The 56140-nt window shown below is 64.7% G+C and carries 57 protein-coding genes (2 of these 57 running past the window's edge); 14 read left to right on the top strand and 43 right to left on the bottom strand.

Annotation, left to right across the window (positions count from 1 at the left end):
* Window positions 1-1143, top strand: the 3' portion of a protein-coding gene (locus FNA67_RS10630; RefSeq protein ID WP_147656016.1) for an aldehyde dehydrogenase. Its footprint begins 309 nt before the window's first position; 1143 of the gene's 1452 nt are visible here — the last part of the coding sequence; its start codon lies off the left edge, out of view; it ends in the stop codon at window positions 1141-1143.
* On the opposite strand, the gene FNA67_RS10635 is transcribed toward FNA67_RS10630, so the two are convergent.
* The gene (locus FNA67_RS10635) at window positions 1106-2080 is read right to left on the bottom strand and encodes a helix-turn-helix domain-containing protein (protein WP_244616604.1); all 975 of its coding nucleotides are present in this window, start codon (window positions 2078-2080) and stop codon (window positions 1106-1108) included. The two genes, FNA67_RS10630 and FNA67_RS10635, sit on opposite strands and share 38 nt — an antisense overlap.
* Window positions 2081-2130: 50 nt before the next feature.
* Here FNA67_RS10635 and pobA point away from each other — a divergent pair, with 50 nt between their 5' ends.
* Window positions 2131-3300 carry a 4-hydroxybenzoate 3-monooxygenase gene (gene pobA, locus FNA67_RS10640; RefSeq protein ID WP_147656017.1) on the top strand — a complete coding sequence of 390 codons (1170 nt, stop codon included), beginning with the start codon at window positions 2131-2133 and terminating at the stop codon, window positions 3298-3300.
* A 37-nt stretch (window positions 3301-3337) separates the two neighbouring features.
* On the opposite strand, the gene FNA67_RS10645 is transcribed toward pobA, so the two are convergent.
* From FNA67_RS10645 to pcaD, 8 genes are all read right to left on the bottom strand, one after another.
* Window positions 3338-4372: a 3-carboxy-cis,cis-muconate cycloisomerase gene (locus FNA67_RS10645; protein WP_147656018.1), complete on the bottom strand. Its 1035-nt coding sequence runs from the start codon at window positions 4370-4372 to the stop codon at window positions 3338-3340.
* Between the two features lie 255 nt (window positions 4373-4627).
* Window positions 4628-5836, bottom strand: coding sequence for a 3-oxoadipyl-CoA thiolase (gene pcaF, locus FNA67_RS10650; protein ID WP_147656019.1), 1209 nt, complete (start codon window positions 5834-5836; stop codon window positions 4628-4630).
* Window positions 5829-6617: a CoA-transferase subunit beta gene (locus FNA67_RS10655; protein ID WP_147656020.1), complete on the bottom strand. Its 789-nt coding sequence runs from the start codon at window positions 6615-6617 to the stop codon at window positions 5829-5831. Before FNA67_RS10655 ends, pcaF begins: the two co-directional genes overlap by 8 nt.
* A 160-nt stretch (window positions 6618-6777) precedes the next feature.
* Window positions 6778-7629, bottom strand: coding sequence for a CoA transferase subunit A (locus FNA67_RS10660; RefSeq protein ID WP_147656021.1), 852 nt, complete (start codon window positions 7627-7629; stop codon window positions 6778-6780).
* A gap of 9 nt (window positions 7630-7638) precedes the next feature.
* A complete protein-coding gene (pcaG, locus tag FNA67_RS10665) occupies window positions 7639-8262 on the bottom strand; it encodes a protocatechuate 3,4-dioxygenase subunit alpha (RefSeq protein ID WP_147656022.1) in 624 nt (207 codons plus the stop codon).
* Window positions 8262-9011: a protocatechuate 3,4-dioxygenase subunit beta gene (gene pcaH, locus FNA67_RS10670; protein ID WP_049705097.1), complete on the bottom strand. Its 750-nt coding sequence runs from the start codon at window positions 9009-9011 to the stop codon at window positions 8262-8264. The genes pcaG and pcaH overlap by 1 nt, the downstream gene beginning before the upstream one ends.
* Window positions 9008-9415, bottom strand: a complete 408-nt coding sequence (gene pcaC, locus FNA67_RS10675) for a 4-carboxymuconolactone decarboxylase (RefSeq protein WP_147656023.1) — start codon at window positions 9413-9415, stop codon at window positions 9008-9010. Before pcaC ends, pcaH begins: the two co-directional genes overlap by 4 nt.
* Window positions 9408-10205, bottom strand: a complete 798-nt coding sequence (pcaD, locus tag FNA67_RS10680; protein WP_147656024.1) for a 3-oxoadipate enol-lactonase — start codon at window positions 10203-10205, stop codon at window positions 9408-9410. Before pcaD ends, pcaC begins: the two co-directional genes overlap by 8 nt.
* Before the next feature lie 215 nt (window positions 10206-10420).
* Between pcaD and pcaQ the strand changes: the two genes are divergently transcribed.
* On the top strand, window positions 10421-11350 hold the full coding sequence (gene pcaQ, locus FNA67_RS10685; protein ID WP_147656025.1) for a pca operon transcription factor PcaQ: 930 nt from the start codon (window positions 10421-10423) through the stop codon (window positions 11348-11350).
* Window positions 11351-11356: 6 nt separating this feature from the next.
* Here pcaQ and FNA67_RS10690 read toward each other — a convergent pair whose 3' ends face one another.
* From FNA67_RS10690 to FNA67_RS10720, 7 genes are all read right to left on the bottom strand, one after another.
* On the bottom strand, window positions 11357-12067 hold the full coding sequence (locus FNA67_RS10690) for an ABC transporter ATP-binding protein (protein ID WP_147656026.1): 711 nt from the start codon (window positions 12065-12067) through the stop codon (window positions 11357-11359).
* On the bottom strand, window positions 12048-12812 hold the full coding sequence (locus tag FNA67_RS10695) for an ABC transporter ATP-binding protein (RefSeq protein WP_147656027.1): 765 nt from the start codon (window positions 12810-12812) through the stop codon (window positions 12048-12050). Before FNA67_RS10695 ends, FNA67_RS10690 begins: the two co-directional genes overlap by 20 nt.
* On the bottom strand, window positions 12809-13825 hold the full coding sequence (locus FNA67_RS10700) for a branched-chain amino acid ABC transporter permease (protein WP_049705103.1): 1017 nt from the start codon (window positions 13823-13825) through the stop codon (window positions 12809-12811). The genes FNA67_RS10695 and FNA67_RS10700 overlap by 4 nt, the downstream gene beginning before the upstream one ends.
* The gene (locus FNA67_RS10705; protein ID WP_147656028.1) at window positions 13822-14685 is read right to left on the bottom strand and encodes a branched-chain amino acid ABC transporter permease; all 864 of its coding nucleotides are present in this window, start codon (window positions 14683-14685) and stop codon (window positions 13822-13824) included. Before FNA67_RS10705 ends, FNA67_RS10700 begins: the two co-directional genes overlap by 4 nt.
* 58 nt (window positions 14686-14743) lie before the next feature.
* Window positions 14744-15916: an ABC transporter substrate-binding protein gene (locus FNA67_RS10710; protein WP_049705105.1), complete on the bottom strand. Its 1173-nt coding sequence runs from the start codon at window positions 15914-15916 to the stop codon at window positions 14744-14746.
* A gap of 168 nt (window positions 15917-16084) precedes the next feature.
* Complete coding sequence (locus tag FNA67_RS10715) at window positions 16085-16264, bottom strand: hypothetical protein (protein WP_049705106.1); 180 nt, start codon at window positions 16262-16264, stop codon at window positions 16085-16087.
* Window positions 16265-16271: 7 nt separating this feature from the next.
* Window positions 16272-17105 (bottom strand): universal stress protein, encoded by an 834-nt coding sequence (locus FNA67_RS10720; protein WP_170267287.1) that lies wholly within the window; start codon window positions 17103-17105, stop codon window positions 16272-16274.
* Between the two features lie 116 nt (window positions 17106-17221).
* Between FNA67_RS10720 and FNA67_RS10725 the strand changes: the two genes are divergently transcribed.
* Window positions 17222-19051: a heavy metal translocating P-type ATPase gene (locus FNA67_RS10725; protein WP_147656029.1), complete on the top strand. Its 1830-nt coding sequence runs from the start codon at window positions 17222-17224 to the stop codon at window positions 19049-19051.
* Here the strand turns inward: FNA67_RS10725 and FNA67_RS10730 are convergent, their stop codons facing one another.
* From FNA67_RS10730 to FNA67_RS22390, 8 genes are all read right to left on the bottom strand, one after another.
* The gene (locus FNA67_RS10730) at window positions 19052-19825 is read right to left on the bottom strand and encodes a glucose 1-dehydrogenase (protein ID WP_147656030.1); all 774 of its coding nucleotides are present in this window, start codon (window positions 19823-19825) and stop codon (window positions 19052-19054) included.
* Window positions 19826-19941: 116 nt separating this feature from the next.
* The gene (locus tag FNA67_RS10735) at window positions 19942-20775 is read right to left on the bottom strand and encodes an MBL fold metallo-hydrolase (RefSeq protein ID WP_147656031.1); all 834 of its coding nucleotides are present in this window, start codon (window positions 20773-20775) and stop codon (window positions 19942-19944) included.
* Window position 20776: 1 nt separating this feature from the next.
* Window positions 20777-21553 (bottom strand): TatD family hydrolase, encoded by a 777-nt coding sequence (locus tag FNA67_RS10740; RefSeq protein ID WP_049705110.1) that lies wholly within the window; start codon window positions 21551-21553, stop codon window positions 20777-20779.
* A 2-nt stretch (window positions 21554-21555) separates the two neighbouring features.
* Complete coding sequence (gene metG / locus FNA67_RS10745; protein ID WP_147656032.1) at window positions 21556-23106, bottom strand: methionine--tRNA ligase; 1551 nt, start codon at window positions 23104-23106, stop codon at window positions 21556-21558.
* Complete coding sequence (locus FNA67_RS10750) at window positions 23103-24149, bottom strand: AAA family ATPase (protein WP_147656033.1); 1047 nt, start codon at window positions 24147-24149, stop codon at window positions 23103-23105. The genes metG and FNA67_RS10750 overlap by 4 nt, the downstream gene beginning before the upstream one ends.
* The gene (tmk, locus tag FNA67_RS10755) at window positions 24146-24832 is read right to left on the bottom strand and encodes a dTMP kinase (RefSeq protein WP_049705113.1); all 687 of its coding nucleotides are present in this window, start codon (window positions 24830-24832) and stop codon (window positions 24146-24148) included. Before tmk ends, FNA67_RS10750 begins: the two co-directional genes overlap by 4 nt.
* A gap of 11 nt (window positions 24833-24843) precedes the next feature.
* Complete coding sequence (locus FNA67_RS10760; protein ID WP_147656034.1) at window positions 24844-25995, bottom strand: D-alanyl-D-alanine carboxypeptidase family protein; 1152 nt, start codon at window positions 25993-25995, stop codon at window positions 24844-24846.
* 66 nt (window positions 25996-26061) lie between these two features.
* Window positions 26062-27267: a septal ring lytic transglycosylase RlpA family protein gene (locus FNA67_RS22390; RefSeq protein WP_210246381.1), complete on the bottom strand. Its 1206-nt coding sequence runs from the start codon at window positions 27265-27267 to the stop codon at window positions 26062-26064.
* 343 nt (window positions 27268-27610) lie between these two features.
* On the opposite strand from FNA67_RS22390, the gene FNA67_RS10770 reads away from it, so the two are divergent.
* Window positions 27611-29227, top strand: a complete 1617-nt coding sequence (locus tag FNA67_RS10770) for an MFS transporter (RefSeq protein ID WP_049705114.1) — start codon at window positions 27611-27613, stop codon at window positions 29225-29227.
* A 69-nt stretch (window positions 29228-29296) separates the two neighbouring features.
* Window positions 29297-30106, top strand: a complete 810-nt coding sequence (gene mazG / locus FNA67_RS10775; protein WP_147656035.1) for a nucleoside triphosphate pyrophosphohydrolase — start codon at window positions 29297-29299, stop codon at window positions 30104-30106.
* Here mazG and hflX read toward each other — a convergent pair whose 3' ends face one another.
* From hflX to dusB, 7 genes are all read right to left on the bottom strand, one after another.
* A complete protein-coding gene (hflX, locus tag FNA67_RS10780) occupies window positions 30107-31393 on the bottom strand; it encodes a GTPase HflX (RefSeq protein WP_244616330.1) in 1287 nt (428 codons plus the stop codon).
* 91 nt (window positions 31394-31484) lie between these two features.
* Window positions 31485-31739, bottom strand: a complete 255-nt coding sequence (gene hfq / locus FNA67_RS10785; protein WP_035038803.1) for an RNA chaperone Hfq — start codon at window positions 31737-31739, stop codon at window positions 31485-31487.
* Window positions 31740-31950: 211 nt separating this feature from the next.
* The gene (gene ntrX, locus FNA67_RS10790) at window positions 31951-33333 is read right to left on the bottom strand and encodes a nitrogen assimilation response regulator NtrX (protein WP_049705116.1); all 1383 of its coding nucleotides are present in this window, start codon (window positions 33331-33333) and stop codon (window positions 31951-31953) included.
* Window positions 33333-35672: a sensor histidine kinase NtrY-like gene (locus FNA67_RS10795; RefSeq protein WP_147656037.1), complete on the bottom strand. Its 2340-nt coding sequence runs from the start codon at window positions 35670-35672 to the stop codon at window positions 33333-33335. Before FNA67_RS10795 ends, ntrX begins: the two co-directional genes overlap by 1 nt.
* 161 nt (window positions 35673-35833) lie before the next feature.
* Complete coding sequence (ntrC, locus tag FNA67_RS10800; RefSeq protein WP_049705118.1) at window positions 35834-37282, bottom strand: nitrogen regulation protein NR(I); 1449 nt, start codon at window positions 37280-37282, stop codon at window positions 35834-35836.
* Window positions 37279-38397, bottom strand: a complete 1119-nt coding sequence (locus FNA67_RS10805) for a two-component system sensor histidine kinase NtrB (RefSeq protein WP_049705119.1) — start codon at window positions 38395-38397, stop codon at window positions 37279-37281. The genes ntrC and FNA67_RS10805 overlap by 4 nt, the downstream gene beginning before the upstream one ends.
* Window positions 38394-39398 (bottom strand): tRNA dihydrouridine synthase DusB, encoded by a 1005-nt coding sequence (gene dusB / locus FNA67_RS10810; protein WP_244616331.1) that lies wholly within the window; start codon window positions 39396-39398, stop codon window positions 38394-38396. The genes FNA67_RS10805 and dusB overlap by 4 nt, the downstream gene beginning before the upstream one ends.
* Before the next feature lie 174 nt (window positions 39399-39572).
* Between dusB and FNA67_RS10815 the strand changes: the two genes are divergently transcribed.
* Both FNA67_RS10815 and FNA67_RS10820 read left to right on the top strand, forming a co-directional pair.
* Complete coding sequence (locus FNA67_RS10815; protein WP_147656038.1) at window positions 39573-40766, top strand: bifunctional 2-C-methyl-D-erythritol 4-phosphate cytidylyltransferase/2-C-methyl-D-erythritol 2,4-cyclodiphosphate synthase; 1194 nt, start codon at window positions 39573-39575, stop codon at window positions 40764-40766.
* A gap of 1 nt (window position 40767) precedes the next feature.
* The gene (locus tag FNA67_RS10820) at window positions 40768-41271 is read left to right on the top strand and encodes a CinA family protein (RefSeq protein WP_049705121.1); all 504 of its coding nucleotides are present in this window, start codon (window positions 40768-40770) and stop codon (window positions 41269-41271) included.
* A 9-nt stretch (window positions 41272-41280) separates the two neighbouring features.
* Here the strand turns inward: FNA67_RS10820 and FNA67_RS10825 are convergent, their stop codons facing one another.
* The 9 genes from FNA67_RS10825 to FNA67_RS10865 form a co-directional block, all read right to left on the bottom strand.
* Window positions 41281-41724, bottom strand: coding sequence for a type II toxin-antitoxin system RatA family toxin (locus FNA67_RS10825; protein ID WP_170267288.1), 444 nt, complete (start codon window positions 41722-41724; stop codon window positions 41281-41283).
* Window positions 41717-42670, bottom strand: coding sequence for a lipoyl synthase (gene lipA / locus FNA67_RS10830; RefSeq protein ID WP_049705123.1), 954 nt, complete (start codon window positions 42668-42670; stop codon window positions 41717-41719). The genes FNA67_RS10825 and lipA overlap by 8 nt, the downstream gene beginning before the upstream one ends.
* A gap of 43 nt (window positions 42671-42713) precedes the next feature.
* Window positions 42714-42977: a GlsB/YeaQ/YmgE family stress response membrane protein gene (locus FNA67_RS10835; protein WP_049705124.1), complete on the bottom strand. Its 264-nt coding sequence runs from the start codon at window positions 42975-42977 to the stop codon at window positions 42714-42716.
* A gap of 104 nt (window positions 42978-43081) precedes the next feature.
* Window positions 43082-44521 carry a dihydrolipoyl dehydrogenase gene (lpdA, locus tag FNA67_RS10840; protein ID WP_049705125.1) on the bottom strand — a complete coding sequence of 480 codons (1440 nt, stop codon included), beginning with the start codon at window positions 44519-44521 and terminating at the stop codon, window positions 43082-43084.
* 24 nt (window positions 44522-44545) lie between these two features.
* Window positions 44546-45196 carry an SGNH/GDSL hydrolase family protein gene (locus FNA67_RS10845; protein ID WP_147656040.1) on the bottom strand — a complete coding sequence of 217 codons (651 nt, stop codon included), beginning with the start codon at window positions 45194-45196 and terminating at the stop codon, window positions 44546-44548.
* Window positions 45197-45206: 10 nt separating this feature from the next.
* Window positions 45207-46568 carry a pyruvate dehydrogenase complex dihydrolipoamide acetyltransferase gene (locus FNA67_RS10850; protein WP_147656041.1) on the bottom strand — a complete coding sequence of 454 codons (1362 nt, stop codon included), beginning with the start codon at window positions 46566-46568 and terminating at the stop codon, window positions 45207-45209.
* An 11-nt stretch (window positions 46569-46579) separates the two neighbouring features.
* A complete protein-coding gene (locus FNA67_RS10855) occupies window positions 46580-47956 on the bottom strand; it encodes a pyruvate dehydrogenase complex E1 component subunit beta (protein WP_147656042.1) in 1377 nt (458 codons plus the stop codon).
* Between the two features lie 67 nt (window positions 47957-48023).
* Entirely contained in the window at window positions 48024-49040 is a 1017-nt protein-coding gene (pdhA, locus tag FNA67_RS10860; protein WP_049705129.1) for a pyruvate dehydrogenase (acetyl-transferring) E1 component subunit alpha, read from the bottom strand.
* 122 nt (window positions 49041-49162) lie between these two features.
* Window positions 49163-49510, bottom strand: a complete 348-nt coding sequence (locus FNA67_RS10865) for an FtsB family cell division protein (protein WP_049705130.1) — start codon at window positions 49508-49510, stop codon at window positions 49163-49165.
* 177 nt (window positions 49511-49687) lie between these two features.
* Here FNA67_RS10865 and FNA67_RS10870 point away from each other — a divergent pair, with 177 nt between their 5' ends.
* Both FNA67_RS10870 and FNA67_RS10875 read left to right on the top strand, forming a co-directional pair.
* Window positions 49688-50107 (top strand): low affinity iron permease family protein, encoded by a 420-nt coding sequence (locus FNA67_RS10870; protein ID WP_147656043.1) that lies wholly within the window; start codon window positions 49688-49690, stop codon window positions 50105-50107.
* Window positions 50108-50182: 75 nt separating this feature from the next.
* Window positions 50183-50797, top strand: coding sequence for a nuclear transport factor 2 family protein (locus tag FNA67_RS10875; RefSeq protein ID WP_147656044.1), 615 nt, complete (start codon window positions 50183-50185; stop codon window positions 50795-50797).
* Window positions 50798-50852: 55 nt separating this feature from the next.
* Here FNA67_RS10875 and eno read toward each other — a convergent pair whose 3' ends face one another.
* From eno to FNA67_RS10890, 3 genes are all read right to left on the bottom strand, one after another.
* On the bottom strand, window positions 50853-52130 hold the full coding sequence (gene eno / locus FNA67_RS10880) for a phosphopyruvate hydratase (protein ID WP_147656045.1): 1278 nt from the start codon (window positions 52128-52130) through the stop codon (window positions 50853-50855).
* A gap of 127 nt (window positions 52131-52257) precedes the next feature.
* Window positions 52258-52755, bottom strand: a complete 498-nt coding sequence (locus FNA67_RS10885) for an SRPBCC family protein (RefSeq protein WP_147656046.1) — start codon at window positions 52753-52755, stop codon at window positions 52258-52260.
* The gene (locus FNA67_RS10890) at window positions 52752-53114 is read right to left on the bottom strand and encodes an ArsR/SmtB family transcription factor (protein ID WP_049705135.1); all 363 of its coding nucleotides are present in this window, start codon (window positions 53112-53114) and stop codon (window positions 52752-52754) included. Before FNA67_RS10890 ends, FNA67_RS10885 begins: the two co-directional genes overlap by 4 nt.
* Before the next feature lie 122 nt (window positions 53115-53236).
* Here FNA67_RS10890 and FNA67_RS10895 point away from each other — a divergent pair, with 122 nt between their 5' ends.
* The 4 genes in view from FNA67_RS10895 to FNA67_RS10910 are tightly spaced (at most 11 nt apart) and all read left to right on the top strand, a layout consistent with a single transcriptional unit that may run on beyond the window.
* Window positions 53237-54235, top strand: a complete 999-nt coding sequence (locus FNA67_RS10895; RefSeq protein WP_147656047.1) for an ABC transporter ATP-binding protein — start codon at window positions 53237-53239, stop codon at window positions 54233-54235.
* Window positions 54236-54243: 8 nt separating this feature from the next.
* On the top strand, window positions 54244-55032 hold the full coding sequence (locus FNA67_RS10900) for an ABC transporter permease (protein ID WP_049705137.1): 789 nt from the start codon (window positions 54244-54246) through the stop codon (window positions 55030-55032).
* A 3-nt stretch (window positions 55033-55035) separates the two neighbouring features.
* Window positions 55036-55842 carry an ABC transporter permease gene (locus tag FNA67_RS10905; protein WP_147656048.1) on the top strand — a complete coding sequence of 269 codons (807 nt, stop codon included), beginning with the start codon at window positions 55036-55038 and terminating at the stop codon, window positions 55840-55842.
* A gap of 11 nt (window positions 55843-55853) precedes the next feature.
* Window positions 55854-56140, top strand: the 5' portion of a protein-coding gene (locus FNA67_RS10910; protein WP_147656049.1) for an HAD family hydrolase. 409 nt of this gene lie beyond the right edge of the window; only the first 287 of its 696 coding nucleotides appear in the window; its start codon is at window positions 55854-55856; the stop codon falls past the right edge of the window.

Genomic DNA, 56140 nt, shown 5'->3' on the forward strand with positions numbered 1-56140 from the left:
CTGGCGGCCGACATGCTGCGCGAGGCAGCGGCACTGACGACCCAGATCACGGGCGAGATCATCCCTTCCAACCGGCCGGGCTCGACGGCAATGGCCGTCCGTCAGGCCGCCGGCGTGATCCTTTCGATCGCCCCCTGGAACGCCCCGGTGATCCTGGGCGTGCGTTCGCTCGCCACCCCTCTGGCCTGCGGCAACACCGTGGTCTTCAAGTCGAGCGAAATCTGCCCGCGGACCCACCGGCTCATCGCCGATGCGCTGAACGAGGCCGGCCTGCCGCCGGGCGTGCTCAACGTCGTGTCCAACGCGCCCGAGGACGCGCCCGAACTGGTTGCCGCGCTCATCGCGCACCCGGCTGTCCGGCGCGTCAATTTCACGGGCTCGACGCGCGTGGGCAAGGTCATCGCCGAGACTGCCGCACGCAACCTCAAGCCGGCGCTTCTCGAACTGGGCGGCAAGGCGCCGATGGTGGTGCTCGACGATGCCGATATCGATGCGGCGGTCGATGCGGCAGCCTTCGGCGCCTACATGAACCAGGGCCAGATCTGCATGTCCACCGAGCGGATCGTTATCGACGACAAGATCGCCGACAAGTTCGTGGCGGCCCTTTCGGCCAAGGCTTCCACGCTCAAGGCAGGCGACCCGCGCAAGGGCAACACCCCGCTCGGCTGCCTCGTCGACCCGACGGCGGCCCAGCGTATCGACGGGCTGGTCAAGGACGCGGTTGCCAAGGGCGCCAAGCTGAGCGCGGGCGGCCATATCGAGGGCACGATCATGGAGGCGACCGTTATCGACAACGTGACTCCCGGCATGCGCCTCTACCGGGAGGAATCCTTCGGCCCGCTCGTGGTGGTGATCCGCGTCGGCTCCATCGACGAAGCGGTGCGCGTCGCCAACGATACCGAATACGGCCTGGCTTCGGCCGTGTTCGGGCGCGATGTGATGCGGGCGATGGCGGTGGCGAGCCGCATCGAGGCCGGCATCTGCCACATCAATGGACCAACGGTCCATGACGAAGCCCAGATGCCTTTCGGGGGCGTCAAGGCATCTGGCTATGGCCGGTTCGGAGGCAAGGCAGGCATAGCCGAGTTCACCGAACTGCGTTGGATCACCGTCCAGGACGGTCCGATCCACTACCCGTTCTAGACGGGCGGCCAACGGGGAGGAGCGGCGCCGCACCCTCCTCCCCCTCCCCTCTTGCCGCCTTGCGGAAGAGGCCCGGCGCCATGCCGACCTGCCGGGCGAAGAAGCGGTTGAAATACGACGGGTCCTGATAGCCGAGCAGCAATGCGATCTCCTTGACACTGAGCGAGGAGAACTTGAGGTAACGCTTGGCCTCCAGCGCAATACGGCGCTCGATGACGCTCAGGGCCGAGGTGCCGAGCACCTGCTTGCAGACCCGGTTGAGATGGCTCGGCGTAATGCCCAGCGTACCGGCATAAAACCCCATCGGCCGCGCCCGCGCGAACTCGGCGTCCACAAGAGCCTGGAAGGCCTGGACGTGGTGCACGGCGCGGTTGGCATCAGCCTGCATCGAGTGGGCGGAGGCAACCTCGGCCCGATGGATCGCCACCAGCAGCAACCCGATACGCGCCGACATGGCCGTGGCCCGACCATGCTCGCGCCGTCCCGCCTCTGCGATGAGCTGTTCGACGGCGAGGCCGACCTCCCGACCGCCGCGAACGATGCGCGGCCCACGAAAGGCCTCGGCGATTTCAGGGCTTTGCTGAAGGATGGCGCGCACGTCGCGCTCGAAGAACGTAAGGACGACACCGACGATGTCGGGTGAGAACTCGTAGCCATGCACGGTCAGCGCCGGGATGCAGATGGCGGTATCGGCACCCAGCGAAAAGACCTCGCCGTCGATCGTCGCTTCGACGGTTCCCGCAGTTACGTGAATGACCTGAAAAAACTGCTCGTGCCGGTGCGGCGCGATGCGGAAATCGTACAAGCTTGAGCGCGACAGCACGGTTTCCCAATGCAGCCAGTCCTGCGCCTGATCCTCGGTCTCTTCGCCATAGAGCGCGTAGATGGGAATTGAGCTCATGCTCGAATTGTCCATCTCTTTGCCGCCTCTGTCCATTGGCTCGCCCCCTCCAATCGATAAAATTTGAAAACTTTCGGGAGGATTGATTGCGAACTCAGGTTGCCATTATCGGCGCAGGACCGGCTGGTTTGATGCTCGGACGCATTCTCGAGCGCGCCGGCGTGGACGCCGTCATTCTCGAGCGGCGCAGCGCCGAATACGTGCTGGGCAGAATTCGTGCCGGGGTTCTCGAACAAGGCTCGATCGAACTGCTCGATGCGGTCGGCGTGGGCGAACGCATGCACCGGGAAGGCCTCGTCCACGACGGCGTGGAACTGAGTTTTGACGGCGACACGCACCGCCTCGACTTCACCAGCCTCATCAACCGTCATGTGATGGTCTACGGGCAGACCGAGGTGACCCACGACCTGATGAACGCCCGCGCCGCTTCGGGCGCCACGACCATCTACGAAGCCAGCGACGTGCGGTTGCTCGATTTCGATGGCGACGGCGCGCGGGTGGAGTACCGCAAGGATGGCCAGACGCATGTGCTCGAGTGCGACTTCATCGCCGGATGCGACGGCTATCACGGCGTCTCGCGCGTAAGTGTTCCCGCTTCGGCGCTCCAGACCTTCGAGCGGGTCTATCCCTTCGGCTGGCTCGGCGTGCTGATCGACCAGCCGCCGGTGGCGGACGAACTCATCTATGCCCATCACGAGCGCGGCTTCGCCCTCTGCTCGATGCGCTCTCCGGCCCGCTCGCGCTACTACGTGCAGGTGGCGCAGAGCGAACGCGTCGAAGACTGGTCCGACGACCGCTTCTGGGACGAATTGCGCTCGCGCCTCAACCCGGCAACCGCCGAGGCGCTCAAGACCGGCGCCTCGATCGAGAAATCCATCGCGCCGCTGCGCAGCTTCGTGGCCGAACCGCTACGCTTCGGTCGGCTGTTCCTGGCCGGCGACGCCGCGCATATCGTGCCTCCCACCGGAGCCAAGGGCCTCAACCTGGCCATGAGCGACGTCAAGGCGCTGGGCACGGCCCTGGTCGAGTACTACGGCGAGAAATCGGCGGCAGGCATCGACAACTATTCGCAGACCGTGCTGCGACGTATCTGGAAGGCCGAACGGTTCTCCTGGTGGATGACCTCCCTGCTCCACGTCTTCCCGGAAACCGGCGCTTTCGGACGCCGGATCCAACGCGCCGAGTTCGACTATCTCACCGGGTCGCACGTGGCCCAGCAGAGCCTGGCGGAGAACTATACGGGGCTCCTTGATTGATGTTACAGATCAATCAAGGCACCTAACATATTGATTTTTATAACTTAAATGAAACTTGTATGACAAGCTCGTTGGCGATGCGCAGCGCAGCGCCGGTGGCCTCGACGATCTGGGGCAACACCATCCATTCGAGCGTCCAGGCCGAGCCGGACCGCTCGTATTCGTGGACGAGCGCCTGATGCAGCAGACCGACCTGCCCGGCGTTGAAGCGTGCCAGCGTCACCAGGATTTCGGCTTTGACCGGGTTGGATTTGTGCGGCATGGCCGATGAGCCGCCGCCACCGGCGAGCGCAATTGCCGCCACCTCGTTCTGCGACAGCAGCGCCACGTCGGCACCGAACTTTCCAAGCGCGCCGGTGACCAGCGAGAGCACGGACGCAAAATCGACCAGCGGGTCACGCTGGGTGTGCCAGGGCGTGGCGAAACCAAGATCGAGATGGTCGGCCAGGCGCCGGGCAATTTCGTCTGCCTGCTCGCCCAGCCCGTCGCGAGTGCCGACGGCGCCGCCGAGTTGAATGACCAGCAGGCTCCGACGCATGCCCTCGAGAGCGCGCAATTGCCGCTGGAGCGGCTCGGCCCAGTTCCCGATCTTGTCCGCCACCGTGATCGGCAGCGCCTGCTGCATGCGCGTGTGCCCCATGAGCGGCTGGGTGCCGAAGCGCGCCGAGAGATCCTGCAGCGATCGGCCGAGGGCCGCCAGACGATCCTCGAACAGCGTGATGGCTTTGGCGAGACGCAGGACAAGGCTGGTGTCGATGGCATCCTGACTGGTGGCGCCCAGATGCACGGACTTGCCATGCTCGCCCACCGCGGCGCGCAACTGCCTGACCAGCTCGGGCACGACCACGCCGTCGCGAGCCATGCCCACGGCGAGGGCGTCGTAATCGGGCGTGAAGCTGGCGCAGGCGGCAACGATGGCAGTTGCGGCGGCCTCAGGGATGAGGCCGGCGTCAGCCTCAGCCTGGGCCAGGGCGGATTCGAACGAGAGGATACCTGCGATTTCCGCCTCGCTGGTGAAGAGCGCAGCGGTTTCGGGGTCGCCGACCAGGGCTTGCAGCAGACGGTTGGGCATGGGGTTCCTCGGGTTGGCGCGAGTTTGGTGATGCGGTGGGGGAGCGTCAAGGTTGGTGACGGGGCCTACCCCCACCCTTGTCCCCTCCCCACATGGGGGAGGGAGACCTGCTGGCTCGATCGTGCCCCACGGCTTACCTCCCTCGGGTGGGGAGGGATTGAGGGGGGACACAGGCTCCGAGTTCTGGGCTCGCCTCCGGTCCGTCCATGAGGGCGCGCGGCCGGAGCGGAAGGAACGGGGCTCCTGGGCTCAGTCCTAGACGCGTTCCAACGCGATGGCGATGCCTTGCCCGACGCCGATGCACATCGTGGCGAGAGCGAGCTTCTTTCCGGTCAGAGAGAGCTCCAGGGCGGCTGTACCCGCGATGCGGGCGCCACTCATGCCGAGCGGGTGGCCAAGGGCGATGGCGCCGCCATTGGAGTTCACCTGCGGGGCATCCTCGGGCAGGCCCAACTCGCGCAGAACCGCGATGCCCTGGCTGGCAAAAGCCTCGTTGAGCTCGATGACGTCGAAATCGGTGGGGGCAAGCCCGAGGCGCGTGGTCAGCTTCCGCGTGGCAGGCGCCGGACCCATGCCCATGATGCGCGGCGGCACCCCGGCCGCAGCGCCGCCCAGGATACGCGCGATGGGGGTAAGCCCATACTTGCGCGCCGCCGCCTCGCTGGCGACGATGAGAGCCGCAGCGCCATCGTTGACGCCCGAGGAATTGCCGGCGGTGACGGTACCGCCCTCTTTCTTGAACGGCGTCGGGAGCCTGGCGAGCACTTCCACCGTCGTATCGGCGCGCGGATGCTCGTCCCGGTCGACGACCACGGGATCGCCTTTCTTCCGAGGAATGGTCACCGGCACGATCTCGCGGGCAAGCCGGCCATTGGCCTGGGCGGCCGCAGCCTTCTGCTGGCTGCGCGCCGCGAAGGCGTCCTGGTCGGCGCGGGAAACGGCGAAGTCGGCGGCGACATTTTCGCCGGTTTCCGGCATGGAATCAACGCCGTACTGCGCTTTCATCAACGGATTTATGAAGCGCCAGCCGATGGTCGTGTCATAAATCTCGGCGGCACGCGAAAAGGCCGTTTCGGCCTTGGGCATGACGAAGGGGGCGCGGCTCATGGACTCGACGCCACCAGCGATGAGGATCTCGGCCTCTCCCGCCTTGATGGCGCGGGCCGCGGTGATGACCGCATCCATGCCCGAGCCGCACAGACGATTGATGGTGGTGCCGGGCACCCCGACCGGAAGCCCGGCGAGCAAGGCGCTCATGCGGGCGACGTTGCGATTGTCCTCGCCCGCCTGGTTGGCGCAGCCGAAGATGACGTCATCGACGGCTTCCCAGTCCACGCCCGCGTACTGCGCCATCAGCGCCTTGAGCGGAATGGCGCCGAGGTCGTCGGCGCGCACGGACGAGAGCGCGCCACCGAAGCGGCCGATGGGCGTACGCAGATAGGCGCAGATGAAGGCCTCAGGCATTGGCCTTCTCCTTGGTGCCGCCATGAGCGGCGGCAGTGCGGGCCTGAAGGTCCCGCAAGGTGGTCAGTTCGAGCTCCGTGGGTTCGGGGGTCTCGGCGACGTCGTCGGCGAACTTGACCGTCCAGCCGCAGGTCTCCTGCACCATGGCGCGCGTTACGCCCTTGTGCATGGAAACGACCGTAAATTCCTTGGTCACCGGATCGGGCTTCCAGATGGCCAGATCGGTGATCAGCAGCGTCGGCCCCTTGGTGGTGATACCCAACTTCTGGCGGTCGTCATGGCCGTTGCCGTGCCCGTAGGACGTGAAGAAATCGATCTTCTCGACCATCGAGCGCTTGGCCTGCTTGAGGGTGATGTAGATCTCGCCGCAAGAGGTGGCGATCTCGGGGGCCCCGCCCCCGCCCGGCAGGCGCACCTTGGGGTGGTGGTAGTCGCCGATGACGGTGGTGTTGATGTTGCCGAACCTGTCGAGTTGCGCAGCTCCCAGGAAACCGATGGAGATGCGCCCGCCCTGCAGCCAGTAGCGGAACATTTCGGGCACCGCCACGGTCGTGACGGCGGTCTCGCACAACTCGCCATCGCCGATCGAGAGCGGCAGAACATCGGGAGCCGTGCCGATGGTGCCGCTTTCGTAGATCAGCGTGATGTCGGGTGCGTGAGTGAGGCGCGCCACGTTGCAGGCGGCCGAGGGGGCGCCGATGCCCACGAAGCACACGTCGTCGTTGCCGAGCGCGCGCGCGGCAGCGATGGTCATCATTTCGGTGGCGGTGAATTCGGTCATTGCGGAGATTCCTGGCTGAAATCGATGGGGCGTCCTAGCCCCGCCCTTGCATCCTTCCCACGAGTGGGAGGGAGACCTGCTGGCTCGATATTGCCCCACCTCCTCCCAGCTCCTCGTGGGGAGGGACTGAGCGTGGGGGTGAGCCACAGGCGCGGCGTCGTCATGCGCGCAGCCCCTTCACACGTTCCGCAAAGACCTCCGGCCCAGCCTCCAGTACGTTCTCCTTCATCCACTGCGCAAAGAGTTCGCGGTCGGCGGAGATCTTGTCCCATTCGAGATAGGTGGCGTTGTCGCGCTCGTAATAGCCATGGGTGTAGGATGGATGAGCGCCTCCCGGGACCACGGCAATGGCGTCTATGGTCCAGTTGGGCAGGATGGTGAGGTTGGGGTGGAGGCCCTTGAAGTCGGGCACGATCTCCTCGACCGTCACCACGACGCGGCGGGCCGCAAGCGCGGCCTCCTTCTGGACGCCGATGATGCCCTCGATCAAGACGTCGCCCTTCCGGTTGGCCTTCTGGGCGTGGATGAAGGTGACATCGGGCCGATGCGCCGGCACGGCGGCCAGCTCTTCACCCGTGAAGGGGCAGGTGATCGACTTGATCTCCGGATTGACCTTGGGAAGGTCCGCCCCCTTGTAGCCACGGAAGACGGCCACCGGCAGGCCGGCGGCACCGGCCTCGTAGGCCTGGGCCATGGCCGAGTGGGAATGTTCGACCGTTTCGATGGCGCGCGGATACTCGTTCTCGATGGCGTCACGCATGCGGCGCAAGAGGCCCACGCCCGGATTGCCGGCATAGGAGAAGATCACCTTGCGGGCCAGCCCCATGCCGATCATCTGGTCATAGACGATGTCGGGCGTCATGCGCAGGAGCGTCAGGTCCTTGATGCCCTGGCGGATGGCTTCGTGCGCGGCGGCCACGGGGATGAGATGGGTAAAACCCTCAAAGGCGACGGTATCGCCATCCTTCAGGTTCTGCCTCACCGCATCGGAGAGGCTCAGGAACTGGGTCATCTGAAACGCCTAGATGTCGAAAAATACAGTCTCGTCATCGCCTTGCAGGCGAATATTCAAGTGGTAATGCGGCATGGAGCCTTCGTGTTCGCGCGGCGCGATGATGGTCTGACGCCGACGCGGATCCATGATGCGGTTGAGGACGTGATCGGCCGCATTGGCTTCAGCCTCGTCCGCGAAATAGAGCCGCGTGTGGAGTCCGGTATTGATGCCGCGCGCCACGATCCAGAGCGTCAGGTGCGGGGCCATCGGCTTGCCATCCGGACCGGGCACCCTGCCCGGCTTGATGGTCTCGAACCGCACGAGGCCCGCGGTATTGGTCGCCTGGCGGCCCCAGCCAGTGAAGGCGGGCGCCGAATTGGAATTGGGCGACATGGCGCCGGCATAGGAGCCGTCCGCATCGGCCTGCCAGACCTCCACGACCGCGTCGATCAGCGGAAAGCCGCTGCCGTCATAGACGTTGGCTGTGACCACGATCCGCTCGCCCCTGGTATCGGGCGTGAGCATGGTCGCTCCCAGGTCGCCCTCTGGATAGACGTGCAGCTCCGAAAAGCTCGGTACGAGCCCGATATGGACGTAGGGACCGCCGGTCTGGGAGGGCGTCTCCTTGAGGGGTGCAATGCGGTTGAGCATCAATTGCCCTCCAGCTTGTTCTCGAACAGGGTCGAACGGCGGCCGCGCAGGACGATGTCGAAGCGATAGGCCAGTGCGTCCATGGGCGTGGTGTTGTGCCGGTCGAGCCGGGCGATGAGTTGCTCGATGCCCTCGGGATTGGGAACGCCGCCCACGATCGGGCACTGCCAGATCATCGGATCGCCCTCGAAATACATCTGGGTGATCAGGCGCTGCGTGAAGGCGTGCCCGAAGATCGAGAAGTGGATATGGGCCGGCCGCCAGTCATTGCCGCGATTGGGCCAGGGATAGGCGCCCGGCTTGATGGTGCGGAAATGGTAGTAGCCGTTCTCGTCCGTCACCGCGCGGCCGCAGCCGCCGAAATTGGGATCGAGCGGGGCAAGGTAGCCCTCGCGCTTGTGCCGGTAGCGCCCGCCGGCATTGGCCTGCCAGAACTCGACAAGCGTGTGGGGCACCGGACGCGCATTCTCGTCGAGCACCTGGCCATAGACGATAAGGCGCTGGCCGATCGCCTCGGTCCCATCCTGGCTGTAGTTGCGGATGAGGTCGTTATCGAGCGCGCCAAGCTTGACGTGACCGAAGGTCGGGCCGGTCAGCTCGGAGGCCGTCTGGCCCATCGAGATCAGGGCGTGCCTGGGCGAACGCAGGACCGAACTCTTGTAGTCGGCAGTGAAGGCCGGTGGATGCCAGGCGCGGTCGCGCGGGTAGTAGGCGCCCTGCTCTCCCGGCAAAATCACGGGTTCGGTCATGCTCCGGTCTCCTCCTTGAGCAAGCGCCCGGTCCGGGCCAGTTCCTCGCGCGCGATCCTGAAGGCGCGGTTGGCGGCCGGCACGCCGGCGTAGACCGCCACGTGCATGAGCGCTTCCTTGATATCCTCGGGGCTTGCCCCAGTGTTGGCGGTGGCTCGCACATGCATGGCCACCTCTTCATCGTGCCCGAGCGCGGCCAGCAAGGCTATGGTCAGCATCGATCGCTCGCGCCGCGAGATCGCCGGACGCGACCACAGGTCCCCCCAGGCGGTCTCGGTGATGAACGCCTGGAAATCGGCATCGAACTCGGTGCGCCGCGCAATGGTGGCGTCGACATGGGCATCGCCCAGCACCGAGCGGCGGGTCGCCATGCCGCGAGCGTATTTCGGGCTTTCCTCAGACATAGCCGACCTCATCGAAATAGTTCTGCATGAGCATGACCAACCTTTCGGGCTGCTCGATGGATGGAATGTGGCCGGCACCGGCAATGACCTCAAAGCGGGCATTGCCGAGAAGCGCGGCGGTAGCGCGCACCATCTCGGGTGGCGTGGAAAGATCGTCCTCGCCGGCCACCGCCAGGGTGGGCAGCGTGATTGCCCCTACGCGTTCGCGCAGGTCGGCATCGCGCAGCGCCGCACAGGTGCCGACATAGCCCTCGACGGGCGAGCGCTCGAGCATGTTGCGCCAGCCGGCGAATTCGATGGCTCGTTCCTGGCGGAACCGCGGCCCGAACCAGCGCGTCAGCACCGCATCGCTGATCGAGGCAATGCCATTGGCGCGGATGGCGGCGATGCGGCCATTCCACATGGCTTCATCGCCGATCCTGGCGGCCGTGTCGCAGAGCACCAGGGCCTTGAGCTTCGAAGCGCTTCCGCCCAGCGCGAACCCCTGGGCGATGAGCCCGCCGACGGAAACGCCGGCTAGCGCAAGCTCCGCGAGCCCCAGATGCTCGACCAGGGCTTCGAGATCACCCACGTGATCTTCCAGCCGATAGGGCGCGCGCGGGGCGTCTGAAAGCCCGTGGCCGCGCTCGTCGTAGGAAATGACGCGATAACGGTCGGCGAGACGCGCGATAACCGCATCCCAGATGCGGGCGTCGGTGCCAAGAGAATTGACCAGCACCACCGGCCGGCCCTCGACCGGACCCGACACCCGCAGGTGCATGGCGATACCGTTGATCCTGGCGAACTTCATGTCGTGGCCTTCTTCGTTGCTCCGATTTAAGGCCCGCCGCCCCTCTCAGTAAAATGATTAGTTCATTCCGATCCATAACCTGATGTATATGTGTAGGCGTAATCGAGTTCGCATATCGATCCCACGCGCCCACGCCTGCCGGCTTGGAATGTCGAGGATTTCTGGTGCTTCGCCGACCCGGGTCGCCTCCGGACACATAACCTGAGGATTTTGCCTTGGCCAAACGACCGATCGATCCGCGCGTAAAGCTGCGCCATATCGCGTGCTTTCTGGAAGTGGCGCGGCTCAAGAGCGTGGTCAAAGCGGCCGACGCACTCAACATGAGCCAGCCGGCGGCATCCAAGACCATCCAGGAGCTCGAGGAAATTCTGGGCGTGTCACTGTTCGACCGGAGCCGGCGCAACCTCTTCCTCACGCCCTCGGGTGAACTTTTCCAGCGCTACGCCAGCACGAGCTTCACTGCGCTGCGCCAGGGCATCGACAGTCTGGGCAGCGCCCAGGCCGACGAAATCGTCAAGGTCGGCGCACTGCCGACCGTCTCCGCGCGCATCCTGCCGCCATCGGTGCAGCGGTTCTCCGAGCAACACCTGCCGGCGCGCGCACGCATCATAACCGGACCCAACGCCTACCTGCTTTCGCTGCTGCGCATGGGAGACGTGGACCTGGTGATCGGGCGCATGGCCGACCCGGACGCGATGACCGGGCTCGCCTTCGAGCATCTCTATTCGGAGAAAGTGGTTTTCGTCGTGCGCCCGGGGCACCCGCTCCTGGGAGTGAAGCACTTCGAGCTGGCCATGATCGAGCCCTACCAGACGCTGATGCCGACCCCGGATTCGGTGATCCGGCCGTTCGTGCAGCGCCTCTTGCTGGCGCATGGCGTAAGCAATGTGCGCGACGAGATCGAGACGGTCTCCAACGCCTTCGGGCGCAGCTTCACCCGGTATTCGGACGCGATTTGGATCATTTCGGAGGGCGTGGTGGCCGAAGACGTGGCGGACGGCCAACTGGCGCTGCTGCCGGTCGACACGGCCGAGACGCTTGGTCCGGTGGGCCTGACGACGCGGACGGACACCAGCCAATCCTTCGCCGCGCAGGCCCTGATCCAGTCGATCCGCGATGTCGCCGCCGGTTTCGAGCGGAGCTGACCGCGCCTAGTGCGCCACGCCCAGCAGGCGCTCGACCGTTTCGGGCTCGCCCTCCAACTGGGCGGGTGTACCTGACCAGGCGATCTCCCCACGCTCCAGTATGAACACATCCTGAGCGAAATTGAGGGCCGCCTGAATGCGCTGCTCGATCATGAGGATGGTCATGGCTCCGGTCGCGGCGAGCGCCGAGAATGCTGCCATCAGTTCGTCGCAGATCACCGGCGCCAACCCTTCGAGCGGTTCATCGAGAAGCAAGACCGAGGGCTGGCCGAGGATCGAGCGCGCCGTGGTCAGCATCTGCTGCTCGCCGCCCGATAGCTGGGAGCCGAGGTTGCGCCGGCGCTCATGGAGGCGCGGGAACATCTCATAGGCTTCCTGGATGGCAGAGTGCGGGCGGTCCTTGAGACCGACCTGGAGGTTTTCCTCGACGGTGAGCGACTTGAAGATGGCGCGGGTCTGCGGCACGTAGCCGAGCCCCTTGAGCGCCCTGCCCGACCCCGGCAGCTCGGTAATGTCCTCGTTGCCGATCGCGATCCTGCCGCCATAGCGGCGGGTCTGGCCGGCGATGGTGGCAAAGAGCGTGGACTTGCCCACGCCATTGCGGCCGAGCACCGCGACGCGCCGGCCCGCTTCCACCGAGAGCGAAACGTTCTCGAGAATTCGCGTCGGGCCGTATCCCGCCGTCAGGTCCGATACCTCAAGCGACGCTGCGGGCATCGGCATAGCTCCCAAGATAGGCTTCGCGCACGCGCGGATCGGCGGCCACTTCCTGCGGCGTGCCGTCAAAGATGATGGCGCCCGCCGCCAGCACGACGACGCGCTGGGCGAAGCGGAACACGAAATCCATGTCATGCTCGATCATCAGCACGGCCAGTTCCGGCGGCAACTGGGCGAGCGCCTGCTCGATGAGCACGGTATCGGAATGCGGCACGCCGGCCGCCGGCTCGTCGAGCAGCAGCACCTTGGGCTGCAGCGCCATCGCCAGCGCGATCTCGAGCAGGCGCTGCTGGCCATAGGCGATCTCGCGCACCTTCTCGTCGGCCACGCGCGTCAGGCCGAGCGTTGCGAGGATAGTACGGCTCTGCGCGACGATATCGGGCATGTCGGCATAGGTGCCGAACATGCGTCCCGACTTGCCCTGCCGCTGCAGGAGCGCCAGCGCCACATGTTCCTGGGGCGTCATGTCCGAGAAGAGGCGCGTGACCTGGAACGTGCGCACCAGCCCCTTGCGAACGCGCTGGGTGGCAGAGAGGCGCGTGACGTCCTCGCCGGCCAGGAGCACCCGGCCGCTATCGGGCGGGATCTGCCCGGTGACGAGGTTGACGAAGGTGGTCTTGCCCGCCCCGTTGGGTCCGATCAGCGCGATGCGATCGCCCTGCGCCATGGAGAGGGAGACGTTCTGGGTAACTTTGAGGCCCCCGAAGTGCTTTTCGAGGTTTTCGACGGCGAAGATCGGGGTCACTGGCCTGCCTCCTTGCCGCGCCGGAGCCGACGATAGATATCCTCTGCCGCGCCGGTCAGACCGCGTGGAGCGAAAAGCACGACCGCCATGAGCAGCACGCCCACCATGGTGAGCCAGTGGAAAGGATTGATGGAAGACACCAGGTCCTCGAACCAGACGAAGACCAACGTGCCGACCATGGCTCCGAAGAGGTTGCCGGTGCCACCCAGCACGAGCATGACGAGCGCTTCGGCCGAAAGGTTGAAGGAGACGCTGTCGAGCCCGACCACGCGGGTCGAGATGGCGTGGAGCGCTCCGCCAAGGCCCGCCACTGCGCCCGAGAGCACATAGAGCTTGATGAGCGTCGGCTTGACCGAGGCGCCCATGGCGCGCACGCGGATCGGATCTTCCTTGATGGCGCGGCACAACATGCCGAACGGCGAGCGCATGATGAGGCGCAGCACGAAGAACACTAAGACTAGCAGGGCAATCGCCAGGAAGAAGGTGGTGCGCCCCCACAGATCAAACTGGAACATGCCCAGCACCGGGGACGGCGAAATGCCCGAGAGGCCATCGCTGCCACCCGTCCAGTCCGACGCCTTGTTGGCCGCCTCATGGGCCAGTTGCACGATGGCGATGGAGAGGACGAGCTGCGCCAGCCCGTGGCCGCGCAGGATGATGACGCTCGACACCAGGCCCGCCAGCGCGCCGCCAATGGCGCCGATGCCGAGCATGGCCAGGGGATCGACAATGCCGAAATGCGCCGCAGCGATGCCCGCGGCATAGGCGCCCGACCCTGAAACCGCCGCCTGGCCGAGCGTGGCGATGCCGCCATAACCGGTGACCAGGTCGAGCGAGAGCACGATCAGCATCATGATGACGATACGGGTGAGCAGCGCCAGGTTGTTTGGGAAAAGAAAGTAGCCCACCACGCTCAGCGCCAGGATGATGGCGATGGCCAGCGCATCGCGCTTGAGGCGGCTGGAGGTGGTGGCCAGGGAAACGGCTGGCGCCGATTGTGTCAGGTCGGTCATTGCGCTCGCCCCAGAAGGCCGCGCGGGAAGATGCAGACGATCACGATCACCGCCAGGTAAAAGAAGAACTCGCCCATTTCAGGCATGAGGTAACGCCCGGTCGTCTCGATGGCCCCCAGGAGGAGCGAGGCGATGAGGGCGCCGGGAATGGACCCTGCCCCGCCCACGGACACCACGACGAGGAACGTCACCATGTAGCGCATGGCGTAGTAGGGCTCGATCGGCAGCAACTCGGCGCCCACGACCCCGCCAAAGGCGGCAAGGCCCACCGCGACGCCGAAGCTGACGGCGTAGATGACGGCAGTGCGCACACCGAGCGCCCCCGCCATCGCCGCGTCATCGACCGATGCGCGCAGGCGCACGCCGAAGGGCGTCCGCTCGATGAGGAACCACAATCCGCCAGCGACCAGCACGCCGCAGGCAATGACGAAGAGCTTGTGCGCGGCGATGGTGCGGAAGCCGATATTGACCGGCCCCGACAGTTCGGACGGCAACGGGATGGTCTTGAGGGTGGGCCCGAACACAAAGTTGGCGATGCCGATGATGGCAAAGGTGAGCCCGATCGTCATGAGCACCTGCGTCAGCTGCGGGGCGCCGTAGATACGCCGATAGAGCAGGCGTTCGAGCGGGATGGCGATGATGATCGTACCCACCACGGCCGCCATGACGGCGACGCCGTATGGCAAGCCCATGTCGCGCGTGGCGTAGGAGGCGATGTAGCCGCCGATCATGGCGAAGGCGCCGTGGGCGAGATTGACGACCTTCATCAACCCCATGGTGACCGACAGGCCGATACAGATCACGAACAGCACCATGCCGTAGGCCAGTGCATCCGTGCCGATGCTGAGTACGGTTTGCATACGCTTCCCTTATCGGGACGCCCGGCCACCGGGCGCCCCAGTTCCGTTTGGTCCAGGCTTACTTGGCTGCTGCCAGGCCCGGATCGCCCTGCTTCTCGAAGGTCTGGATTTCCTTGTTGATGTAGGTGCCGTCGTCGGCCTTGGCGACTTCGCGCAGATAGATGTTCTGCGTGATGTGGCGGGTTTCCGGGTCGATTTCGACCGGGCCGCGCGGGCTCATCCAGGCGAGGCCCTTGACCGCATCGACCGCGGCCTTGGCATCCTGCTTGCCGCCAGTCGCCTCGATCATCTTGTAGATGACGTGCATGCCGTCGAAAGCACCGACCGCCGGGAAACTCAGTTCGGCCGGGTTGCCGAGCGCCTTGCCAGCAGCTTCGACGAAAGCCTTGTTTTCCGGAGAATCGTGGGAAACCGCGTAGTGGAACGTGGTGAGCAGGCCCAGCGCGGAATCACCGAGGGCGGGCAGGTCCGATTCCTGGGTCAGGTCGCCCGGCGCCAGCAGCGTGACGCCCGCATCCCTGAGCCCGTTCTCATTGTAAGACTTGACGAAACCGAGCGTGGTCGGGCCGGACGGCAGGAAGGCGAAAACCGCCTGGGCGCCGCTGTCCTTGATGCGCTGCATGATAGGGCTGAAATCGTTGGTCGACAGAGGCATGCGGATGCTCTCGACCACGGTGCCGCCCTCGGCCTCGAAGGTGGTCTTGAAGGCGGTCTCGGAATCCACGCCCGGACCGTAATCGGAAACGACGGTGATGACCTTTTCGATGCCCTTCGCCTTGGCCACCTTGGCCATGGGCGCAGAAGTCTGCCAGGTGGTGAAGGACGTGCGCACCACATAGGGGCTCTTGGTGACGATGGCCGAGGTCGCCGCGTTGAAGATCACCATGGGCACGTTGGCCTGCTCGAGCAGCGGCGCGGCCGCCATCGCATCGGGGGTGAAATAGAAGCCGGCCAGATACTGCACGCCTTCCTTGACCACCAGCTCCTGGGCGAGAGCTGCCGACTGGGCCGGATCGGCCTGCGGCACGTCGCGATAGACGATCTCGACCTTGTGGTCGCCCACGCTGTCACCGTTGAGCGCCTGATAGGCCTGGATGCCGGCCTGGAAATTTTTGCCCTGCAGGGCGAACGGACCCGAGAACGGACCGATGACGCCGACCTTGATGGTGTCGGCGAGCGCCGTGCTGGTCAGCAGCGCCGTTGCGAGCGCCGCCACGAAAAACTTCTTCATTGTTTCCTCCTGCCTTCATGTCCTGCGCCCGCGCGGAGTAGCGTCCGGTTATGCGAGAGGCGAGCGTCGTTTGGCGGCCGCAATGCGGCGCACCTTGGGAGGCCATAATCTGCCGCAGCCTCGCTTGCGGTCAAAATGAAAACCCGGCCCGGAAATATAACTTGGGGATTATGAGACCCGTCGCTCCGGGATCGGGATCCGGCGCTCCTCCAGCGCCTTGAGCACTGAGGCCGGAATAGCCCGGCAACCGCATTCGCGGGCGTGTTCCAGATGCCAGGCGATGCGCTGGTCCAGATTGGCGTTTGGCGGCATGGGATGGGACTCGTGCCAGGCGCGGTTCAGGGCCATTTCAACCTCAATAGGACATCAGGACGGGCAAGAGCGGGCGCTCCAGAACGGATCGCGTCGCGCCCCCGAGCAGGAACTCGCGCAGGCGATTGTGACCATAGGCACCCATAACCAATAGCGTAGCATCCTGGGAGAGCGCCAGACGCTGCAGGGCCTCCCCGACCGCCCTGCCCTCGAGCCTGCCGGTCACCGGCTCGGCCTTGATTCCGACGCGCTCGAGATGCGCGAGTACCCCGGCAGCCCAGTCATCGGGCATGGCCTTATCGTCTGTCACCGCCAGGACAAGCACCCTGCGTGCCTTCTGGAGCCAGACGCGGGCATCGTTGAGGGCACGGGCGGCCGCCCGGCTGCCGTCCCAGGCAATAGCCACGACGTCGGGCTCGAGGACTTCGAGCGGGCGCACCGGGAAGACCAGCACCGGCCGCCCGGACGAGAACATGGCCGCCTCGGCAATGGCGCGGCTATCGGCAATCTCCGGGTCATAGGGAACGATGGTAAGGTCGTGCGTGCGCGCCAACTCGGCGATCCGCGTCGGGATCGAGAGAGGCTGGGAGCGCACCGGGGTGACGAAGGCCAGCACGCCTGCCCGCTCGGTCAACTCGCGCAGGCGCGTGCCGAACTCGCGCGCCACTTCCCGGCTTCCGCTCTCGGCCTGGCGCGACAGGACGGTATAGTCCGCGCCCAGCGCGAAGGGGCTGGAGACCGGAGGGATATCCACCTCGATCGGAACGGCCGTCAGCGTCGGCTCGAGCACGTCGACATAGTCGACGAGCGGGCCGAGTGCCGCCTGATCGAGCGGGTCGGGATAAGTCACAAGGGGAACCAGGATATCGATAGGCATCTGCATCTCCAGTTCTGCCCACAGATTCCATGATAACGCGCTGGAGCGCAACCTGGCTGCGCTGGACATTTGCGGGAGGCGGCAGCCAGTATGGTAAGTCAATGGGATTCCAGCGCATGTTCGCGGCACTGCAGAAATACCTGAGCGAAATCCTTGTCGCCATCGCGGCCCTGGGCATAGCGCTCGGCTTCGCCTCCGGCTGGCTCGGCCCCGAATGGCCCCAAAGGATCTGGACCGTGGCAACGCTCCCCGTGCTCGCGGCGCTGCTCTTCCAGATCTGGGGCTCCCTGCGCCGGGGCGACGTGGGCCTCGACGTCGTGGCCGCGCTTTCGATGGCCTCGGCCCTCCTCATCGGGGAAACCCTGGCTGCCAACGTCGTGGCGCTGATGTACGCGGGCGGCCAGCTGCTCGAGGGCTTCGCGTCGGGACGAGCCAAGCGCGAAATGACGGCACTCATCGGCCGGGTCTCGCATAGCGCCATGCGCTATGACGGCGAGGGGCTCGAAGAGACGCCGATCGCCGACCTCGTGCCGGGCGACCGGCTGATGATCCGTCACGGCGAGGTGCTGCCGGTGGACGGCAAGGTCACCCAGGGGGTGGCCGTGCTCGACCAGTCGGCGCTGACCGGCGAACCCCTGCCCGTCGAGCGACGCATCGACGAGGAGGCGCTCAGCGGCAGTGCGAATGCCGGACCCGCCTTCGACATGGTCGCCACGCGCCCGGCGGCGGAAAGCACCTATGCTGCCATCGTGCGGTTGGTGCAGGGCGCCCAGGAAAGCAAGGCGCCGATGACGCGCCTGGCGGACCGTTACGCGGTTGTCTTCCTGGTGGTGACGGTCGCACTGGCCGTCGCCGCCTGGTACTTCTCCGGCGACGTCACACGCGCCGTCGCGGTTCTGGTGGTGGCGACGCCCTGCCCGCTCATAATTGCCGTGCCGGTGGCCATCATCTCGGGCATGTCGCGCTCGGCCCGCTCCGGCGCCCTGATCAAGGGCGGCGACGTGCTCGAAGCGCTGGCCCAGGTCAAGGTCGCCGTGCTCGACAAGACCGGCACCCTCACCCACGGCTATCCCGAGATCGATGAGGTGCGCTCAGGACCTGGACGCACGGGCGATGAGCTCCTGCGCCTTGCCGCTTCGCTCGACCAGGCCTCTGCCCACGTGATGGCCGCAGCCCTCGTGCACGCAGCCAAGACCCGCGAGCTGACGCTCACCCTGCCCACCGCGGTGGTCGAGGACGCGGGAGCCGGGCTCGAGGGCATCGTGGATGGCCACAAGGTGGTCGTAGGCGGCAGCGGCTACGTGCGCTCGCGCAGCGCCAGCGGCGACCCGGCACAGTTCCGCGACGGCCTGCGGCCCGGGCAGGCGGTGGTCGCCGTGGCCATCGACGGGGCCGTGGCCGGGATCATCGTCATGGCCGATCCGATCCGCGACGATGCCGACAAGCTGCTGACAAACCTGCGCGGCGCAGGAATCGACAAGATCGTCCTGGCCTCGGGCGACCGGCAGGACGTGGTCGACGAGTTCCGCACGCAACTCCACCTCGAAGAGGCCCATGGCGACCTGACGCCCGACCAGAAAGTGGCGGTGGTGACAGGAGAGCGAAGTGCCGGGCCGGTGCTGATGGTCGGCGACGGCGTCAACGACGCACCGGCGCTGGCAGCCGCCGATGTGGGCGTCGCCATGGGCGCACGGGGCACCGCCGCGTCCTCGGAGGCCGCCGGGGTCGTCCTCCTGGTCGACAGGCTCAGCCCGTTGATCGATGCCCTCAGGATCGCCCACCGCTCGCTTGGCATCGCGCGCCAGAGCGTCTTCGTGGGGCTCGGCCTTTCCTTTGCAGGCATGATCGCGGCAGCGCTTGGCTACCTGCCGCCGGTCCAGGGCGCGCTGTTGCAGGAGGCCATCGACGTGGTGGTGATCCTCAACGCGTTGCGCGCCCTGCGCTGACTATTGGGCGGTATAGCCGCCGTCGATGACGAGCTCGGTCCCTGTGACGAACTTGGCTTCGTCCGATGCGAGGTAAAGCACGCCCCAGGCGATGTCATCGGGCTCGCCCAGGTGGCCGATCGGATGCAGGTCGACCAGATGCTTGCGCGCCGCGTCCGGGTTGGGCGAGGAGTTGATCGAGTTCTCGACCATCGGCGTGAGGATATAGCCGGGATGCACCGAGTTGACCCGGATGCCGAGCCTGTTCTTGGCGCAGTAGAGCGCCACGGACTTCGAATAGATGCGCACCCCGCCCTTGGAGGCGTTGTAGGCACCCAGGTTCGGATCGCCCACCAGACCTTCGATCGAGGACATGTTGACGATCGAGCCACTGTCGCCCGCCGGCTTGACCTTTTTCATGGTGCGAATGGCGTGCTTGGTGCCGAGGAAGACCGCGTCGAGGTTGACGCGCATGAGCTTGTGCCAGTCGTCGAGCGTCTGTTCCTCGGGCGGACCGCCGAAGCCGACCCCGGCATTGTTGACCACCACGTCCACATGGCCGAACCGTTCGAGAGCCTTGGACATGATGTCTTCCCACTGCGCCTCCTGGGTCACATCGTGGTGAAAGAAGGCGGCGGCCTGGCCGATCTCGGCGGCGATGGCGCTCCCCGCATCGTCCTTGAGATCGGTGAGAACGACACTGGCCCCTTCCTGGGCCAGCTTGCGCGCGACGGCGGCACCAATGCCGAACGCCGCGCCTGTGACCACGGCAACCTTTCCCTGCATGCGGTTCATACTGCACTCCCGTGACTGATTGACCAGACCGGATGCCGCTGCGGCAAACCCACATTGCGGCGCCGGGACCAGCCTAGCAGACGCACCGAAATGGGCGAAGTGGAGGCGCGCGGACGCTAGCGCAGGACGTGGCCTGCCGTGATGTCGATCTGGAGCCCGTCATGGGCGGGCACGACATTGGCCGGAGTCTTCCGGTCGACCGTGGCGTAGTCCATGTCGATGTGCAGATTGGTGAGCACGGCCTGCCGTGGAACCAGGCGCGTGATGAGCGCCAGGGATTCGGGAAGGCTCAGGTGGCTGGGATGGGGCGTCGGGCGCAGCGCATCGATGACCCAGACATCCAGATGGGACACCGCCCCCAGCGAATGGTCGGGGACGCCCGAAAGATCGCACGAATAGGCGAAACCGCCGACCCGGAACCCCAGCGAGCGGATATCGCCATGCTCCTGGTCAAAAGCGTGGACGGAAATGGACCCACCCGGTCCATCGATCACCACGTCCTGGCCCGGCGCAATGACATGGCCGTTGAGGATCGGCGGATAACCGCTGCCCGGCGGCGAGGTGAAGCAATATCGGAAAGCTTCGCGCAGCCGCTCGCCGGTGATCTCCGAATAGAAAACGTCGACGCGCTTCATGGTGTTGAGCGCCAGCACCCGCAGGTCGTCGATGCCATGAGTGTGGTCGGCGTGTTCGTGAGTGTAGAACACCGCATCGACGCGGCCGACGCGTGCGTCGAGCAACTGCTCGCGCAAATCGCAGCCGGTATCAATGACGATACGCGTGGGCTCGTCCACCCCTTCGCTAAAGCCCTCGATGAGGAGCGCGCAGCGACGGCGGCGATTGCGCGGATCGTCCGGATCGCAATCACCCCAGACGTTGCCGACGCGCGGCACGCCGCCAGAAGACCCGCAACCGAGAATGGTTGCCACGACGCGCTCGGCGGCTGCCATCTCAGAGCCCCGTCTTGGAGAAGAGCCGCGCGAAATTGCGCGTGGTCTGCTCGGCGATCTCGACGACGTTGACGCCGCGGACCTCGGCCAGCTTCTCGGCTGTGAAGCGCACGAAGGAGGGTTCGTTCGACTGCCCGCGATGCGGGATGGGCGCCAGGTAAGGCGCATCGGTTTCGACAAGGATACGGTCGGCGGGCGCGAAGGCGGCCACCTCGCGGATTTCCTCGGCATTCCGGAAGGTCAGGATGCCCGAGAACGAAAGATAGCCCCCGAGCGCCAGCCCGCGCCGCGCCAGTTCCGCGCCGGACGAGAAGCAGTGCAGCACGAAGGGGAAGGCCCCCTTCTCGCTCTCTTCCTCAAGAATGCGCGCCATGTCCTCGTCGGCGGAGCGGCTATGGATGACGAGTGGCAACTGCGTCTCGCGCGCCGCCGCGATATGGCGGCGAAACCCTTCGGCTTGCGCCTCATGGGGCGCGTTATCATAGAAATAGTCGAGGCCGACTTCCCCGATCGCCACGCATTTGGGGTGCGCAGACAACCGGACGAGATCGGCAGTCTGGATGTGGAGCTCCTGGTCTGCATTGTGCGGATGCGTCCCGACCGAGCACCAGACGTTCTCGTTCTCCTCGGCGATCCGCGCGATTTCCGGGAACTTGTCCACCCAGGTGCAGATGGTGACGATACCGGTAACCCCCGCCTCGCGGGCGCGCGCCAGCACGCCCGGCCGATCGGCGGCCAGAGCCTCGAAATCGAGGTGGCAATGGCTGTCGATCAGCATCTTTACTCGGCCTTGGTCCGCTCGAAGCGCTGGAACACCGGCTGAGGCGCCGGCAGGTCCGTACCCGGAACAAGCGCCGACCCATCATTGGCGAACGCCAGCAGGCGCTTGTCGGCGGGTACCGAGAGCGTATCGAGGATCCTGCCGGCCGATTCCGGAATGAAGGCCAGGGCGGGAATGGTGACGCGGCGGATGACTTCGGCCGTCACGTAGAGCACCGTTCCCATGCGGACCGGATCGGTCTTCTTGAGCGCCCAGGGCTCCTGCCCGGCGAAGTAGCGGTTGGCTTCCCCGACTACCTCCCAGATGGCGGCGACCGCCTCGTGCACAAGCTGCTCATCCATGGCCTTGACCGCGCGGGCCGTAGCCGTGGCGGCCAGATCGAGAAGTGCCCGGTCGGCGTCCGAATAGGCTCCGACCTCGGGGACTTTGGCCTCGCAGTTCTTGTTGATCATCGAGAGCGAGCGCTGGGCGAGATTGCCCAGGTCGTTGGCCAGGTCCGCATTGTTGCGGTTGACGAACTTCTCGCGGCTGTAGTCACCATCGTTGCCGAAGCTGACTTCGCGCAGGAAGAAGTAGCGCACGGGATCGGCCCCGAACTCCTCGACCAGCGCGAACGGCTCGATGACGTTGCCCAGCGACTTGCTCATCTTCTTGCCATCCACGGTGATGAAGCCGTGGGCGAAAATCTTGCGAGGCAGGGCAAGGCCGGCGCTCATCAGGAAAGCGGGCCAGTAAATGGTGTGGAAGCGCGTGATGTCCTTGCCGATCACGTGCAGGTCCGCCGGCCAGTAGCGCTGGAACATCTGGCCATCGACATCGGGATAGCCGACGCCGGTCATGTAGTTGGTGAGCGCATCCACCCACACGTACATGACATGGCCGGGCACGTCCGGAACCGGGATGCCCCAGTCGAACGTGGTGCGCGAGATCGAGACGTCGTCCAGCCCGCGCTTGACGAAGGCGATGATCTCATTGCGGCGCTCGTTGGGGCCGATGAAATCCGGATTTTCCTCATAGTGCTTGAGCAGCCGGTCGGCGAAGGCCGAAAGGCGGAAGAAGTAGCTGGGCTCTTCCACCCACTCGACCGGTGCGCCCGAGGGCGCGAATTTCCTGCCGCCCTCGCCGTCGGTGAGCTCGGAAGCATCGAAATAGGCCTCGTCGCGAACCGAATACCAGCCCTCGTACTTGCCTTCGTAGATGTCCCCGGCCGCGACCATCGCATTCCAGATCGCCTGGCTCGCCGCGTAGTGGCGGGCCTCGGTGGTGCGGATGAAGTCGTCGTTGGAAAGGTTGAGCGCCCCGGCCAGCTGCTTGAAGCGGGCCGAATTGCGATCGGCAAGATCACGCACCGGCACGCCTTCGCGCTCGGCGGTCTGCACCATCTTGATGCCGTGCTCATCGGTGCCGGTCAGGAAATAGACGTCGCGCCCCTCCAGCCGCTTCCAGCGCGCCATGGCGTCGGTCGCGATCATCTCGTAGGCGTGCCCGATATGGGGTTCGCCATTGGGATAAGCGATTGCGGTCGTGACGTAATAGGCGTTGCGGGTCATGATGGCTCGGATAAGGGCGATGTCTCAGAAATGTGGCGCTTGATGGCGTCGAAGACGACGGTCAGCGTCTGCCGCATGTCGAGATTGAGACTGTCGGTCTCTTCGAACAGGGCCTGCGCCTTGTCCCATAGCTCGTTGGCCGAGGCAAGCCGCATGCGGCCCTCAGGTCCCTGTAATGCCGCCGATTTTGCTTCGCCGGCCAGCCAATCGATGATGAGCTCGCGCGCAAAAGCCGCTTCGGCCGTGCCCGAGCCGGCCGCGATGGCATCCGCAAGCGCCAGATGCGCGCCGGAGGGGAAGCGCCCGGGATTGGCGAGCCAACCCCGCAAAGCCGCCAGCGTGCCCTCGCCCGCGACCAACGTCGCCTCGAAGCCCTTGCGTGGCCTGCCATGGGCCAGCGAAACGGCTTCATCGATCTCGGCGGGGCTGGAATCGCCAAGGTTCGCAGCCAGGACCGCGCGCACGTCTTCGTCGGCTATCGGGCGCATGGCCAGGGAGTGACACCGCGACTTGATGGTCGGGAGCAGCGAGCCCGGACGGTGCGAGACCAGGAGGAAGATGGTCTCCGCAGGCGGCTCCTCTAGGATCTTGAGCAGGGCGTTGGCGGCGTTGACGTTGCAATCGTCGATGGAATCGATGATCGCCACGCGATGCCCGGCCCGCCCGCGCGTCTTGCGCAAATGCTCGACGAGGTTGCGGATGTCATCGACCCGGATGACCGAATAGAAGCCCTTGGCGTCCTTGGGCTGGCGGCGCAGCACGAAGAGATTAGGGTGCGAGCCGGCCATGACCTGCTCATCGACCCGGTGCGCGTCCTCATCGCCCGTTGCCACGAAGATGTCGCGGGCGAGCTTGAAGGCGAGCGTCGCCTTGCCGATGCCCTGCGGTCCGTGCAGCAGCACCGCATTGGGCAAGGAACCACCGGCGAGGCGGCTGGCAATTGCGCTCTTGGCGGCGGCATGACCAAGAACGGCATGTTGCTGCTCGGGGAGCCTCACGCCTTCAATCTGGTCAGGCTCGCGAATGGGGACGTCGTCGCTCACGCGGTTGGTGCCGTTTCGAGTTCAGGAAAGTGCTCGAGCACCGCCTGCCAGATGGCTTCCTCGAGCTTGTCCTCGGTGCGGTCGGCCAGGACGACCACGCACCGTTCGCGGTTGTTGCGCGCGATCTCGAGGAACCCCTCACGCAGCTTGCGGTGCCATTCGAGATTTTCCTTCTCGAAGCGATCGCCCGTATCGACCAGCGCGTCCTCGAGCTGGCGCTCGCGCACGCGCGCAAAGGCAATCTCGGGATCCATGTCGAGTACCAGGGTCAGGTCAGGCTTATGGCCATTGAGCGCCAGTTCCTCGAGGGCGCCGATCAGCTTGGCGTCCACCCCGCCGGTCAGGCCCTGATAGGCCCGGGTCGAATCGTGGAAGCGGTCGGAGATCACCCACTTGCCGGCGTCCAGGTTCGGCGCGATCAGCTGATTGACGTGGTCGAGCCGCGCGGCGGCGAACAGCACGGCCTCGGCTCCCGCGCCCCAACTCTCGGAGCGCCCCTGCAGGATGAAGGAGCGGATGGCCTCGGCCTTGGGCGTACCGCCCGGCTCGCGCGTGCGGATCGCCTCGATGCCCTGCTTGTGCAGCCGCGCCTGCAGGCGCTTGGCTTGGGTAGACTTGCCCACCCCCTCCCCGCCTTCAAATGTGATGAAGCGGGCTTTGACGGACTGCGATGCGTCGGCCATGAAAATCCCTGTTACAGCCAGCCCAGCGCGAGTTGCTTGAGCGCATCGGTGGCCTTGCGCACGATACCGCCTTCATTGACGGACGCACCGGCATAGAGCGGCGCCGTCTGCACCACAACCCCGCCGCAGATGATATTGAGTTGAGCAACCCGCTCGCCCTGCTCTACCGGAGGACGCAGCGGCCCCTTGTAGGTGATGGTCGCCTGCGGACAGTCCTTGGCGCCCTTGGGAATGAAGAGATCGATATCGCCCTCGCCCACGAGCGGAACCTGGGCTTCCTCCCCGCCATAGACGTTGGCATAGCCGACGGTCTTGCCCTTGGGAAAGGCCGGAATGCGATCGAAGCTGCGCGTGCCCCAGAGCAGGAGCTTGCGGGCTTCCTCGGCGCGCTCGTTCATGGACTTGAGACCGTGAACGACGGCGATCAGGCGCCGCCCGCCCTCGGGCGTGGACACGACGCTGCCATAGCCGGCAGCCTGGGTATGGCCGGTCTTGAGCCCATCGACGCCGATCCCCATCTCGACCAGCGAATTGCGGTTGGGCTGGCGGATCTTGTTCCAGGTGAATTCGGGGATCGAGAAGAGATGATAGTATTCGGGGAAACCGGCGATCAGGTAGCGCGCCAGGGTGGCGAGGTCCCGCGCGGTCGAATACTGGTTGGGGTCCGGCAGGCCGGTGGCGTTGGTGAAGTGCGAGCCGGTCAACCCGATTTCCTCAGCCAGCCGGTTCATCATGTTGGCGAAGGTCGCTTCCGAGCCGGCGATGCCCTCGGCCAGCGCGATCGCCGCGTCATTGCCCGATTGCACGATAACCGACGTCAGAAGGTCCTCGACCGGTATCTTCGAGTTGAGCTCGGCGAACATGGTCGAGCCGCCCGACTTGGCCCCGCCATCGCGCCAGGCATGCTCGGAGATGAAGAACTCGTCCGTCATCTTGATGCGGCCGTTGCGCAGCTCGTTGAAGACGACGGCGACCGTCATGAGCTTGGCCATGCTGGCCGGCTCGAGGCTCGCGTCCGCATCCTTGTGGAACAGCATCATGCCGCTGTCGTAGTCCATCAGGACCGCATACTTGGCCTTGGTGTCGAATTCCTGCGCGCCGACCGAAGCGACCGTCAGGACGACCGCCACGAGCGCCAGAACGAAATGCCGGATAGCGAGCATTCAAACATCCCTGCAACCGCGCCGCCGGACGCGGGGATCAAAAGATCAATTTAGGCCGATAAAGGTCTAATACAGAATGATGTCCTTGAGGCCAAGTTCCCGAGCCAGATTGAGCACATCATCGCGAGCGACGCCGGGCTTGAGGCGGGTGAGCATGAGGCGGGTCGCATCCTGTCCCCGGGCCGTGACCGGCTGTTCCTCCACCGCGCCGAGATAGGCAAAGCGTTCCTCGACCTCGAGCGAACGGGCCGGGTCGGCGAAGATGCCGATCTGCAGCTTGATGGCGCGCGCATTCTCGTCGACCGCCGCCACCCAATCCTGAAGTGCCGGGCTGCGCGTCGCCATGGCATTGACCGCGTCGTGAGCGTTGAGAATGGCGTCGTTCTCGGTCTGGGCGTTCATGCCCGTATCGGCATAGGAGAAGAGGCCCATGAAGTCCTTGGCCAGATCCTTGGCAGAGTAGCTGCCCTGGCTGGGCTGGTAGGTCTCGACCTCGGTATGACCACCGAAGCTGGTGACGACCTGCACGGCCGAGCCCTGCGCCGGCTGCGGCGCCGGGGTCACCTGGGCCACCTGCTGGGCGACCGGTCGTGGAGCCTGAACCTGCGGCTCGACCATGGCGAGGCGGGTCTGGCTACGCTGCTCTTCCTGCACCGTAGGCGCATTGAGGCTGGCGAGGAGGACGCGTGTGTCATCGCCCTGGAGCGGGGCCGGGCCGACGTAATTAACCTGAACGTTGGCGCTGCCGCGATTCATGAAGCCAAGAAGGTCGGCAGCACGCGCCGAAACGTCCATCAGACGTCCCGGAAGGTAGGGACCGCGGTCATTGACGCGCACTATGAGCGAGCGGCCGTTGTCCAGGTTCGTGACGCGAACATAGGACGGCAGCGGCAGCGTCGGGTGCGCGCCGGAAATGGCATTGGCCGAGAAGATCTCGCCGTTGGCCGTGAGGCGGCCGTGGAAATCGGCGCCGTACCAGGACGCCTTGCCCTGTGCCACGTAGTTGGGATCGTCCTTGGGCGTATAGACCTGCCCGCGCACCGTATAGGGCTTGCCGACCAGGTAGCGTCCGCCCCCGCGCGGCGGATTGGCGGCGCGGGAGACGCGTGGCGACGAACTGACGCCGAATTCCTTGGAGGAGAAAGCGGCTCGCTTGACGCCAGTACTGCCGTGAAAGCCACCCGAACTGCAGGCGGCCACGACGGGAGAAACGACGATTACGAGGGCTGCGAACCGGGCAAACGAACGCCAGCCATTACGCTTGGAACTCAAAACACACGCACCTTAGCTAAAGGAGTTGCCAGTCTAGCCGATTGCGAGCGAAATCCACCGGCTACGCTGCCGTCATGGTTGAGAGGCGGTTAAATTCCCCGCTTTTGTTTCAAATTGAAGCCGTCCCGTCCAAGGCATTCAAACTATTGCAATGTTTTGGGCACGAAACCTGACGGCCGGCTTTGCCGAAGCCCGAACCTGCAGCGAATCCCGGGGCGGGGGCAATGATGCCCCGCTTGCCACCCGGCACTGCTCGGAGCGAGTTGATTTAACCGCGAACACGGTTACGCTGTGCTCGATTTCCGCATGTCTACCCAGTGGAAGGTCCCCCGTGGCCGAACGAATGTCGCCCCTGCTGCCGCTGCAGCACCCCACCTTCCGCAACATGTGGACGGCCAACCTCGCGTCCGGCTTCGGGGCGCTGATCCAGGGCGTGGGCGCGGCCTGGCTGATGACCTCGATCTCCAATTCGGTGGACATGGTGGCGCTGGTCCAGGCCTCGACGTCCCTGCCGATCATGCTGTTCTCGATGGTCGGCGGCGCCATCGCCGACAGTTTTCACCGGCGCAAGGTGATGCTGGCGGCGCAGAGCTTCATGCTCATCGTCTCGGCCACACTGATGGCCTTTACCTATTTCGGCCTGATCACCCCATGGCTGCTCTTGGCCTTCACGTTCCTCATCGGATGCGGCGCGGCGATCAACAATCCCTCCTGGCAGGCCTCCGTCGGCGACCTGGTGCCGCGCACCGACCTGCCGGGCGCCGTGGCCCTCAACTCGATCGGGTTCAACCTCTCGCGCAGCGTCGGCCCGGCCGTGGGTGGCGTCATCGTGGCCGCCGCGGGTGCCGCCGCTGCTTTTGCGGTCAATACCGTCAGCTATCTGCCGGTGCTGCTGGTGCTGTTCCTCTGGAAGCCCAATGTCGTCGATAACCCGCTGCCGCGCGAATCCATCGGTCCGGCAATCGCTTCGGGTTTCCGCTACGTCGCCATGTCGCCCGGAATCGGCAAGGTCTTGCTGCGCAGCTTCGTCTTCGGCTTTTCGGCCATCGTTATCCTGGCACTGCTGCCCGTGGTTTCGGCCAACCTGCCCGGCGGCGGCCCGCTGATCTATGGCCTGCTGCTTGGCGCCTTCGGCCTGGGCGCCGTGGGAGGCGCACTGCTCGCCGCCCCGCTCCAGGAACGGCTCGGTGGCGAAATGCTGGTGCGCGCCTCATTCCTTGGCTTTGCCATCTGCGCCGGCATCACCGCGCTCGGCATCTCGCCCTGGCTGACGGGCGCGGGCCTCTTGCTCGGCGGCGCGTGCTGGGTGCTGGCGCTCTCGCTCTTTAACGTCTCGGTGCAACTGGCCTCCCCCCGCTGGGTGGTGGGGCGCGCCCTCTCCTTCTACCAGACGGCAACGTTCGGCGGCATGGCGCTCGGTTCCTGGATCTGGGGCGTGGCTGCCGAGAACTACGGTCTGCCGATCGCCCTCGGGACGGCGGCAGTCGCGATGCTCGTCGGCATCGCCCTCGGCTTCCGCTTCCCGCTCCCGCCGCGCGTGGTCATGGACCTCGCTCCGCTCAACCGCTTCCAGGTCCCCCATCTCGAGATCGATCTCGAACCGCGCAGCGGCCCGATCGTGGTGGAAATCACCTACATCATCCGCACCGAAGACATCCCGGTCTTCCTCAACACCATGACCGAACGCCGCCGCATCCGCCGGCGGGATGGAGCCCGGCACTGGGCGCTCCTGCGCGACCTTGCGCAGCCGGACCGCTGGGTCGAAACCTACCAGAGCCCGACATGGACGGACTATGTCCGCCACAACCTGAGGCTCACCAAGGCGGACGCCGAGGTATCCGAGCGCCTGCGCGCGCTCCATGCCGGCGAAGAGCCTCCCGCCGTGCGCCGGTACGTCGAGCGGCCGACCGACTGGCTGACTGCGGTGGCCAAGCCCAAGCCGACCATCGCTCCGCCCTGAGCGAGGGTTACCGCGGACGGGCAAGTGCGCTAGGTTGCGCGCAGAATCCCAAAAGACGACGTGACTCCCATGCAGCCTTCCCGCGACCTCTCCCGGCTTCTCGAAATCATGGCCGCCCTGCGCGATCCCGAAACGGGGTGCCCGTGGGACATCGAGCAGGATTTCGCTTCCATCCGCCATTACACGATCGAGGAGGCCTACGAGGTCGCCGACGCGATCGAGCGGGAGGACTACGAGGACCTGCGCGACGAACTCGGCGACCTGCTGCTCCAGCCGGTCTTTCACGCACAGATGGCCTCAGAGCGCGGTCTGTTCGATATCGGCGACGTCATCGAGGCGATCACGACCAAGCTGATCCGGCGCCATCCCCACGTTTTCGGCGAGAAGGCGGCCGAAGGGGCAGACGGGGTCAAGGTGCAGTGGGACCAGATCAAGGCCGAGGAACGCGCCCGAAAATCGGCCAAGCGCGAACTGCAGGCATCGATCCTCGATGATGTGGCCAACACCCTGCCCGCCATGCTGCGGGCCGAGAAGCTGGCGCGCCGCGCCGCCTCGGTTGGCTTCGACTGGCCCGACACCGCTTCGGTAGTCGCCAAGGCACGCGAGGAGCTCGATGAAGTCCAGGAAGCCGCAGCCTCCGGGGACAAGGACGCGATTGCCGAGGAACTGGGCGACCTGCTGTTCGCCGTGACCAATCTGGCGCGACATCTCGGCGTGGATGCCGAGGCCGCCCTGCGCAACGCCAACGTCAAATTCACGCGGCGGTTCTCGCACGTGGAAGCGCGGGCGCTCGAGGACGGCGTCCCGCTCGCGGAAGCCGGACTGGAACGCCTTGATGGCTACTGGAACGAAATACGCAAGGCCGACAAGGCCAAGTGATCACTCGCCCTCGATGCGGCCGTTGAAGCGCTCCTGAAACTCGCGCAGGTGGCGTGGTTCGACGCGGACCACGAAATCCTGGCCCTTCTCGTCCGGCTCGATGCGCTCGATGATCTCGGCATGGCCGTAAAGCCAACCGACATCGCCGCCGGCCGCGTGAGGCACGTGGACGCGATAGGTCCGGCTGCCCGCCGACAGGGCCGCCTCGATAGCGATCTTTAGGTCTTCCAGACCCTCGCCGGTCTTGGCCGAAACCGGAACCGTCGCCGCAACGCGCCCCACCGGAGCGGTATTGGCGAGCGCGGGGATGGAGCCATCCTCGGCACGCGGCAGCAGGTCGATCTTGTTCCAGACCTCGATGACAGGCACGGTCTCGGACGACACCCCCAGTTCACCGAGCACGGTCAGCACGTCGCGGGCCTGCGCCTGGTGATCGGGATTGGCGACGTCCCGGATGTGGAGCACGACATCGGCCTGCGTGACTTCCTCGAGCGTGGCGCGGAAGGCGGCGACGAGGTCGTGCGGCAGGTCGGCGACGAAGCCGACCGTGTCGCTCACGATCACCTGGCGGCCATGCGGCAGTTCCAGCTTGCGAACGGTGGTATCGAGCGTGGCAAAGAGCAGGTTCTCGGCGAAGACGCCGGCACCGGTCAGGGTGTTGAAGAGGCTCGACTTGCCGGCATTGGTGTAGCCGACCAGGGCCACGATCGGGTACGGCACCTCGTCCCGGTTGCGTCGCTGCTGCTGACGGGTCTTGCGGACCTTCTCGATCCGCTCCTCGAGCAGCGCGATGCGCTCCTGAAGCAGGCGACGGTCGCTTTCGATCTGGGTTTCGCCGGGGCCGCCCAGGAAGCCGAAACCGCCGCGTTGCCGCTCAAGGTGCGTCCATGACCGGACGAGACGGCTCTTCTGGTAGTTGAGGTGGGCCAGTTCGACCTGGAGCACACCCTCGCGCGTGGCAGCGCGCTCCCCGAAGATTTCGAGGATGAGGGCCGTGCGGTCGAGAACCTTGGCCTTGGTCTCGCGCTCGAGGTTACGCTGCTGGATCGGCGTCAGGGCCGTGTCGACGAGAAGGAGTTCGATCTCCTCCTCCTGCACGCGCCTGGCAATGGCTTCCACCTGCCCGCCGCCGATGAAGGTGGCAGGCCGCACTTCGCGAACGCGGATGACCTCGGAGAACACGATCTCGAGCCGGATCGCGGCCGCCAGGCCTTCGAACTCGGCCTTGCGCGCTTCGATGCTGTGATAGACAGACGCGCCACGCACGTCCGGGACGATCAGTCCCACACGTGTCGGAGCCTCGCGTTGATCGATAAAGGCCTGAGGACCGCCCTTGCGGTCCTCGCCGTCGTCGAAATCGTCCGACGGATTATGCGGATCAGGCGTTGTCGCCTCCGGTATGCTCGGGATCGAAGAGCTGGATCGGCGCACCCGGCATGATGGTCGAGATCGCATGCTTGTAGACAAGCTGCGACTGGGCATCACGACGGAGCAGCAGGCAGAAATTGTCGAACCAGGTAATTATGCCCTGCAGCTTGACGCCGTTCACGAGGAAAATCGTGACCGGGACTTTCTGCTTGCGCACGTGATTGAGGAAGGAATCCTGGAGGTTTTGTGCTTTTTCGGCGGGCATTTAGGCCTCTTCTCGCGGCTTCTGTTTAGCGGGCAGGCTCATCGCCACCCTTCTTGTAGGTGAGGACCTTGGCCGCCGCAGGCCTGTCCTTCCCGGAAAGTCATCAAGCAAATCTAATTGGTCAGGCACTATGGCACATCTGAAAATCCGTGCCTACCGGTGATCATAGCCGCCTCAACGGCAATGAACACCCCAGAATTTCGAATACGCCCTATAGCCCCAGCGACTTGATCTTGCGGTGCAATGCACTGCGCTCCATGCCGACGAACTCGGCAGTCTTGGAGATATTGCCCCCGAAACGCTCGATCTGCGCCAACAGGTACTGACGTTCGAAAACCTCGCGGGCGTCGCGCAGCGGCAGGCTCATCAGGTGCGCCGATGCATCGGTGTCGCCCACCGTCGGCAGCACCTCGCCGATATCGGACGGCAGCATCGCGGCGGTGATGACCCCATCTTCGGGCGCCTGCCCCTTCATCAGGATCAGCAGCCGCTCGATGGAGTTGCGCAACTGACGCGCGTTGCCCGGCCAATCCTGGGCCTGGAGCACCGCGATGGCGTCATCGCCGATGGTCATGCGCGGCAGGTTGTGCATGCGGCAGACCTGCTCGATGAATGCGCTTACCAGCGGCGGCACGTCCTCGCGCCGCTCCTTGAGCGGGGTGAGTTGAACCGGCACGATTGAGAGGCGATGGTATAGGTCGGAGCGAAACTGCCCGGCCTCGACGAGCGAGGGGATGCTCTGCGAACTCGAGGAGATGATTCGAACATCGATCGGCACGGCGACCTGTCCGCCCACGCGGTTGAACTTGTTCTCCACCAGCGTGCGCAGCAGGGCCGCCTGGGCGGAAGGAGGGAGCGCGGTGACTTCCGACAGGTAGAGCGTGCCCCCGTGAGCGCGCTCAAGCGCACCGACCTCGGTGCGCAGGATGCCGCTTTTCTCGCGTGTTTCGCGGCCGAACAGCACCACGGGCACCTCGTCGGGCGCATAGAGCGAGGCGTTGATCTCGATGAACGGCGCCTGCGCACGCGGGCTGCGCTGATGGATGAGCCGTGCCACGAGACCCTTGCCGGCGCCCGAAGGGCCAGCAACGAAAATACGCGAGTTGGTCGGCGCGGACTTCTCGATGATGCCCTTGACCTGCTGGAGGGCCGGCGAGTGGCCGACCATCTCGGTATTGGTCCCCGCGCCGCGTTCCTTGAGTTCGGCCACCTCGTTGCGCAGGCGCGTGGCTTCCACGGCGCGCTGGGTGATCAGCAGCAGGCGATCGATCTTGAAGGGTTTCTCGATATAGTCGTAGGCGCCACGCTTGATGGCGGACACGGCCGTTTCGACATTGCCGTGCCCGGAGATCATGACCACGGGCATATCGGGATGCTGGGACTGGAGCACGTCGAGCAGTTGCAGGCCATCCAGGCGCGACCCCTGCATCCAGATGTCGAGGAAGACCAGACTCGGACGACGCCGCGCGATCTCGTTGAGGCCGGAATCGGCATCGTGGGCCTGCCGGGCCTCGTATCCCTCGTCTTCCAGGATGCCGGCGATGAGATCGCGAATATCGTCCTCATCGTCGATGATCAGGATGTCTAGAGCCATTACTTGTTTGCAACCGCGGCAATCCGCGGCTCCTCTTCTCTGGTGGCCGTAAAGTCCGTTGCCGGCGCCGTGTCGGCGTCGTCGCTATTAGGCGGGGCCTGCAACGGCAGTGTGAAGCTGAAACAAGCCCCTACCCTGCCGCTGGAATCAGGTTCGGCGTCTATGAGCTCGACGTCGCCGCCGTGCTGTTCAATGATCTTTGCGACAATTGCGAGGCCAAGGCCGGTGCCTTTTTCCCGTGTCGTCATATAGGGTTCGAGCAGCCGGTGACGATTGTCCTTGGGCCAGCCCTTTCCGTTGTCGGAGACCGAGATTCGGGCCATTTTGCCCTCGATCTCGCCGGCAACAATAATCTGTGGATTGTGCACCACGTCGAGTCCGACGCCCTCGATGGCCTCAACCGCATTCTTGATGAGGTTGGTCATGACCTGGGCAATCAGGCGACCGTCGAAATAGGCCGTAATGGCCTCGTCTGGCAAGTGCGTGATGATTTCGATCTCGGGGAGGCGCACGCTTTCGAGGAAGACGGACTGCCGGATCGTATCGGAAAGGTCGCCCTTTTCGGGCTTGGCCTCGGGCATGCGCGCGAAGGCGGAGAACTCTTCCACCATGCGCCCGATATCGCCCACATGCCGGATGATGGTGTTGATGCCCTTGTCGAAAATCTCGAAGTCGTCGGCCAGCTTTGAGGCGTAGCGCCGCCGCAGGCGCTCGGCGGAAAGCTGGATGGGCGTGAGCGGATTCTTGATCTCGTGGGCGATGCGACGCGCGACGTCGGCCCAGGCGCTGGTGCGCTGCGCCGATTCGAGATCGGTGATGTCGTCGAGCGTGATGACGTAGCCCTTGCTCTCGGTCATCGTGCCCTCGCGGGTGAGCTGAACCTGATAGGTGCGCCGATCCTGCTCGTTGCCGATCTGGATCTGGTCGCGCACCTGTCCGCGCCGCGCCATGCGCGCCCGTTCGAGGATCGGCGCCAACTCGGGGATCGCCTTGTCGGCGCTCTCGCCCATGAGCTCGATTTCCGTCTTGCCGAACATCTCTCCGGCCCGGCTGTTGACCAGCGTGATGTTGCCGACCGGATCAAGGCCGAGAATACCGGCCGACACGCCTTCCACCACGGCCTCGGTGAACTGGCGACGCTTCTCGTTGGTCTCGTTGGCGGTCACCAGCGCCTCGCGCTGCGTCTTGAGCTGACGCGTCATGGTGTTGAAGCCGTCCGATAGGTCCCCCAGATCGCCGCGATCCTCGACCGGCACCTGCACGTCAAGGTCGCCGCGGCTCACCCGCTTGGCCGCGATCATGAGGTTTCGGATCGGATCGACGAAGCGGTTGGCCAGCGCAATGCCGATCCAGAGCGCCGCCAAGAGCAGCACCACGGCGAGGCCGACATACATGAGAGTGAAGGTGATCTGGAACACCAGGCGGTTGGACGCATACTGCCGGTATTCGGAAACATTGGCGTCCGTCAGCTTCATGTATTCGAGCACTTCCGGATCGACCGGGCGCGCGACGAACAGGTAGGTATTGTCATACCCGCGCAGCTTGACGATCGAACCGACGAGGTTCGTCTTGCCCGGGGCGATGGGCGTCGGAGCGCCCTCGGTCACCCCTTGCGTGATCCCGTCCGGCAGCTTGGGCGGTGTCCCCTGCGCGGTGATCTGCGCCTTCATCAGCGTATCCCCGCTCTGGGAGATCAACTGCGTATAGGGGAGTGAACGCGTGACCGCGAGTGCGGTCAGGATGTGCTGGAACCGCTCCTTGTCCGTCTCGAACGTGCCGCGCGCCTGCTCGAGTTCGGAGGCGACCCAGATGATGTCGTCGCGCAGCACCTGGGCGTGCTCGAGCAGGTAGGAACGCGCCACGAGACGCGAACTCTCGACCATGGCGCGGTTGCGCTCGGAGAACCATTGGTCGAGGCCCTGATTGAGGGCGATGGTGGCGACGACGGCGACGATGAAAGCGGGAATCGCGGTCAGCAATGCGAACATCGTGACCATGCGGATCTGGAGCTTCGCTCCAGCCTCCTGACGCGACCGCGCCTGAAGCAGCAATACCGCCTCGGTCAGCACCAGCGCGATCACCACCAGCACCAGCAGACCGTTGATGATCCAGATCACGGCCCACATCTCGGGAGACGGCTCGATGCCGGTGACTCCGGAAAGCGACAGGAACGACAGGAAGGTCATGACGACTGAGGCCGTGACCACGATGAGGCCGACGAACCGGATGGCTTGCTTGCTGCGGTCGCCCGAGAACAGCGCCTGCCGTGCTGCGCTCGTCAGCGGGGGCTGGGGCGGATTCGGCGGCTGGCTCGGACCGGTGCCTTGAGTGTCGTCCATGTCTTACGCCTTGCGGCGTCCCCCAATTCGGGCGGGCTGTTAGCGCGCAAGGCTGACCCAATTGTGGCAGTGCTGCAACTCAATTGTTGCAATAGTGCAACTCGATTGCGCCGGGAATAGGCCACGGTGCACCAAAACGAAAGCTCTTCTTGCTTGAAGAACTATCCGCGGCGGGAGTGCTTGACGATCTCGATGCTGTGAGCCCGGATCTTCTTGCGCAGCGTGTTGCGGTTGAGTCCGAGCAATTCGGCAGCCTTGATCTGGTTGCCGGCGCAGGCGTTGAGCGCCATGGCGATCAGCGGCGCCTCGACGCGATCGAGAACCCGCTGGTAAAGGCCAGCAGGAGGCAGCTTCGGCTCGTATTCACGCAGGAGCTGCGCCACATGCGCTTCGACGGCAGTCGACACGTCCACCGGGCCGGTGGACGCCGTAACGCTCGGGCGCTCCCCGATGTTGAGTTCGTTCTGCACGACCTCGGCCGAAATGCTCTCGTCGGCATAGAGCGCCACGAGGCGGCGGACGAGGTTTTCCAGCTCGCGCACGTTGCCCGGCCAGGAATAGTTCTGCATCAGGCGGATAGCGTCGGGAGAGATGGTCTTGACGGGCTCGCCTTCGCGCTGTGCGGCATTTAGGAAATGCGAGACGAGATCGCCGATGTCATCGACGCGTTCGCGCAGGGGCGGCAGGCGGATCGGGACCACATTGAGACGGTAGTAGAGGTCTTCGCGGAAAAGCCCCTGCCGGATCATCTGGCTGAGGTCCCGGTGCGTCGCCGCCACGATACGCACGTTGGTCTTGATCGGGGTACGACCGCCGACCATGGTGTATTCGCCTTCCTGCAGCACGCGCAGCAGGCGCGTCTGGGCATCCATCGGCATGTCGCCGATCTCGTCGAGAAAGAGCGTGCCGCCTTCGGCCTGCTCGAAACGCCCCGACGAACGCGCTGTCGCGCCGGTGAAAGCGCCCTTTTCGTGCCCGAAAAGCTCGGCCTCGATGAGATCACGCGGAATGGCGGCCATGTTGATTGCCACGAACGGCCCGTTCCGGCGCTTGCCGAATTCGTGCAGCGCGCGCGCCACCAGTTCCTTACCCGTACCGCTCTCGCCGGTGACCATGACCGTCAGGTCCGTCTGCATCAGGCGGGCAAGCGCGCGGTAGATGTCCTGCATGGCCGGCGAGCGGCCCACGAGCGGCATGGCGTCGCCGGCATCCTCGACATTGCGGTCCCGCGCCGGCGGCTTCTTGGCGTCCGCGAGCGCGCGCTGCACCACCGAGAGCACCTCGGTGATGTCGAACGGCTTGGGCAGGTATTCGTAGGCCCCGACCTCGGAGGCCCTGATGGCGGTCATGAACGTATTCTGCGCGCTCATGACGATCATGGGCATGTCCGGGCGCAGCTTCTTGATCTTGGGCATGATGTCGAACGCATTGCCGTCCGGCATGTGGACATCGGTGATGAGCAGATCGCCTTCGCCCCGGCTGACCCAATTCCACATCGTGGACATGTTGCCGGTGGGCCGCACTTCGTAGCCGGCGCGGGTCAAGGCCTGGTTGAGGACCATGCGGATGGCCGCATCGTCGTCGGCAAGCAGAACTGTGTGGCCGCTCATTTAGTCAATGCCTCTTGGAAGTCCGAAGGTATGCCGGCCGTCGCTACCGGCAGGAGGATGCGGAAGCGCGTGCGACCGGGCCGACTGTCGCAGTCGATCACCCCTCCATGGTCGCCCACGATCTTGGCCACCAGGGCCAGGCCGAGACCCGAGCCATTGGCCTTGGTCGTCACGAACGGATCGAACAAGAACGGCAGGATGTCCGCCGGCACGCCCGGCCCATTGTCCTCGATGACGATTTCGAGCGGAAGCGAGATACGCTCGGCGATTCCCATGACCGCGATGCGGATGCCCGGCCGGAAGGCCGTCGAGAAACGGATCTCGGGCTTGGAGGTGCGTTCGAGCGCCTCGGCCGCGTTCTTGACCAGGTTGAGGAACACCTGGATGAGCTGGTCGCGATTGCCCAGCACCGGCGGCAGGGAGGGATCGTATTCCTCCGAGAATGAAATGCCGCGCGCCACCCCGTTCCTGGCCAGCAGCTTCACCCGATCGAGCACCACGTGGATGTTGATCGGCTCGCGCTCGAGCGGGCGGTCGTCGCCGAAAATCTCGACGCGATCGATGAGGTCAACGATCCGGTCGGTCTCCTCCCGGATCAGCCTGGCGAGCGGGACCTCGTCTTCCGAGACCGTCTGTTCGAGCAGTTGCGCCGCGCCGCGAATGCCCGAAAGTGGGTTCTTGATTTCGTGGGCCAGCATCGAAGCCAGGCCGGTGACCGAGCGCGCCGCACCGCGCGACACCAGTTGCCGGTCGATCTTGTCGGCCATGGTGCGCTCCTGGAAAAGAAGCGTCACCCGCCCATCGGTATCGGAGATCGGGCTGGCATAGACGTCAACGATCCGCTCGTCCCCGAAACGGGAGGAGCCGACCGAGACGCGGTACTCGGTCATCGGCGCCCGCCGCATGGCGACGGTCTCGACCAGATTGAGAATTGGCGAGCCGAAAGCGATCAGATCATTGAGCTTTTGCCGGGCCAACACGCTCAGAGAGGCCCCAAAGAAGGCCTCGGCAGCGTAGTTGACGAAGACAATGGTGTTGTCGGTCCCGCAGACGATCACGGGTTGCGGCAGCGCCTGCAGCACCGAGGTGGCGATACCGGTCGTGTCGGTGGTCATGCAGCCTGCCTCCAGGCACCCGAATAGATTTCAGGAATCATGGTCACCACCTCGTCGGGGCTCTCGGCATTGAGCAGACCCCGGCGGGTCTCCTTGTCGAGAGAGATACCCAATGCCTCCAGATACCAATCCAGGTGCTTGCGCGCCGCGCGCACGCCGATATGGGACCCATATTCGCTGATCATGTCCTGATAGTGCTCGGCGATGAGGTCGGTCAGCGCGTCACCCGACGGTGCCTCGGGCACCGGCTCGCCCGCGAGCGCCGCGCCGATCTGGCCGACGACCCACGGACGCCCTTGCGCGCCGCGCCCCAGCATCACGGCGGCCGCGCCGGACTGCTCAAGCGCTTCGCGGGCACTCGCCAGGTCGATGACGTCGCCGTTGACCACCACCGGCACATCCACGGCTTCAACGACTGCCCGCACCAGTTCCCAGCGCGCCGTGCCCTTGTAGAACTGCTGGCGCGTGCGCCCGTGCACCGTGATCATCCGCACGCCGGCATCGACGGCGCTACGGGCAATCTGGGCGGCGTTAAGACTGTCATCGTCCCAGCCCAGGCGCATCTTGACGGTCACCGGCAGAGACGTCGCGCCCACCACGGTTTCGACGAGCCTGAGCGCCTGATCCGGCACGCGCATCAGCGCCGAACCGGCAAAGCCATTGGTCACCCGCTTGGACGGGCAACCGAAATTGATATCGAGAATGTCGGCCCCCGCGTCGCAGGCGATCTCGGCGCCGCGCTGCATCCACTCGGCCTCGCAGCCTGCCAGTTGCACCACGTGCGGCAGCCTGCCTTCGCGCTTGTTGAGCTTGCGAACCATGTCGTTCTGGGCGGCGACAAGTGCCGAACTGGCGATCATTTCGGAGACAACAAGGCCGGCGCCGTAGCGCTCGGCTATCGAACGGAACGGGCGATCGGTGATCCCGGCCATGGGCGCCAGGAATGCATTATTGGGGAGCGCATGGCCGCCGATGCTTATCCCGCAGGCAAACGAACTCAAAAAGCTGCCCCCAAATTGCTCAATCTCTTGGGAATGCCCGCACAATAATCAATTATCGGGCACGTGCAACACCAATAGCGTCGCACCGGCATGGCGGGTGCACAAATCGGCCTTGCTGGGTTGGTCGATGGCCTTTAGACCCTCAACGAACGTCATAATCAACCAAGGCTATCCGTGACTCGCGCCCGTTCCATCGCCGCCATCGTCGTTGCCGCCGGCAAGGGCGAACGTGCCAGCGCTAACGGAGAGAGCCTGCCCAAGCAATACCGTTCAGTGCATGGCATCCCTGTGCTGACGCGGACGATCAAGGCCTTGCTGGCCCTGCCCGACGTCACGTTTGTCCAGCCGGTGATCCACCCTGACCACGCCGATCTCTATGCCGGCCTGGGGCTGGACGACGAGCGGCTCCTTCCCCCGGTCATGGGCGGCGCAACGCGTCAATCCTCGGTGCTCGAAGGCCTCAAGGCGCTCGGCAGGCAACGGCCGGACTATGTGCTGATCCAGGACGCCGCCCGCCCGTTCATCGGCGCTGAACTGGTCGCCGGCGTGGTCGCCGGCCTGGCCGATCACGAAGGAGCGCTGCCGGCCGTGCCGGTCACCGACACGATCAAGCGCGCTCCGGACGGCGTCAACATCGTCGCAACCGAGGACCGGCGCGTGCTCTTCGCCGCGCAAACCCCGCAGGGTTTCCGCTACCCGCAGATCTTTTCGGCGCATATGCGGGCGAGCACCCTGCCCCGTGAGTTCACCGACGATGCCGCCATCGCCGAGTGGGCGGGGCTTCGCGTAGCGCTCACACCCGGCAACACCAGCAATATCAAGATCACCCATCCCGAGGACTTTGCCCGGGCCGAACGGATGATCGCAGGAGCGCAATCGATGGAAACTCGCGTCGGAACCGGCTTTGACGTCCACGAGTTCGAGCCGGGCGACGCGGTATGGCTCGGTGGCGTGCGCATTCCGCACACGGCCAAGCTCAAGGGACATTCGGACGCCGACGTCGCCCTTCACGCGCTCACCGACGCCATCTATGGGGCGCTGGGCGAAGGCGATATCGGCACACATTTCCCGCCGAGCGATCCGCAGTGGAAGGGCGCGGCTTCGGTCATCTTTCTCGAACACGCAGCAAAGCTGGTTGCCGAGCGTGGCGGCAGGATCGTCAACCTCGATGCGACGATCGTGGCCGAATCTCCGAAAATCGCCGCACATGTTCCCGCAATGCGCCAGGTCATTGCAACGGCTTGCGCGATCACGCCTTCCCGCGTCACTATCAAGGCGACAACCAGCGAAAGACTGGGGTTCACGGGTCGTGAGGAGGGCATTGTGGCCATGGCCAGCGCAAGTATCGAACTGCCGCGGGTAGATTGAGATGGCGGGCAAACCAGCGCGCGATCCCGCCAAAGAGATCATTACCACGCTCGCTTCCCGCAAGATGACGATGGCGACGGCGGAAAGCTGCACTGCCGGACTTCTCTCCGGCGCCATCACGGACGTCCCCGGCGCCTCGGCCGTCTTCTACGGCGGCTTCATCACCTATTCGAACGCTGCCAAGTCGCGCATGATCGGGGTTCCGGCCCGCATGATCGAGGACCATGGCGCCGTTTCGGCCCAGGTGGCCCGCGCCATGGCGGACGGCGCGCGCAACACGGCCCGCACCGATATCGCCGTGAGCGTCACCGGCATTGCCGGCCCCGACGGGGGCTCGGAGCGCAAGCCCGTCGGGCTCGTTTACTTCGCTGTGGCGACCAAGGACGGCACGGACGTCCTCGAAAAGCGCTTCGGCGATATCGGGCGAGAGGGCATCCGCAAGGCTAGTGTCGAGGCGGCACTTGAAATGGTACTCGAAACGCTCGGCAAACCCGAAGAACTCTGAGGGACCGGACTATTCGCCGAAGCGGCGGTCGGCCTCGTCCACGAAAGCGTTCATGATCTCCTCCTGCTTGGCGGCGAACGCCGGTTCGGCAACCGCCGCGATCAGCGGGTTGGAAATCTTGAAGTCGATATCGAAACGCACCCGCGTCCCCGCGCCTTCCGGCTCCAGCGTCCATTTGCTGTCTAGGTAAGCGAACGGGCCATCGACTGCCTTGGCGGTGATGGTCTTCCTCTCGCGATCCAGCGTCACGCGGCTCGTGTAGGCCTGCGTCACCGGGCCGAACCGGATCGTCATCTTGGCGAAGCGGACATCGCCCGGCGCTCCCGAATCCTTCTTGACCACCATAGCGCTGCAATTGGGGATGAAGCGCGGGTAGCTCTCCAGGTCCGAAACCAGGTCGAACATCCGGTCGGGCAGATGCGGAACGTGCCGCTCCAGGTAGAGATCAGGCATGCTTGGCCAAACGTGCGGCGCGCAGCATGGCGAAGTCCTCGCCGGCATGGTGGGACGACCGGGTCAGCGGACTCGAGGACACCAGGAGGAAGCCCTTGGTCTGCGCCACTGTGGCGTAGGACTTGAACTCGTCCGGCGTCACGAAACGGATCACCGGGTGGTGCTTGCGCGTCGGCTGGAGGTACTGGCCGATGGTCAGGAAGTCGACATCGGCGCTGCGCAGGTCGTCCATGAGCTGGAGCACCTCGTTGCGCTCCTCGCCCAGGCCAACCATGATCCCCGACTTGGTGAACATGGTCGGATCGAGTTCCTTGACCCGCTGCAGGAGCCGGATCGAGTGGAAGTAGCGCGCCCCTGGCCGCACCTTGAGGTACTTGCTCGGCACCGTTTCCAGGTTGTGGTTGAACACATCCGGCTTGGCCTTCACCACCACTTCGAGAGCCCCTTCCTTGCGCAGGAAGTCGGGCGTCAGGATCTCGATGGTCGTCGTCGGGTTCTTCTCGCGGATGGCGTAGATCACGTCGGCGAAGTGATGCGCCCCGCCGTCGGGAAGATCGTCGCGATCGACGGACGTGATTACGACATGCTGGAGGCCGAGCGTCTGAACGGCCTTGGCGACGTTTTCCGGCTCATGCGGATCGAGGGCGAGAGGCAGGCCGGTGCGCACGTTGCAGAAGGCGCAGGCGCGGGTGCAGATCTCGCCCATGATCATCATGGTGGCGTGCTTCTTGGACCAGCACTCCCCGATATTGGGGCAGCCGGCTTCCTCGCAGACGGTGACGAGGTTGTTCTCGCGCACGATCTGCTGGGTTTCCTTGTAGACGGGCGAACCCGGTGCGCGCACGCGAATCCAGTCCGGCTTGCGCAGCATGACCGTCTCTGGCCGGTTGGCCTTTTCGGGGTGGCGCGGACGCTCGACGCCCGTATTGTCTATCAGGGTAACCACGAGAACCTCTTACCTCTCCTCGCCAACCCTCCCCAGGGATGGATCAGGCGCCGGCGATGAGCCTTGCCGCCAGCACCACGACGATGGCACCCACCGTCGCAGTAATGATCTGGGTGACGATCGTATTCTTGATCCCCAGATTGATGTTGAGCGCCGTGAACAGATATCCGCCCACGAATGCGCCGATGACGCCCTTGAGCAGCGATCCGAACAAACCGCCCGAACCGCCGACGATGAGGCCGGCAAGCCAGCCAGCCACCAGGCCGATGGCCAGGAAGATCAGAACGGCGCGGGCGTTGATGTTCATTGCGAAACCCTCAGGTCCAGTGTTCTGCCGTTGCGGAACAGCCATTCTCGTGTCCCCCGTGAATGCCCCAGACATATCGCCTGTAGGCCTTCACGCTTCAAGCCCTAGATGTTGAGCGCGCGCCCATAGGCGTCGAGCACGCTTTCCTTCATCGTTTCGCTCAGGGTCGGATGCGGGAAGATGGTGTGGATCAGCTCTTCCTCTGTGGTCTCGAGATTCATCGAGATGACGAAACCCTGGATCAGCTCGGTCACTTCCGCGCCCACCATGTGGGCTCCGAGGAGCTCGCCGGTCTTGGCGTCGAAGATGGTCTTGACCAGCCCGTCCGGTTCGCCCAGCGCAATGGCCTTGCCGTTGCCGATGAACGGGAACCGGCCGACCTTGATCTCGCGGCCGGCTTCCTTGGCCTTGGCCTCGGTCAGCCCCACACTCGCCACCTGCGGCTCGCAATAGGTGCAGCCCGGCACTTTGCTCTTGTCGAGCCCATGGACCTTCATGCCCGCAATGGTCTCGACGGTGACGACGGCCTCGTGCTCGGCCTTGTGGGCCAGCATCGGGGGACCGGCCACATCGCCGATGGCCCAGACGCCCGGCACGTTCGTGCGACCGTAGCCGTCGATGACGATCGCGCCGCGATCGATCTTGACCCCCACCTTCTCCAGGCCGAGGTTCTCGGTATTGCACTGCACGCCGACGGCCGAGATCAGGTTGTCGGCGGCGACCTTGTCGGTCTTGCCGTCCTTGAGCTCGATATGAGCGACAATGCCATCCTTGGTCTTTTCGACCTTGGAGACCTTGGCATCGGTCAGGAATTTGATGCCGCGCTTTTCCATGCGCTTGCGCACATGTGCAGCGATCTCGGCGTCCTCCACCGGCAGGATCTGCGGCAGGAGTTCGATGACCGTCACCTCCGCGCCGAGCGAGCGGTAGAACGAGGCAAACTCGATGCCGATGGCGCCCGAGCCCATGATGGCCAGCGACTTGGGCATCCTGGCCGGCTTCATCGCCTCGAAATAGGTCCAGATCTTGTCACCATCCGGCTCGATGCCGGGCAGCACGCGCGGACGCGCGCCGGTGGCGATGATGATGTTCTTGGCCTTGTAGGTGCCCTCGCCCAAAGTGTTCTTGGGACCGGGCCACTGCGGCTCCATCGGCTTCTTGGTGGTTTTCACCACCTTGATCTCGTTGGCCGAGGTCAGCGCCGCCTCGCCCCAGATGATATCGACCTTGTTCTTCTTCATGAGGAACTGGACGCCGTTGTTCATCTGGCCGGCGATATTGCGCGAGCGCTTGACGATCGCATCGATGTCGAAGCCGAACTTCTCGGCGGTCAGGCCGTAGTCCTTTGCATGGCCCATGTGGCTGTAGATCTCGGCCGAGCGCAGCAGCGCCTTGGTTGGGATACAGCCCCAGTTCGAGCAGATGCCGGCCATGTGCTCGCGCTCGACGATGGCAGTCTTCATGCCCAGCTGGGCCGCGCGGATCGCCGCGACATAACCGCCGGGACCGGCGCCGATAACAATCAGATCGTATGAGTCAGCCATGGGCTCCTCTTGGAGTTGGCGGGCCTAAAGGCCGAGCAGTGATTTGACCAGCGGGGCGAGGCCCACGCCGATGGCCTTGGTATTGGCGGCATCCAGATGCACGCCGTCGGCCGGATCAGGCCTGGCGACGGTCGAAGCATCGAAGAACGCGACGCCGAGTTCGCTGGCGCGGCGTGCATAGTGGTACGCAAAGGTCTGCGATTGTGCGACGGCGTGCTCGATGCCACCGAAATGGCCGATCATGTCCTCGTTGTCGGTGTCGCAGATATGGGGCGGCGCCACGATGACGATCTGTGGGATCGTCAGCAACTGGCCGGCAAAGTGGCCACGCACGCAGTGCACCAAACGCCTTATCCCGAAAGAAGCCTCGAGGGCGCTGCCGCAGATCGACGGCTTGAGGTCGTTGGTGCCGAGCATGATGACGACCATGTCCAGCGGCTCGTGGCTCGCCAGGAGTGTGGGGAGAATGCGCAGGCCATTGCGGTCGCCCGTGATCTGCCAGTCTTCCCAGGCCGTCGTACGGCCACCCAGCCCTTCAGCGATCACCCGGGCCTTGCCGCCCAGGCTCGCCTCGAGCGACGTGGGCCAACGATCCTCATAGGCATGACGCGGCCCGTTCGGCTGCGGATTGGCGCCGAACGTCAGGCTGTCGCCATAGGCGAGGATGGTTTTCATCGCCCTGCCCTTACGCCAGCATCATGACGGGGTTTTCGATCAGGCCCTTGAAGACGCCGAGCACTTCGGCGCCGAGCGCGCCGTCCACGGCACGGTGATCGCACGAGAGCGTGCAGGTCATGAAGCTTGCAACCTTGACCTGGCCCTTGTCCGCATAGACGCGCTCCTCACCCACGCCGACCGCCAGGATCGTGCCGTGGGGCGGGTTGATGACGGCGGCGAATTCGCGGATGCCGTACATGCCCAGGTTGGAGACCGAAGTGGCCCCACCCTGGTATTCATGCGGGGCCAGCTTCTTGGAGCGGGCGCGAGCGGCCAGGTCTTTGACCTCTTCGGAAATCTCGCGAAGCGTCTTGGTGTCCGCGGACTTCACGACAGGCGTGAAGAGCCCACCGGGCACCGCCACGGCGACGGCCACGTCCGAACGCTTGTGGTAGAGGATCGAGTCCCCGGCCCAGGTCGCATTGGCCGCCGGAACGCGCTGGAGCGCAACGGCCCAGGCCTTCATCACGAAGTCATTGACCGAGAGCTTGTACTCGGGCTTGCCGTCCTTGGACTTGGGCGCAGCCGCGTTGATCTGCTCGCGGGCGGCAAGCAGCGCATCGATCTTGCAGTCGATGGTCAGGTAGAAATGCGGAACTGTCTGCTTGCTCTCGGTGAGGCGCGCCGCCACCACCTTGCGCATGCCATCGTTCGGCACGAGCTCGTAGCTGCCTTCGGGATAGAGCGCGAGCACCTGGGCCTTGGTCATGCCAGTCGGCGCGGCGCCACCAGCAGCCGGTGCGCCGGCAGTGGCGGCCGTGGCCTTGAGCTGGGCCTTGCCCGACTTCACCGCCTCGACGTCAGCCTTGACCACGCGGCCATGGGGACCGGTGCCCGAAATGGCGGCAACATCGATGCCGGCTTCCTTGGCGATACGGCGAGCGAGCGGCGAGGCAAACGTGCGGGTTCCGCCGGCGGGCGCTGGCGTCGGCGCCTTGGCAACCGGGGCGGGAGCCGCAGCAGGAGCGGCAACCGCGGATCCCGAAACGGCCGCCGCAGGCGCGGCCGCCTTCGGCTCTTCTTTGGGTGCTGGCGCGGCAGCGGGCGCCGGTGCGGGAGCCGGCGTCTTCACATCCGCAGCGCTCTCGCCTTCCTGCAGCAGGATGGCGATCACCGAATTGACCTTCACGTTGTCGGTGCCCTCGGGCACCACGATCTTGCCGATCTTGCCCTCGTCCACGGCCTCGACTTCCATCGTGGCCTTGTCCGTTTCGATCTCGGCGATCACGTCGCCGGAGGAGACGGTGTCACCCTCCTTGACGTGCCACTTGGCGAGCTTGCCCTCTTCCATCGTCGGAGAGAGCGCCGGCATGGTGATGTTGATGCTCATGGGTGCCTCTCTCAGCTCCGGTAGGTCACGGCCTTGACTGCCGCGACGACTTCATCGGCGCTCGGCAGAGCCAGCTTCTCGAGGTTGGCGGCATAGGGCATGGGCACGTCCTTGCCGGTGACGCGGGTCACGGGGGCGTCGAGATAGTCGAACGCCTCCTCCATGACGCGCGCCGCGAGTTCGGCGCCGATGCCGCCCTGCGGCCAGCCCTCTTCAACGGTCACGAGGCGTCCTGTCTTCTTGACGGACTCGATGACGGTGGCGCTGTCCATGGGACGCAGAGTACGCAGGTCGATGACTTCGACGTCGATGCCCTCGGCCACCAGCTTCTCGGTGGCCTGGAGCGCGTAGCGCATGCCCATCGAGAACGAGACGATGGTCGCGTCCTTCCCTTCGCGGACGATCCGCGCCTTGCCGATCGGCAACACATAGTCGTCGACCTTGGGTACGAGGCCGGTGGTGCCGTAGAGGATTTCGTTTTCGAGGAAGACGACCGGATTGTTGGACCGAATAGCCGCCTTGAGGAGGCCCTTGGCATCAGCGGCGCTGAAGGGCGCGATCACGGTGAGGCCGGGAACGTGCGAATACCAGGCCGAATAATCCTGACTGTGCTGCGCCGCCACGCGTGCCGCCGCGCCGTTCGGGCCGCGGAACACCATCGGCGCCGTCACCTGGCCGCCGGACATGTAAAGCTGCTTGGCTGCCGAGTTGATGATCTGGTCGATCGCCTGCATGGCGAAGTTCCAGGTCATGAACTCTATGATCGGCCGCAGGCCGGCAAAGGCCGCGCCGACGCCCAGGCCTGCAAAGCCGTGCTCGGTGATCGGGGTGTCGATGACGCGCTGGGCGCCAAATTCCTGCAACAGGCCCTGGGTGACCTTGTAGGCGCCCTGGTACTCGGCCACTTCCTCGCCCATCACGAAAATGGTGGGATCCTTGCGCATTTCCTCGGCCATGGCTTCGCGCAGCGCCTCGCGGACGGTCATTTCGACCATCTCGACGCCTTCGGGCAGGTCCGGATCGGCGGCAGGCACGAAGGCGGGAGCGGCGGCTACAGCCGGCGCAGGAGCCTGAGCCGGCGCTTCGACCTCGACCACCGTCTGCGGCTGGACATTGGTATTGTCGGGCTGCTCGTCGCCCACCTGCTCACCCTCGGCCAGCACCAGGGCGATGGGCGTGTTGACCTTCACCCCTTCGGTTCCCTCGGGTACGAGGAGCTTCTTGACGGTGCCGCTATCGATGGATTCCACTTCCATCGTGGCCTTGTCGGTCTCGATCTCAGCCAGTACGTCGCCGGGCGACACGACATCGCCTTCCTTGACGAGCCATTTGGCGAGTTTGCCCTCTTCCATCGTCGGCGACAGGGCGGGCATCAGAATATTGGGCATTTAGGTCTCCTGCCGTATCGCCGCGCTTACCGGCGCCGGCGTGCGGGGAACAAGTCGAAAACGGGCGTCAGGCCGGCAGCGTGATGTCGGTCCAGAGTTCGGAAACATCCGGCTCCGCGTCATTGGTCGCAAAGTCGGCGGCTTCCGTGACAATGGCGCGAACCTCGGCCTCGATGGCCTTGAGGCTCTCTTCGGTGCCGTAACGCTTCTCGATGATGCGCTTCTTGCTCTGCTCGATGGCATCGTGCTCGGCGCGCATCGTCTGCACTTCTTCCTTGGACCGGTACTTGGCCGGATCCGACATCGAGTGCCCGCGGTAGCGGTAGGTCAGCATCTCGAGGATGTAGGGGCCCTTCCCGCTGCGCGCATGCTCGATGGCGCGCCTGGCCGCGTCGTAGACCATGCGCACGTCCATGCCATCGACCTGCTCGCCCGGAATGTCGAACGAGCGACCGCGCTGGGAAAGGTCGGTGGTCGAAGCGGCACGTTCGACCGAAGTGCCCATGCCGTAGTGGTTGTTCTCGATGATGTAGACAACCGGGAGGCTCCAGAGCTTGGCCATGTTGAAGCTCTCGTAGACCTGCCCCTGGTTGGAGGCGCCGTCGCCGAAATAGGTGAGGCTCACGGTGTTGTCGCCGCGATACTTGCTGGCAAAGGCCAGGCCCGTGCCCAGGCTCGCCTGCGCGCCCACGATGCCGTTGCCGCCATAGAAGCGATGCTCGTTGGAGAACATGTGCATCGAGCCGCCCTTGCCTTTCGACAGGCCGCCCTGGCGCCCGGTGAGTTCGGCCATCACGCCCTTGGGATCGAGGCCCATGACCAGCATGTGGCCGTGATCGCGATAACCGGTGATCTGGGCGTCCTCGCCCTTCTTGCTCGCCATGGTGACGCCGGTCACCACCGCTTCCTGGCCGATATAGAGGTGGCAGAAGCCACCGATCAGGCCCATGCCATAAAGCTGACCGGCCTTCTCTTCGAAGCGCCGGATCAGAAGCATGTCGCGGTAGGCGGAGAGTTCCTGTTCCTTGGTCAGTTCAGGGACATTGGTTTGGGCCTTGGGGGCCGCCGTCGCCTTACGCGCCATGGGCTATGCTCCGAATAATAAGGGGTGCCGCAGTCAGTTTGGCCCATAAGGCCACAGGCGGGGAGAATAGCGCAAGAGTGTCGCAGGTACCAAGCGAAGTTTTACGCGAAGAAAACGTGCTATCAGTCTATGCCGTCTTCAATAATGTCGGTTAACTGCCGTTCAGCTAATCCGGGCGATGAACCGGCAATCGGTTTACCGTTAGGATCAACCATCACCACCACGTCTTCGGGACGGGCCATGCTCAGCATCGCCCTCGCCTGCTCGGTGAGGATGTCCGGATCGAGCCGTGCGGGGTCGAAAAGGCTGGCCCGGTGGCGGTAGGAATCGATCTCGGCCTGAAGAACGGACGATTGCGCCTTGAGTTCCTCGATATCGGCCTTCATCTGCTCCTGGCTCAACGTTCCGAACTGGCCGTTGAGCGCGCTGTAGCCGAGATAGCCCTGGAACCCGACAAGGGCGGCGGTCATCGCGAGCGGGCGCCAGAATGGAGGGCGTTTGAGACGGGTGGGCATGGTGCGCAGTGCATGATGGAGGACGTTCGCACTTTGCCCCGGACAGGGTTAAGACCGGGTTTAGGGGCATGCGATCAGCACGGGAACGCTCCGGTGGGCTTGTCGGTTGTGACACCAACCGAGAGGAACGCCATGGCCATCAAGGATCTATTCAATCGCATGTCGCACGCCGTCTCCAAGGCGACAGGTCAGCCCATCACCTTTGCCCTCGCCGTTGCGCTCGTCGTGGTGTGGGCCGTCAGCGGGCCGATTTTCGGCTATTCGGAGACCTGGCAACTGGTGATCAACACCGGAACAACGATCATCACCTTCCTGATGGTGTTCGTGCTGCAGAGCTCGCAGAACCGGGACGGCCTGGCGCTGCAGCTAAAACTCGATGAACTCATCCTGGCGGCCAGCAAGGCCGAGAACCGGTTCATAGGAGCAGAAAAGCTCACCGACGAGGAGATCCGGCAGTTGCGCGATCTTTGCGACAGCCAGAAGGTCAAGGCCGACGCCCCGAAGCCCAGGACAAAGGCTCGGACGCGATCCAAGCGGGCTACCGCCAACTAGCTTGACGCCACAGGCTGGCTCGGATTGGGAGCCCGACGTATAGTCACCTCGTCCTTCGAGCTGTCCGGTGAGCAATTGGATCGGGATTTCGAAACGCGCCTGGTTATCCGCCAGTTGGTCGAGGATTGGGCGATCTTCCGCGACGCACGCCTCTGGGATCGCTTCCGGCAGGTCTGGCACTCCGACGGCCGCATGATGGCCACATGGTTCCAGGGATCGGCTGAAGAGTTCATCCAGGTAAGCCAGTCCGGATACGACAACGGTGTGCGTATCCTCCACTTTCTGGGCGGCTCCACGATCGACCTCGCCGGGGACCGGGCCATCGCGCAGACCAAGATGACCATCTCCCAGCGCGCCCTGGTGGATGACGTCGAGGTGGACGTCGTTTGCACCGGCCGGTTCTACGATTTCTTCGAGCGGCGCGATGCGCGCTGGGGTCTCGTGCTGCGCCAGCCGATCTATGAGAAGGACCGTATGGATCCTGTCGATCCTGCGGCAACCCTGCGCCTGTCTGGTGACCTCCTCGCCCTCTTTCCTGTCGGCTATCGGCACCTGGCCTATCTGCAAACGCGCGTCGGCTACACCGTCAAGCGGGACATGCCGGGGCTCGACGGCCCGGAGGTCGAGGCCCTCTATGTGTCCGGTTCCAACTGGCTTGGAGGAAAGCCACACAGGTGGACTGGGCACTAACGAAAAAGGGGCCGCGAGCGGCCCCTTCCGGATGGTGCGATTTGACGCGAGCGTCTTACTGGTTCTTGAGGACGCTGCGGCCCGCATAGACGGCGGCGTTGCCCAGCATTTCCTCGATGCGGATGAGCTGGTTGTACTTGGCCAGCCGGTCCGAGCGCGAGAGCGACCCTGTCTTGATCTGACCGCAATTGAGGGCGACCGCGAGATCGGCAATCGTCGAATCCTCGGTCTCGCCGGAGCGGTGCGACATCACGGACGTGTAGCCGGCGCGGTGCGCGGTATCCACGGCGTCGAGCGTTTCCGAAAGCGAACCGATCTGGTTGACCTTGACCAGGATGGAATTGGCCACGCCCATCTTGATGCCGGACTTGAGGCGCTCGGTGTTGGTGACGAAAAGATCGTCGCCCACGAGCTGGACCTTCTTGCCCAAGGTCTCGGTCAGGGCCTTCCAGCCCTCCCAGTCGTCCTCGGCCATGCCGTCTTCGATGGAAATGATCGGGAAGCGCGACACCAGGCCCTCGAGGAACTTGACGTTCTCGAGCGAGGTCAGCGACTTGCCTTCGCCGGCCATCTCGTACTTGCCGTTCTTGTAATATTCGGTCGAAGCGCAATCGAGACCCAGGAACACGTCCTCGCCGGGCTTGTAGCCGGCCTTCTCGATCGACTTGACGATGTAGCTGAGGGCTTCCTCGGCGGACTTAAGGTTCGGCGCGAAACCGCCTTCGTCGCCCACATTGGTGTTGTGCCCTTCGGCCGCCAGGCCCTTCTTGAGGGTATGGAAGATTTCCGAGCCGATCTGCACGGCATGGGCGATGCTTTCGGCGCCCACCGGCATGATCATGAATTCCTGCATGTCGATCGGATTGTCGGCATGGGCGCCACCGTTGATGATGTTCATCATCGGAACCGGCAGCACGTGCGCGTTCGGCCCGCCGATATAGCGGTAGAAGGGCAGCATGGAGGACTCGGCCGCCGCCTTGGCAACGGCGAGGGACACGCCCAGGATGGCGTTGGCGCCGAGCTTGGACTTGTTGGGGGTGCCGTCGAGTTCGATCAGCGCCTGGTCCAGCGCGATCTGGTCGAGAGCATCCATGCCCTCGATCTCATCGGCGATGATGGTGTTGACGTTATCGACCGCCTTGGTGACGCCCTTGCCCAGGAACGCCGGGCCGCCGTCACGCAGCTCCACAGCTTCATGCGCGCCGGTCGAAGCGCCCGAGGGAACCGCCGCTCGCCCGAAACTTCCATCGTCCAGAACCACGTCGACTTCCACGGTAGGATTGCCGCGGCTGTCGAAGATCTGCCGCGCGACGACGTCGATGATGCCAGACATGAAAAGTCCCTTCCAACGCTAGGTTTGCCCTTGTTCGGCCCCTCATATTGAAGCTTTGTGACAGTTAAAAGAGGGCACGGCAAAAATACCTGCCGCGCCCGCGAAATCGATGCAGTTCCCGAGGCGATCAGGCCGCTTCGCTGCGCAGCTGGGCGACGAGCCGATCGATGGTCATGCCCCAGCCCTCGCCCATGCCCATCTCCAGCCATTCCCTGGTCTTGTCTTCGCTCAGGTGATCGGCAAGCTGCAGCCGGAAGATCATCTCGGTTTGCTCCCCGCGAGGCTCGAAAAGGATCGTGACGAGCGGCGCGTCATCGATGTTCCCTGGATCGAGGCTGGGCCAACCACCGACCGCGCCCCAGGTGAAGACCAGTTTCCGAGCCGGCACGATCTCGCGATAGATGCCGCCGGTCATGTACTGGGTGTCGGCATTGACCACCATGTGCTGGCGCCACGCACCCCCTACCCGCAGGTCGACCGAAATCGGCTCGGAAACCGGCATGCCCGGGTTGAAGAACCAATCCAGGAGGCCCGCGTCGGTCCAGGCGTCGAACACGACTTCGGGCGGCGCATCGAACGTGCGGCGCAATTCGATCCCTCGTCCAAGGGCATAGCTTGGGGTCATTTCTCGTCTCCTCCTGTTGATCCTTTTGCGGCAGACCGGGCTGCCATGATCTGCCTGACCTTCTCGTCGAGGCGATCGAAGCGCTCGCTGAAGAAGGCACGATATTGCCCCAGCCACTCGTCCGCCGCTTCCAGCGGGGCCGCCTCGAGGCGGCAAGGCCGGTACTGGGCCGCGCGCTCCTTGACGACGAGCCCCGCTTCCTCAAGCACCTTGAGATGGCGCGACACGGTCGGGAGGCTGATTGGAAAGGGTTCGGCCAGTTCGTTGACCGTCGCAGGACCTTGCGAAAGCCGCGCCAGCATTGCGCGTCGCGTCGGATCTGCAAGGGCGGCGAAGGTGGCGCTAAGGGCGTCCTGCATATTTGCTCAACTTGCTAATTACGTGTTTGCGTAAATACGCAAGTTCGTGAGAAAGGTCAACACGGAGCGGTTGGCGTGACACGGGCGCGGAATCGTCTAGATTTCGATCCCCGGGGGAAATCATGGCACCAATCATCCAGACGCAGGCCGTCAGCAAGCGGTTCCGGCAACACAAGCGTTTCCCTGGCATTTCGGGCGCCATCAAGAGCCTTTTCACGCACGACTACACCGAGGTCGTGGCGGTGAACGACGTCTCATTCTCCATCGATGCGGGCGAAGCGGTGGGCTATCTGGGGCCCAATGGGGCCGGCAAGTCCACCATGATCAAGATGATGACAGGCATCCTGGTCCCGACCACTGGCTCGGTTTCGGTGCTCGGCCGCACCCCGCATGAACAGCGCATGACCAACGCCTGGGAGATTGGCGTGGTCTTCGGGCAGCGCAGCCAGCTCTGGTGGGACCTGCCCGTCATCGATTCCTTCCAGCTCCACCGCCGCATCTACGACATCGCCGAGGCTCGCTTCGAGGAGAACCTCAAGCACCTCAGTGCCATGCTTGGACTGGCGCCGTTTCTCGACCGTGCCGTCCGCCAGCTCAGCCTGGGCCAGCGCATGCGCGCCGAAGTCGTCATGGCGCTGCTCCATGACCCCAAGGTGCTGTTCCTGGACGAACCCACGATCGGGCTGGACGTCGTCGCCAAGGATGCCGTGCGCAAGTTCCTGGCGCAGGTGAACCGCGAGCGCGGCGTCACCATCATCCTGACCACCCACGACCTGCAGGACATCGAGGAAATCTGCCCGCGCCTGATCATGGTCGATGACGGCAAGCTGCTGTTCGACGGCGAGTTGGGGCGCCTGCGGGCCTCTCTGGGCGCCAAGCGCCGCCTGACGCTCGAATTCGGCTCCGATCCTGGTCCCATCGCCCTGCCCTCCGCCAGCCTGACCAGCGACGAGGGCCTGCGCAAGCACTTCCTGGTCGACAACGAGGCGGCATCGCTCCTCGACCTCCTCGCAGAACTGGGCACCGGCCACGACCTGCGCGACGTCGAAATCGAAGAACCCGGCATCGAGGAGGTCATCCGCACCTTCTACCAGCGCCGTCCCGCCATCGTTTCGGCCTGAGGCGCGCCATGTACCTGGCCTTTGCATCGAGCGCCTTCCAGACCCGCCTCGCTTACCGGGGTGAAGTGTGGGCAACCATCTTCGGCGAACTGCTGCTCATCTTCGTCAAGATCGCGATCTGGATGGCGGTGTTCACCGGCGTCCAAAGCGTGGCGGGCATCACCCTGCCCGACATGATCACCTATTCAGTGGTCGCCGGCTCGCTCTTTGCCGCCTGGGACAATCGCGAACTTCTCTACGGTATCGGAGACTCGATCCGCACGGGCGACGTCGCCGTGTTCCTGCTCAAGCCATTGCGCTACCCGCTCTACCTGTTCTCGGTGGAAGGCGGAAAGATGCTCTTCGCGCTCATCACCATCGTGCTGCCGACGGCTGTGGTCACCGCGCTGGTCTACGGCCTTTCCCCTCCGGCCAGCATTTTTCACGCCGCGTTCTTCGTGCTTTTCTGGATTCAGTCCTTCGTGCTGTTGTTCCTGATGTCGGCGATCTGCGGGCTTATGGCGTTCTGGCTCATGACGGCGTTCTCGCTCGATTGGGTATTCCGCGCCTTCATGATCCTGCTCTCGGGCATGTTCATTCCGCTCTGGTTCTTCCCGCCCGGCTTCGACACCATCGCCCTGCACCTGCCCTTTGCCTGGGTCGGCTACTACCCGGCGGCCGTTTATCTCGGAAAGCTCGGGGTGGCCGATACCGTGATCCATTTCGGCTATGGCCTTCTGTGGACGCTCGCCGCGACGCTCGGCGTCGCCGCCCTCTGGCATCGCGCCTCCCGGCGCATAACGGTCCAGGGAGGGTAACCTATGAGCCTGCGCACTGCCCCACAGGTCCTGCCTTTCCTGGTCAAACTCTTCGTCAAGTCGCAGATGGAGTATCGCGGCGCCTTCATCCTCGACAGGATTGCGCAGATCATCAATTACGGCGCGGCTTACGCCGGCATCTGGATCCTGCTACTGCGCTTCGGCAACCTGGGAGGCTGGAATTGGTCCGAGCTGGCCCTGCTGCTGAGCTTCCAGTTGCTCGCCTATGCGCTGGGCGCCTCGTTCAGCTTCACCCAGTTCCGCGAGATGCAGAACCTAGTCCGCAACGGCACCTTCGAGGCGCTGCTGGTCAAGCCGTTCAGCCCCTGGGCTTATCTCGCCTTCGCTGGCCTCAACATCGGCTACCTGGGCCACTTCATCCTGGGCGTCGGCCTCATGATCTGGGCCGTCCTGCAGGTCGACGTTGCCTGGAATTTCGGCAACATCCTGTACCTCACGGCCTCGATGATCAGCGCCGCCCTGATCGTGTGTTCGCTCATGACGATGATCGGCGCGGCATCCCTCGTACTGGTGCGCTCGAACTACCTGTTCTCGATCTTCTTCGGGTTCTGGGAGTTCACCCGCTACCCGCTCTCGATCTTCCCTGCGGTGATCCAGGTGATGCTCTACACCATTGTTCCCATGGGTTTCATGGCCTATGTCCCTGTGGCCTGGCTGCTGGGCAAGGACATTCCCCTCCTGGGCGCCTGGGCCGGGCCGCTCGGCCTGCTGGCGGGCCCCATCACGGTGGTAATCGCCATGGCACAGTGGCGCTACTGCATCCGGCGTTACCAGGGAGCCGGCGGCTAGGGAGAACGCGAATGAGTCTGAAAGCCATTGGTTTCGACGCGGACGACACGCTTTGGCAGAACGAGCAGTTCTACCGGCTCACCGAAGCGCGTTTCGCCGAACTGCTCTCCGACTACGCCGATCCGGCCGATCTGTCGGCAAAGCTGCTCGAGACCGAGAAGCGCACGCTTGGTCTTTATGGCTTCGGCATCAAGGGCTTTACGCTCTCCATGATCGAAACCGCCATCCAGGTGACGGACGGCAAGATCCCCTCTTCCGTCGTCGCCGACATCCTGGCGGCAGGACGGGACATGCTGAG

This window comes from Youhaiella tibetensis (assembly GCF_008000755.1).
Classification (GTDB): domain Bacteria; phylum Pseudomonadota; class Alphaproteobacteria; order Rhizobiales; family Devosiaceae; genus Paradevosia; species Paradevosia tibetensis.

Excerpts from the sequence above, each read along its gene's own strand:
- FNA67_RS10855 (WP_147656042.1), bottom strand. The coding sequence starts at position 47,956 with ATGCCCAATATTCTGATGCCCGCCCTGTCGCCGACGATGGAAGAGGGC.
- FNA67_RS10760 (WP_147656034.1), bottom strand. The coding sequence starts at position 25,995 with ATGCTCGCTATCCGGCATTTCGTTCTGGCGCTCGTGGCGGTCGTCCTG.
- FNA67_RS10635 (WP_244616604.1), bottom strand. The coding sequence starts at position 2,080 with ATGGACAGAGGCGGCAAAGAGATGGACAATTCGAGCATGAGCTCAATT.
- FNA67_RS10835 (WP_049705124.1), bottom strand. The coding sequence starts at position 42,977 with ATGAACATCAACGCCCGCGCCGTTCTGATCTTCCTGGCCATCGGCCTG.
- FNA67_RS10770 (WP_049705114.1), top strand. The coding sequence starts at position 27,611 with ATGTCGCCCCTGCTGCCGCTGCAGCACCCCACCTTCCGCAACATGTGG.
- FNA67_RS10645 (WP_147656018.1), bottom strand. The coding sequence starts at position 4,372 with ATGCCCAACCGTCTGCTGCAAGCCCTGGTCGGCGACCCCGAAACCGCT.
- FNA67_RS10795 (WP_147656037.1), bottom strand. The coding sequence starts at position 35,672 with ATGGACGACACTCAAGGCACCGGTCCGAGCCAGCCGCCGAATCCGCCC.
- FNA67_RS10895 (WP_147656047.1), top strand. The coding sequence starts at position 53,237 with ATGGCACCAATCATCCAGACGCAGGCCGTCAGCAAGCGGTTCCGGCAA.
- FNA67_RS10805 (WP_049705119.1), bottom strand. The coding sequence starts at position 38,397 with ATGACCACCGACACGACCGGTATCGCCACCTCGGTGCTGCAGGCGCTG.
- FNA67_RS10825 (WP_170267288.1), bottom strand. The coding sequence starts at position 41,724 with ATGCCTGATCTCTACCTGGAGCGGCACGTTCCGCATCTGCCCGACCGG.
- FNA67_RS10715 (WP_049705106.1), bottom strand. The coding sequence starts at position 16,264 with ATGGCCCTGAACCGCGCCTGGCACGAGTCCCATCCCATGCCGCCAAAC.
- eno (WP_147656045.1), bottom strand. The coding sequence starts at position 52,130 with ATGTCTGGCATCATCGACGTCGTCGCGCGGCAGATCTTCGACAGCCGC.
- FNA67_RS10700 (WP_049705103.1), bottom strand. The coding sequence starts at position 13,825 with ATGACCGACCTGACACAATCGGCGCCAGCCGTTTCCCTGGCCACCACC.
- pcaD (WP_147656024.1), bottom strand. The coding sequence starts at position 10,205 with ATGAAGTTCGCCAGGATCAACGGTATCGCCATGCACCTGCGGGTGTCG.
- hfq (WP_035038803.1), bottom strand. The coding sequence starts at position 31,739 with ATGCCCGCCGAAAAAGCACAAAACCTCCAGGATTCCTTCCTCAATCAC.
- pcaC (WP_147656023.1), bottom strand. The coding sequence starts at position 9,415 with ATGTCTGAGGAAAGCCCGAAATACGCTCGCGGCATGGCGACCCGCCGC.
- mazG (WP_147656035.1), top strand. The coding sequence starts at position 29,297 with ATGCAGCCTTCCCGCGACCTCTCCCGGCTTCTCGAAATCATGGCCGCC.
- pcaH (WP_049705097.1), bottom strand. The coding sequence starts at position 9,011 with ATGACCGAACCCGTGATTTTGCCGGGAGAGCAGGGCGCCTACTACCCG.
- FNA67_RS10845 (WP_147656040.1), bottom strand. The coding sequence starts at position 45,196 with ATGAAAACCATCCTCGCCTATGGCGACAGCCTGACGTTCGGCGCCAAT.
- metG (WP_147656032.1), bottom strand. The coding sequence starts at position 23,106 with ATGACCCGCAACGCCTATTACGTCACGACCGCAATCGCTTATCCCAAT.
- FNA67_RS10725 (WP_147656029.1), top strand. The coding sequence starts at position 17,222 with ATGTTCGCGGCACTGCAGAAATACCTGAGCGAAATCCTTGTCGCCATC.
- FNA67_RS10730 (WP_147656030.1), bottom strand. The coding sequence starts at position 19,825 with ATGAACCGCATGCAGGGAAAGGTTGCCGTGGTCACAGGCGCGGCGTTC.
- pcaG (WP_147656022.1), bottom strand. The coding sequence starts at position 8,262 with ATGCTCAACCGCATTGCACCCCTCAAGGAGACGCCCTCCCAGACCGGC.
- FNA67_RS10710 (WP_049705105.1), bottom strand. The coding sequence starts at position 15,916 with ATGAAGAAGTTTTTCGTGGCGGCGCTCGCAACGGCGCTGCTGACCAGC.
- FNA67_RS10690 (WP_147656026.1), bottom strand. The coding sequence starts at position 12,067 with ATGCCCGCAGCGTCGCTTGAGGTATCGGACCTGACGGCGGGATACGGC.
- FNA67_RS10740 (WP_049705110.1), bottom strand. The coding sequence starts at position 21,553 with ATGCTGATCGACAGCCATTGCCACCTCGATTTCGAGGCTCTGGCCGCC.
- pdhA (WP_049705129.1), bottom strand. The coding sequence starts at position 49,040 with ATGGCGCGTAAGGCGACGGCGGCCCCCAAGGCCCAAACCAATGTCCCT.
- FNA67_RS10905 (WP_147656048.1), top strand. The coding sequence starts at position 55,036 with ATGAGCCTGCGCACTGCCCCACAGGTCCTGCCTTTCCTGGTCAAACTC.
- FNA67_RS10900 (WP_049705137.1), top strand. The coding sequence starts at position 54,244 with ATGTACCTGGCCTTTGCATCGAGCGCCTTCCAGACCCGCCTCGCTTAC.
- FNA67_RS10890 (WP_049705135.1), bottom strand. The coding sequence starts at position 53,114 with ATGCAGGACGCCCTTAGCGCCACCTTCGCCGCCCTTGCAGATCCGACG.
- tmk (WP_049705113.1), bottom strand. The coding sequence starts at position 24,832 with ATGGCCGACGCATCGCAGTCCGTCAAAGCCCGCTTCATCACATTTGAA.
- ntrX (WP_049705116.1), bottom strand. The coding sequence starts at position 33,333 with ATGGCTCTAGACATCCTGATCATCGACGATGAGGACGATATTCGCGAT.
- FNA67_RS10720 (WP_170267287.1), bottom strand. The coding sequence starts at position 17,105 with ATGCCTATCGATATCCTGGTTCCCCTTGTGACTTATCCCGACCCGCTC.
- FNA67_RS10735 (WP_147656031.1), bottom strand. The coding sequence starts at position 20,775 with ATGGCAGCCGCCGAGCGCGTCGTGGCAACCATTCTCGGTTGCGGGTCT.
- FNA67_RS10870 (WP_147656043.1), top strand. The coding sequence starts at position 49,688 with ATGGCCATCAAGGATCTATTCAATCGCATGTCGCACGCCGTCTCCAAG.
- FNA67_RS10660 (WP_147656021.1), bottom strand. The coding sequence starts at position 7,629 with ATGACCCAGTTCCTGAGCCTCTCCGATGCGGTGAGGCAGAACCTGAAG.
- ntrC (WP_049705118.1), bottom strand. The coding sequence starts at position 37,282 with ATGAGCGGCCACACAGTTCTGCTTGCCGACGACGATGCGGCCATCCGC.
- lpdA (WP_049705125.1), bottom strand. The coding sequence starts at position 44,521 with ATGGCTGACTCATACGATCTGATTGTTATCGGCGCCGGTCCCGGCGGT.
- FNA67_RS10885 (WP_147656046.1), bottom strand. The coding sequence starts at position 52,755 with ATGACCCCAAGCTATGCCCTTGGACGAGGGATCGAATTGCGCCGCACG.
- FNA67_RS10655 (WP_147656020.1), bottom strand. The coding sequence starts at position 6,617 with ATGACCGAATTCACCGCCACCGAAATGATGACCATCGCTGCCGCGCGC.
- FNA67_RS10705 (WP_147656028.1), bottom strand. The coding sequence starts at position 14,685 with ATGCAAACCGTACTCAGCATCGGCACGGATGCACTGGCCTACGGCATG.
- pcaF (WP_147656019.1), bottom strand. The coding sequence starts at position 5,836 with ATGCCTGAGGCCTTCATCTGCGCCTATCTGCGTACGCCCATCGGCCGC.
- FNA67_RS10850 (WP_147656041.1), bottom strand. The coding sequence starts at position 46,568 with ATGAGCATCAACATCACCATGCCGGCGCTCTCTCCGACGATGGAAGAG.
- FNA67_RS10820 (WP_049705121.1), top strand. The coding sequence starts at position 40,768 with ATGGCGGGCAAACCAGCGCGCGATCCCGCCAAAGAGATCATTACCACG.
- FNA67_RS10865 (WP_049705130.1), bottom strand. The coding sequence starts at position 49,510 with ATGACCGCCGCCCTTGTCGGGTTCCAGGGCTATCTCGGCTACAGCGCG.